At 74.8% G+C, this 55,076-nt stretch carries 54 protein-coding genes and 1 rRNA gene; 30 read left to right on the forward strand and 25 right to left on the reverse strand.

The window, feature by feature from the left end:
- A 5S ribosomal RNA gene (rrf, locus tag ACTMS2_RS26650) occupies positions 1-75 on the forward strand; the annotation flags it as partial.
- A gap of 110 nt (positions 76-185) precedes the next feature.
- Here rrf and ACTMS2_RS26655 read toward each other — a convergent pair.
- Positions 186-1,262, reverse strand: a complete 1,077-nt coding sequence (locus tag ACTMS2_RS26655; RefSeq protein WP_441177853.1) for a spore photoproduct lyase family protein — start codon at positions 1,260-1,262, stop codon at positions 186-188.
- Positions 1,263-1,345: 83 nt separating this feature from the next.
- Here ACTMS2_RS26655 and ACTMS2_RS26660 point away from each other — a divergent pair, with 83 nt between their 5' ends.
- Positions 1,346-2,095: a DNA-formamidopyrimidine glycosylase family protein gene (locus tag ACTMS2_RS26660; protein WP_441177854.1), complete on the forward strand. Its 750-nt coding sequence runs from the start codon at positions 1,346-1,348 to the stop codon at positions 2,093-2,095.
- A 56-nt stretch (positions 2,096-2,151) separates the two neighbouring features.
- On the opposite strand, the gene ACTMS2_RS26665 is transcribed toward ACTMS2_RS26660, so the two are convergent.
- The 3 genes from ACTMS2_RS26665 to ACTMS2_RS26675 are packed head-to-tail and all read right to left on the reverse strand — an operon-like array spanning position 2,152 to position 3,525.
- The gene (locus tag ACTMS2_RS26665; RefSeq protein WP_441177855.1) at positions 2,152-2,451 is read right to left on the reverse strand and encodes a BON domain-containing protein; all 300 of its coding nucleotides are present in this window, start codon (positions 2,449-2,451) and stop codon (positions 2,152-2,154) included.
- A 46-nt stretch (positions 2,452-2,497) separates the two neighbouring features.
- Positions 2,498-3,154 carry an STAS domain-containing protein gene (locus ACTMS2_RS26670; RefSeq protein ID WP_441177856.1) on the reverse strand — a complete coding sequence of 219 codons (657 nt, stop codon included), beginning with the start codon at positions 3,152-3,154 and terminating at the stop codon, positions 2,498-2,500.
- Positions 3,151-3,525, reverse strand: coding sequence for a GlsB/YeaQ/YmgE family stress response membrane protein (locus ACTMS2_RS26675; protein ID WP_441177857.1), 375 nt, complete (start codon positions 3,523-3,525; stop codon positions 3,151-3,153). Before ACTMS2_RS26675 ends, ACTMS2_RS26670 begins: the two co-directional genes overlap by 4 nt.
- Before the next feature lie 174 nt (positions 3,526-3,699).
- On the opposite strand from ACTMS2_RS26675, the gene ACTMS2_RS26680 reads away from it, so the two are divergent.
- From ACTMS2_RS26680 to ACTMS2_RS26690, 3 genes are all read left to right on the forward strand, one after another.
- Positions 3,700-4,374, forward strand: coding sequence for a response regulator transcription factor (locus ACTMS2_RS26680; protein ID WP_088999853.1), 675 nt, complete (start codon positions 3,700-3,702; stop codon positions 4,372-4,374).
- Positions 4,371-5,726 carry a sensor histidine kinase gene (locus tag ACTMS2_RS26685; RefSeq protein ID WP_441177858.1) on the forward strand — a complete coding sequence of 452 codons (1,356 nt, stop codon included), beginning with the start codon at positions 4,371-4,373 and terminating at the stop codon, positions 5,724-5,726. Before ACTMS2_RS26680 ends, ACTMS2_RS26685 begins: the two co-directional genes overlap by 4 nt.
- A gap of 65 nt (positions 5,727-5,791) precedes the next feature.
- Positions 5,792-6,397, forward strand: a complete 606-nt coding sequence (locus ACTMS2_RS26690; RefSeq protein ID WP_441177926.1) for a GerMN domain-containing protein — start codon at positions 5,792-5,794, stop codon at positions 6,395-6,397.
- A gap of 117 nt (positions 6,398-6,514) precedes the next feature.
- On the opposite strand, the gene ACTMS2_RS26695 is transcribed toward ACTMS2_RS26690, so the two are convergent.
- The gene (locus ACTMS2_RS26695; protein WP_441177859.1) at positions 6,515-8,131 is read right to left on the reverse strand and encodes a sulfatase-like hydrolase/transferase; all 1,617 of its coding nucleotides are present in this window, start codon (positions 8,129-8,131) and stop codon (positions 6,515-6,517) included.
- 142 nt (positions 8,132-8,273) lie between these two features.
- Positions 8,274-9,059, reverse strand: coding sequence for a CDP-alcohol phosphatidyltransferase family protein (locus tag ACTMS2_RS26700; protein WP_441177860.1), 786 nt, complete (start codon positions 9,057-9,059; stop codon positions 8,274-8,276).
- A gap of 92 nt (positions 9,060-9,151) precedes the next feature.
- Here ACTMS2_RS26700 and ACTMS2_RS26705 point away from each other — a divergent pair, with 92 nt between their 5' ends.
- From ACTMS2_RS26705 to ACTMS2_RS26735, 7 genes are read left to right on the forward strand one after another with little or no spacing between them, the layout of a single operon-like run.
- Positions 9,152-10,132 carry a dehydrogenase gene (locus ACTMS2_RS26705; RefSeq protein WP_441177861.1) on the forward strand — a complete coding sequence of 327 codons (981 nt, stop codon included), beginning with the start codon at positions 9,152-9,154 and terminating at the stop codon, positions 10,130-10,132.
- Between the two features lie 3 nt (positions 10,133-10,135).
- Positions 10,136-10,534, forward strand: coding sequence for a 6-pyruvoyl trahydropterin synthase family protein (locus ACTMS2_RS26710; RefSeq protein WP_441177862.1), 399 nt, complete (start codon positions 10,136-10,138; stop codon positions 10,532-10,534).
- Positions 10,535-11,572 carry a glycosyltransferase family 4 protein gene (locus tag ACTMS2_RS26715; protein WP_441177863.1) on the forward strand — a complete coding sequence of 346 codons (1,038 nt, stop codon included), beginning with the start codon at positions 10,535-10,537 and terminating at the stop codon, positions 11,570-11,572.
- On the forward strand, positions 11,569-12,393 hold the full coding sequence (locus ACTMS2_RS26720; protein WP_441177864.1) for an SAM-dependent methyltransferase: 825 nt from the start codon (positions 11,569-11,571) through the stop codon (positions 12,391-12,393). The genes ACTMS2_RS26715 and ACTMS2_RS26720 overlap by 4 nt, the downstream gene beginning before the upstream one ends.
- Before the next feature lie 58 nt (positions 12,394-12,451).
- Positions 12,452-13,387 (forward strand): lysylphosphatidylglycerol synthase domain-containing protein, encoded by a 936-nt coding sequence (locus tag ACTMS2_RS26725; protein WP_441177865.1) that lies wholly within the window; start codon positions 12,452-12,454, stop codon positions 13,385-13,387.
- Positions 13,388-13,398: 11 nt separating this feature from the next.
- On the forward strand, positions 13,399-14,055 hold the full coding sequence (locus tag ACTMS2_RS26730) for a GTP cyclohydrolase II (RefSeq protein ID WP_441177866.1): 657 nt from the start codon (positions 13,399-13,401) through the stop codon (positions 14,053-14,055).
- Positions 14,048-14,740 carry a RibD family protein gene (locus tag ACTMS2_RS26735; RefSeq protein WP_441177867.1) on the forward strand — a complete coding sequence of 231 codons (693 nt, stop codon included), beginning with the start codon at positions 14,048-14,050 and terminating at the stop codon, positions 14,738-14,740. The genes ACTMS2_RS26730 and ACTMS2_RS26735 overlap by 8 nt, the downstream gene beginning before the upstream one ends.
- On the opposite strand, the gene ACTMS2_RS26740 is transcribed toward ACTMS2_RS26735, so the two are convergent.
- Positions 14,707-15,843, reverse strand: coding sequence for an FUSC family protein (locus tag ACTMS2_RS26740; RefSeq protein WP_441177868.1), 1,137 nt, complete (start codon positions 15,841-15,843; stop codon positions 14,707-14,709). The genes ACTMS2_RS26735 and ACTMS2_RS26740 overlap by 34 nt on opposite strands.
- A gap of 332 nt (positions 15,844-16,175) precedes the next feature.
- Between ACTMS2_RS26740 and ACTMS2_RS26745 the strand changes: the two genes are divergently transcribed.
- Entirely contained in the window at positions 16,176-20,678 is a 4,503-nt protein-coding gene (locus tag ACTMS2_RS26745) for a HAMP domain-containing protein (protein ID WP_441177927.1), read from the forward strand.
- Positions 20,679-20,751: 73 nt separating this feature from the next.
- Here the strand turns inward: ACTMS2_RS26745 and ACTMS2_RS26750 are convergent, their stop codons facing one another.
- The 4 genes from ACTMS2_RS26750 to ACTMS2_RS26765 form a co-directional block, all read right to left on the reverse strand.
- Complete coding sequence (locus ACTMS2_RS26750) at positions 20,752-21,318, reverse strand: GNAT family N-acetyltransferase (RefSeq protein WP_441177869.1); 567 nt, start codon at positions 21,316-21,318, stop codon at positions 20,752-20,754.
- An 88-nt stretch (positions 21,319-21,406) separates the two neighbouring features.
- Positions 21,407-22,234 carry an ABC transporter ATP-binding protein gene (locus ACTMS2_RS26755; protein ID WP_441177870.1) on the reverse strand — a complete coding sequence of 276 codons (828 nt, stop codon included), beginning with the start codon at positions 22,232-22,234 and terminating at the stop codon, positions 21,407-21,409.
- 47 nt (positions 22,235-22,281) lie between these two features.
- Positions 22,282-23,310, reverse strand: a complete 1,029-nt coding sequence (locus ACTMS2_RS26760) for a FecCD family ABC transporter permease (protein WP_441177871.1) — start codon at positions 23,308-23,310, stop codon at positions 22,282-22,284.
- The gene (locus tag ACTMS2_RS26765) at positions 23,307-24,383 is read right to left on the reverse strand and encodes a FecCD family ABC transporter permease (protein WP_374208838.1); all 1,077 of its coding nucleotides are present in this window, start codon (positions 24,381-24,383) and stop codon (positions 23,307-23,309) included. Before ACTMS2_RS26765 ends, ACTMS2_RS26760 begins: the two co-directional genes overlap by 4 nt.
- A gap of 90 nt (positions 24,384-24,473) precedes the next feature.
- Here ACTMS2_RS26765 and ACTMS2_RS26770 point away from each other — a divergent pair, with 90 nt between their 5' ends.
- Both ACTMS2_RS26770 and ACTMS2_RS26775 read left to right on the forward strand, forming a co-directional pair.
- Positions 24,474-25,511, forward strand: a complete 1,038-nt coding sequence (locus tag ACTMS2_RS26770; protein WP_088999867.1) for an ABC transporter substrate-binding protein — start codon at positions 24,474-24,476, stop codon at positions 25,509-25,511.
- A complete protein-coding gene (locus ACTMS2_RS26775) occupies positions 25,508-26,353 on the forward strand; it encodes a siderophore-interacting protein (protein WP_441177872.1) in 846 nt (281 codons plus the stop codon). Before ACTMS2_RS26770 ends, ACTMS2_RS26775 begins: the two co-directional genes overlap by 4 nt.
- A gap of 62 nt (positions 26,354-26,415) precedes the next feature.
- On the opposite strand, the gene ACTMS2_RS26780 is transcribed toward ACTMS2_RS26775, so the two are convergent.
- The 3 genes from ACTMS2_RS26780 to ACTMS2_RS26790 form a co-directional block, all read right to left on the reverse strand.
- Positions 26,416-26,901 (reverse strand): N-acetyltransferase family protein, encoded by a 486-nt coding sequence (locus tag ACTMS2_RS26780; protein WP_441177873.1) that lies wholly within the window; start codon positions 26,899-26,901, stop codon positions 26,416-26,418.
- Positions 26,902-27,050: 149 nt separating this feature from the next.
- A complete protein-coding gene (locus ACTMS2_RS26785) occupies positions 27,051-28,457 on the reverse strand; it encodes a hypothetical protein (protein WP_441177874.1) in 1,407 nt (468 codons plus the stop codon).
- A complete protein-coding gene (locus ACTMS2_RS26790; RefSeq protein ID WP_441177875.1) occupies positions 28,447-29,052 on the reverse strand; it encodes a SigE family RNA polymerase sigma factor in 606 nt (201 codons plus the stop codon). Before ACTMS2_RS26790 ends, ACTMS2_RS26785 begins: the two co-directional genes overlap by 11 nt.
- A gap of 245 nt (positions 29,053-29,297) precedes the next feature.
- Between ACTMS2_RS26790 and ACTMS2_RS26795 the strand changes: the two genes are divergently transcribed.
- Complete coding sequence (locus ACTMS2_RS26795) at positions 29,298-29,738, forward strand: hypothetical protein (protein WP_441177876.1); 441 nt, start codon at positions 29,298-29,300, stop codon at positions 29,736-29,738.
- Positions 29,739-29,887: 149 nt separating this feature from the next.
- Here ACTMS2_RS26795 and ACTMS2_RS26800 read toward each other — a convergent pair whose 3' ends face one another.
- Positions 29,888-30,175, reverse strand: a complete 288-nt coding sequence (locus ACTMS2_RS26800) for a hypothetical protein (RefSeq protein WP_441177877.1) — start codon at positions 30,173-30,175, stop codon at positions 29,888-29,890.
- Positions 30,176-30,418: 243 nt separating this feature from the next.
- On the opposite strand from ACTMS2_RS26800, the gene ACTMS2_RS26805 reads away from it, so the two are divergent.
- The 4 genes from ACTMS2_RS26805 (at position 30,419) to ACTMS2_RS26820 (ending at position 33,269) form a co-directional block, all read left to right on the forward strand.
- On the forward strand, positions 30,419-30,781 hold the full coding sequence (locus tag ACTMS2_RS26805) for a YciI family protein (protein WP_441177878.1): 363 nt from the start codon (positions 30,419-30,421) through the stop codon (positions 30,779-30,781).
- Positions 30,782-30,802: 21 nt separating this feature from the next.
- Positions 30,803-31,192 (forward strand): YciI family protein, encoded by a 390-nt coding sequence (locus ACTMS2_RS26810; RefSeq protein WP_441177879.1) that lies wholly within the window; start codon positions 30,803-30,805, stop codon positions 31,190-31,192.
- The gene (locus tag ACTMS2_RS26815; protein ID WP_441177880.1) at positions 31,189-32,433 is read left to right on the forward strand and encodes an RNA polymerase sigma factor; all 1,245 of its coding nucleotides are present in this window, start codon (positions 31,189-31,191) and stop codon (positions 32,431-32,433) included. Before ACTMS2_RS26810 ends, ACTMS2_RS26815 begins: the two co-directional genes overlap by 4 nt.
- A gap of 137 nt (positions 32,434-32,570) precedes the next feature.
- Positions 32,571-33,269, forward strand: a complete 699-nt coding sequence (locus ACTMS2_RS26820) for a class I SAM-dependent methyltransferase (RefSeq protein WP_441177881.1) — start codon at positions 32,571-32,573, stop codon at positions 33,267-33,269.
- Between the two features lie 85 nt (positions 33,270-33,354).
- Here the strand turns inward: ACTMS2_RS26820 and ACTMS2_RS26825 are convergent, their stop codons facing one another.
- A complete protein-coding gene (locus tag ACTMS2_RS26825) occupies positions 33,355-34,926 on the reverse strand; it encodes an NAD(P)/FAD-dependent oxidoreductase (RefSeq protein ID WP_441177882.1) in 1,572 nt (523 codons plus the stop codon).
- A gap of 298 nt (positions 34,927-35,224) precedes the next feature.
- Between ACTMS2_RS26825 and ACTMS2_RS26830 the strand changes: the two genes are divergently transcribed.
- Positions 35,225-36,466 carry a hypothetical protein gene (locus tag ACTMS2_RS26830; RefSeq protein WP_441177883.1) on the forward strand — a complete coding sequence of 414 codons (1,242 nt, stop codon included), beginning with the start codon at positions 35,225-35,227 and terminating at the stop codon, positions 36,464-36,466.
- Between the two features lie 6 nt (positions 36,467-36,472).
- Here the strand turns inward: ACTMS2_RS26830 and ACTMS2_RS26835 are convergent, their stop codons facing one another.
- Both ACTMS2_RS26835 and ACTMS2_RS26840 read right to left on the reverse strand, forming a co-directional pair.
- On the reverse strand, positions 36,473-37,705 hold the full coding sequence (locus ACTMS2_RS26835; RefSeq protein WP_441177884.1) for an MAB_1171c family putative transporter: 1,233 nt from the start codon (positions 37,703-37,705) through the stop codon (positions 36,473-36,475).
- 13 nt (positions 37,706-37,718) lie between these two features.
- Positions 37,719-38,192 (reverse strand): hypothetical protein, encoded by a 474-nt coding sequence (locus ACTMS2_RS26840; protein WP_441177885.1) that lies wholly within the window; start codon positions 38,190-38,192, stop codon positions 37,719-37,721.
- 258 nt (positions 38,193-38,450) lie between these two features.
- Here ACTMS2_RS26840 and ACTMS2_RS26845 point away from each other — a divergent pair, with 258 nt between their 5' ends.
- Complete coding sequence (locus tag ACTMS2_RS26845) at positions 38,451-39,062, forward strand: phosphoesterase PA-phosphatase (RefSeq protein ID WP_101415042.1); 612 nt, start codon at positions 38,451-38,453, stop codon at positions 39,060-39,062.
- Between the two features lie 18 nt (positions 39,063-39,080).
- Here the strand turns inward: ACTMS2_RS26845 and ACTMS2_RS26850 are convergent, their stop codons facing one another.
- Together ACTMS2_RS26850 and ACTMS2_RS26855 are read right to left on the reverse strand one after the other, a co-directional pair.
- Positions 39,081-39,491 (reverse strand): helix-turn-helix domain-containing protein, encoded by a 411-nt coding sequence (locus ACTMS2_RS26850; protein WP_357660682.1) that lies wholly within the window; start codon positions 39,489-39,491, stop codon positions 39,081-39,083.
- A gap of 445 nt (positions 39,492-39,936) precedes the next feature.
- Positions 39,937-41,001 carry a LacI family DNA-binding transcriptional regulator gene (locus tag ACTMS2_RS26855; protein WP_441177886.1) on the reverse strand — a complete coding sequence of 355 codons (1,065 nt, stop codon included), beginning with the start codon at positions 40,999-41,001 and terminating at the stop codon, positions 39,937-39,939.
- A gap of 276 nt (positions 41,002-41,277) precedes the next feature.
- Here ACTMS2_RS26855 and ACTMS2_RS26860 point away from each other — a divergent pair, with 276 nt between their 5' ends.
- From ACTMS2_RS26860 to ACTMS2_RS26885, 6 genes are all read left to right on the forward strand, one after another.
- Complete coding sequence (locus ACTMS2_RS26860) at positions 41,278-42,429, forward strand: Gfo/Idh/MocA family protein (protein WP_363623118.1); 1,152 nt, start codon at positions 41,278-41,280, stop codon at positions 42,427-42,429.
- A 56-nt stretch (positions 42,430-42,485) separates the two neighbouring features.
- Positions 42,486-43,640 (forward strand): dihydrodipicolinate synthase family protein, encoded by a 1,155-nt coding sequence (locus ACTMS2_RS26865; RefSeq protein WP_441177887.1) that lies wholly within the window; start codon positions 42,486-42,488, stop codon positions 43,638-43,640.
- Between the two features lie 65 nt (positions 43,641-43,705).
- The gene (locus ACTMS2_RS26870; RefSeq protein ID WP_441177928.1) at positions 43,706-44,503 is read left to right on the forward strand and encodes a sugar phosphate isomerase/epimerase family protein; all 798 of its coding nucleotides are present in this window, start codon (positions 43,706-43,708) and stop codon (positions 44,501-44,503) included.
- A gap of 53 nt (positions 44,504-44,556) precedes the next feature.
- Positions 44,557-45,000 carry a hypothetical protein gene (locus ACTMS2_RS26875; protein WP_441177888.1) on the forward strand — a complete coding sequence of 148 codons (444 nt, stop codon included), beginning with the start codon at positions 44,557-44,559 and terminating at the stop codon, positions 44,998-45,000.
- A 127-nt stretch (positions 45,001-45,127) separates the two neighbouring features.
- Positions 45,128-46,513, forward strand: coding sequence for an FAD-binding oxidoreductase (locus ACTMS2_RS26880; RefSeq protein ID WP_441177889.1), 1,386 nt, complete (start codon positions 45,128-45,130; stop codon positions 46,511-46,513).
- Complete coding sequence (locus tag ACTMS2_RS26885) at positions 46,510-47,679, forward strand: (Fe-S)-binding protein (RefSeq protein WP_441177890.1); 1,170 nt, start codon at positions 46,510-46,512, stop codon at positions 47,677-47,679. The genes ACTMS2_RS26880 and ACTMS2_RS26885 overlap by 4 nt, the downstream gene beginning before the upstream one ends.
- Before the next feature lie 27 nt (positions 47,680-47,706).
- On the opposite strand, the gene ACTMS2_RS26890 is transcribed toward ACTMS2_RS26885, so the two are convergent.
- Genes ACTMS2_RS26890 through ACTMS2_RS26900 form a run of 3 tightly spaced genes read right to left on the reverse strand, consistent with a single transcriptional unit; the run spans position 47,707 to position 51,178 of the window.
- Entirely contained in the window at positions 47,707-49,980 is a 2,274-nt protein-coding gene (locus ACTMS2_RS26890) for an FtsX-like permease family protein (protein WP_441177891.1), read from the reverse strand.
- Positions 49,977-50,657: an ABC transporter ATP-binding protein gene (locus ACTMS2_RS26895; protein ID WP_441177892.1), complete on the reverse strand. Its 681-nt coding sequence runs from the start codon at positions 50,655-50,657 to the stop codon at positions 49,977-49,979. Before ACTMS2_RS26895 ends, ACTMS2_RS26890 begins: the two co-directional genes overlap by 4 nt.
- Complete coding sequence (locus ACTMS2_RS26900) at positions 50,654-51,178, reverse strand: PadR family transcriptional regulator (protein WP_088999887.1); 525 nt, start codon at positions 51,176-51,178, stop codon at positions 50,654-50,656. The genes ACTMS2_RS26895 and ACTMS2_RS26900 overlap by 4 nt, the downstream gene beginning before the upstream one ends.
- Before the next feature lie 81 nt (positions 51,179-51,259).
- Between ACTMS2_RS26900 and ACTMS2_RS26905 the strand changes: the two genes are divergently transcribed.
- Positions 51,260-51,835, forward strand: coding sequence for a GNAT family N-acetyltransferase (locus ACTMS2_RS26905; RefSeq protein ID WP_441177893.1), 576 nt, complete (start codon positions 51,260-51,262; stop codon positions 51,833-51,835).
- 84 nt (positions 51,836-51,919) lie between these two features.
- Here ACTMS2_RS26905 and ACTMS2_RS26910 read toward each other — a convergent pair whose 3' ends face one another.
- Positions 51,920-53,455: a chitinase gene (locus ACTMS2_RS26910; RefSeq protein ID WP_441177929.1), complete on the reverse strand. Its 1,536-nt coding sequence runs from the start codon at positions 53,453-53,455 to the stop codon at positions 51,920-51,922.
- 214 nt (positions 53,456-53,669) lie between these two features.
- Positions 53,670-54,455 (reverse strand): RNA ligase family protein, encoded by a 786-nt coding sequence (locus ACTMS2_RS26915; protein WP_441177894.1) that lies wholly within the window; start codon positions 54,453-54,455, stop codon positions 53,670-53,672.
- A gap of 166 nt (positions 54,456-54,621) precedes the next feature.
- On the opposite strand from ACTMS2_RS26915, the gene ACTMS2_RS26920 reads away from it, so the two are divergent.
- Entirely contained in the window at positions 54,622-55,047 is a 426-nt protein-coding gene (locus tag ACTMS2_RS26920; protein ID WP_357879109.1) for a type II toxin-antitoxin system Phd/YefM family antitoxin, read from the forward strand.
- The last annotated feature ends 29 nt before the right edge of the window (positions 55,048-55,076 follow it).

The following is a 55,076-nucleotide window of genomic DNA, read 5'->3' on the forward strand; positions in this document are numbered from 1 at the left end:
AACCCGGAAGCTAAGCCCTCCAGCGCCGATGGTACTGCACTCGGGAGGGTGTGGGAGAGTAGGACACCGCCGGACAATCTTTCGGTTCAGGGTCACCCCGCAGGGGGTGGCCCTGAACTGCTTTACGGACCCTTTTCCCACGCGGGCCGAAAGCCGAAGCTCGACCGGGCACGGCAGAAGGGCCGTCAGAACGCGTAGCGGACGCGGCAGTACGGCGCCTTCGCGGCGATCAGGTCCGTCAGCGCCGCCACGTAGGCGCCCTTGGCGCCGGTGCGGTAGCGGACGTTCCAGCCGCCGCTTTGCGACCGCTTCGGCTGCTGGATCTCGGGCCGCCACAGCACCTCCTCGGCCTTCGGGTGCCAGCCGAGGTTCACCTCGTGCAGCCGGTCGTTGTGGGTCAGGAAGATGACCTCGGCGGCGAGCTGCGCCTTGGCGGCGGGCCCGAGCGCGTCGTCGAGCTGGTCGAGCAGCTCCGCCCAGTCGTCCAGCCATCCGTCACGGACCACCACCGGGCTGAAGTTGACGTGCACCTCGTAGCCGGCCGCGACGAAGTCGTCGATGGCGGCCAGCCGCTCGGCGACCGGGGAGGTGCGGATGTCGAGCAGCTTCGCGTCCCGGGCCGGCATCAGCGAGAACCGGACGCGGGTGCGGCCCCGCGGATCCCAGTCGAGCAGGTCACGGTTGACGTGCTTCGTGGCGAACGTGGCCTTCGCCGTCGGCAGGTCCCGGAACAGCGTCACCAGGTCCCGTACGTTGTCGGAGATCCGGGCGTCCAGCGAACAGTCGGAGTTCTCGCCGATGTCGTAGACCCAGGCGGCCGGGTCGCACTGGTTCGGCTCGCCCTTGACGCCCTGCCGGCCGACGTGCCGGCGCAGGTAGCCGCCGATCCGGTCGATGTTGGCGAAGACCGTCACCGGGTTGCTGTAGCCCTTGCGTCGAGGCACGTAGCAGTAGGCGCACGCCATCGCGCAGCCGTTCGCGGTCGACGGGGCGATGAAGTCGGCCGAGCGGCCGTTCGGGCGGGCGGTGAGGGACTTCTTGACCCCCAGCACCAGCGCCTCCGTCTTGATCCGTACCCAGCGGGCGACGTTGGTCTCGTCCCCGTACAGCTCGGGGATGCGGGAGTGGCTGTCGACCTCCACCCGCTCCGCGTCGGGAAAACGCTCCAGCACGGCCCGCCCACGGGGCAGGGCGGCGGCCTCCGGCTCCACGTAGATCCGCCGGATGTCGAACAGCCGTGGGTGCGGGACAGCGTCGGTCACGAAGGGGACAACCGCGGATCCGGCACCGGTGTTCCCCCGTCCGACCTGCCGTTTTCGTGTCCCACCCCCGGGTACCCGTACGCATGCCCGAGGGCCACCTCATCCACCGGTACGCGCGCGAGCAGCACGCCGCGCTCGCCGGGCAGGTCCTCGCCGCGTCCAGCCCGCAGGGCCGCCTGGACGTCCGGCCGTACGACGGGCGACGGCTGCGCGCGGTCGAGGCGTACGGCAAGCACCTGCTCTACCACGTCGACGACGCGCCGGCCCTGCACGTGCACCTCGGAATGCGGGGGCTGTTCCTGCGCCACGGCGACCCGACCGTCCCGCCCCGCACGGGCGTCCGGCTGCGCCTGGCCGGCGCCGGCGTCGCGTACGACCTGATCGCGCCCATCCGCTGCGAACCGCTGCCGGACGACGGCGAGCGCGCGCTGCGGGCCTCCCTCGGCCCCGACCCGCTGCGCGGCGACGCCGACGCCGAGGAGGCGGTACGCCGGCTCTGCGCCGCCCGCGGCGCGGTCGGCGCGGCCCTGCTCGACCAGGCCGTGTGGGCGGGCCTCGGCAACGCCTGGCGGGCGGAACTGCTCTTCCTCGCGGGCCTCGACCCGGACACCCGGGCGGTCGGGGCGGCGTCGGCCCGCCTGCTGTGGGAGCTCGCCGTCGGGTACCTGGCGTTGGGGCGCGACGCCGGGCAGGTGGTCAGCGACCCGGCGGCACCCGACGAGCGGTGGGTGTACAAGCGCCCGGCCTGCCGGCGCTGCGGCGCGCCGGTGCGCACCTGGCAGCTGGGCGGTCGCACGGCGTACGCCTGCCCGGTCGACCAGCCCGCCGCGTGACCCGCCTCCGCGCCCGCCCGTCGCCGGCGGCGGGGCCGGCGGCGACGGGCCGACGGTCAGCGGCGGAACCGACGGGAGTCGGCGAGCCGCAGGGCGTTGCACACGTCGACGACGCCCCCGACGTCCCAGGCGATCTCGCCGGCCACCTGCCGGGTGTCCGGGCCGGCCACGATGCCCGCCAGGATGACGACGCGGTTCTGCACGGTCACCACGATCTGCTGGCGGCGGGTGGTCCAGTCGCTGCTCAACCGCTGGGCGACCAGGGCCGCCAGCCGGCCGTCCTCGTCGTCCGGCGAGGGGTCCGGCGGCTGCGGGTGGGACGCGCCCTCGTCCGGGTACGGCCAGGGGATGAGCATGGGTGTTTCCTCTCGGTGCTCTGCCGGCCCCGGGGGCCGGGATCGGTCAGCGGGACGACGCGTCGGTCATGACCGCCGGGGAGAGCCCGCGCGGCTCCGGCCCGGCGACGACGGCCGCCAGCTCGCCGGCCCCGCCGGGGGACAGCCGGCGCAGGGCCTCCTGCGGGCTCGCGAAGATCGGGAACAGCCCGTCGAGCCGCATCGTGTGCAGCACGGTGCGGATGAAGCGGGACGGGGCCGCCAGGCAGAGCACGGCACCGCGCTCGCGGGCGTCGCGGTGCGCCCGGACGAGCAGCCCGAGCCCGGCGGCGTCGATGAGATGGACGCGGGTCAGGTCCACCACCACGTGCCCGCAGACGTCCACGGCCTGCCGCAGGGCGGACCGGAGCTCGTCGGCGGCGTCGGCGTCGATGTCCCCGGCGGCCGTGACCACCGCGACGTCGTCGAGGTGGTCGACGCCCAGCACCCCGCCGCCCGGCTGCCCGCCCTGCCCGACCGTGTCGCCCCCGACGTCGAGACCCGGCAGGCTGCACCGGGGGCAGCGGTGCGGGCCCGTGGCGAACGGCGAGCCGCTCCAGCCGTGTTCGGCCACCAGGGTCCAGACGACCTCGGCGTCGGGCAGGACGCACGCGGTGCCCGTGGTCGTGTCCCCGCAGTTGTCGCAGATCAACGTCATCAGGTGCTCGTCCGGTACGACGGTCATGGTGTCTTCCTCCACGGGAGGTCGGGCCGTGCCATCCGCCGGCCCGCGACCGGCGGCGTCTGGGCGGTGTCGAGGTCCGGCCCCGTGCCCCGCGGCGCGGCGGCGGCGCGTCGCGGGCCGCAGGCCGTGGCGGCCACGAGGACGACGCCGAGGACGGCCGAACCGGCCGGCACGGCGACGCGCCACGCGCCGGACCGGTCGGTGTCGAGGCCGACGATGCGGGCCAGGATGACGCCGAGCAGCGCGGTGACGATCCCCGCCACCAGGGCCAGCCAGAGCGGCACCTCCCGCCGGCGCGGGGTGATCCGCCAGCCCACCCCGGCGACGAGGAGACCGACGGCGAGCGCGGTGACGATACCGGCGACGGTCATTCTGATCCCCTCCTCCGGGACCGGTCGGCCGGCAGGGCCGGACCACGGGCGTGCCCCACCACCCTCGGCGTCGCCCGTGGCGCAGGCCACGCGGTTGTATGACAGTTGCGTGACAAAACCGCTGAACGCCGGACACGGTTGGGCGGCGCTCGTCGCCTTGGGGATGATGCCGGTATGACGGACGTACTGGTGATCGAGGACGACGACCGGATCCGTCTGGCGTTGCTGCTCGCGCTCGAGGACGAGGGCTACCGCGTCCGGGGCGTGGCCAGCGCCGAGGAGGGGCTGCTCAGGCAGCGCCAGGAACCGGCCGACACCGTCCTGGTCGACCTGATGCTGCCGGGGCTGGACGGCTTCGAGTGCATCCGGCGGCTGCGCCGCGAGGACGACGTGCCGATCGTGGTGGTCAGCGCCCGCGACGACACCCACGACATCGTCGCGGCGCTGGAGGCGGGGGCCGACGACTACGTGGTCAAGCCGGTGGCGATCAAGGAGCTGTCGGCGCGGCTGCGCGCCCTGCGGCGCCGGGCCCGGGCGGCGCCCGACCCCGTCCCGGTGCTCACGTTCGGGCAGCTGGAGATCAGCCCGGACGCCGGGGAGGTACGCCTGGCGGGGCAGCCGGTGCCGGTCACGCGTACGGAGTTCCGGTTGCTGTGCGAGCTGGCCGAGCACGCCGGCCGGGTGCTGTCGCGCCACCAGCTGCTGCAACGGGTCTGGGGCTACGACACCGGCGACGAGCGGCTCGTCGACGTGCACGTCGGGCGGCTGCGGCAGAAGATCGAGGACGATCCGGGCAATCCCCGGCACCTGGTCACCCTGCGCGGCCTCGGCTACAAGCTGACCCGGTGAGGCGGCTCGGACTGCGGGCCCGGGTGTCCGCCGGTTTCGCCGTCGGCGCGCTGCTGCTGTCGGCCTCCATGGCGCTGGTCTCGTACGAGCTGACCCGGCGGTCGCTGCTCGACGAGCGGGAGCGCACGGCGGTGCGGGCGGCGTACTTCGACGCGGCGGTGGTGCGTACCGGCCTGGACACGGAGAGCCCCGACGTGGTGGAGGTGCTGCGGTCGCTCGACACCGGCGGGGTCCGCCGCCCGCTGCTGCACCGGGGGGACGACTGGTACGCCCGTACGGCCGACGCCGGCCTGACCGCCGCCATCCCCGTCGACCTGCAACGGCTCGTCCACGCCGGCGAACCGGCCGTGCAGCGGGTCCGGGTCAACGGCCAGCCCACCCTGCTCGTCGGCCTGCCGCTGGCGCCCTCCACCAGCTACTACGAGCTGACGTCGCTGCGGGAGCTGGACCAGACCCTGCGGGTCCTCGCGCTCGCGCTGACCGCCGTGGCCATCGTGGTCGCCGGCTCCGGCGCCGCCCTCGGCTGGTACGCCACCCGGCACAGCCTGCGGCCGTTGACGGCGGTGGCGGACGCCGCGCAGGAGATCGCGGCGGGCAACTTCTCCGCCCGGCTCGCGGCGACCACCGACCCCGATCTGACCCGGCTCTCCACGTCCTTCAACCACATGGTCGACCAGCTCTCGCGCCGCATCGAGCGGGACCGCCGCTTCGCCGCCGACGTCAGCCACGAGCTGCGCTCGCCGTTGCAGACCCTGTCGGCCGCCGCCAGCGTCCTGGCCCGTCGCCGGGCGCACCTCGACGAGCGCACCGCCACCGCGGCGGGGCTGGTGGCCGACGAGATCACCCGGTTCCAGCAGCTCGTCAACGACCTCATCCAGCTCGCCCGCAGCGACCAGCCGGTCGACCGGACGCCGGTCGACGTGGCGGCGCTGGCCCGCCGGGCCTGCCAGGCACGCGGGCTGCCCGACACCCTCGTACGGGTCGAGCGGGACGTCGCCCCCACCTGGCTGGTCGACGAGCGTCGGGTCGAGCAGATCCTGGCCAACCTGGTCGACAACGCGCTGCGCCACGGCGGCGGGCCGGTGGCCGTACGGCTGTCGCAGCGCGACGGCACGGGGATCGTCGAGGTCGACGACGAGGGGCCGGGTGTGCCACCGGAGGATCGGGAGATCATCTTCGACCGCTTCGTCCGGGGCCGGGCCGCGCACTCGCGCGCCGACGGCGACGGCACGGGGCTCGGGCTCGCGCTCGTCGCCGAGCACGTCGCCGCGCACCGGGGGCGGGCCAGCGCGGGCGATCGCCCCGGCGGGGGCGCCTGCTTCCGGGTCGAGCTGCCCGGAGCGCTGTCGTGACCGCCCGTACGCCCGCGAGCCGGCCGCCCGCCGTGACCGCCCGCCCGCCCGCGAGCCCGTCGCCGGTGCCCCGCCGGTGGGCGTGGCGGTCGGGCCGGTGGCGCGGCGTCGGCGGTGCGCTCGTCGTCCTGGGGCTGCTGGCCGGCTGCGGCGTACCGACCGAGGACGCCCCGCGCACCGTAGCGCCTCCGCCCGGCCCGTTCCCCTCGCCGGGGACGGTCGCCGCGACGCCGAGCCCCACCCTGGCGACGGGTCGGACGACCGCGGTCCTCTGCTTCGTCCGCGACGACCGGCTGGTCCGCGTCGAGCGTCGCGTCGACGGCACGCCCACCGTCGACGCCCAGCTCCAGCACCTGCTGGCCGGCCCGACCCCCGCCGAACGCGAGACCGGGCTCACGACGGCCCTGCCCGGGGCCGTGCCGGCGGCCACCGCCCGGCCACGCGGCACCGAGGTCGACGTGGAACTCGGCGGAACCGGCGACGAGACGGGCCGCAGCGACGAGGTCCTCGCCTTCGGCCAGATCGTCTGCACCCTCACCGCCCGCTCCGACGTCGACACCGTGGCCTTCCTCCGGGGCGGTGCCCCGCTGGGGGTGCCGCGCGCCGACGGCTCGCTGTCGCGGCGACCCCTCGCCGCCGACGACTACGCCGGCCTCGTCGCCCCCCGCTGACGGACCGCCCCGACGGCGGGGCTCCGTTCGGCCTTCCCGGCGGCGGCCCCGTCGGCCGTTCGGACGCCTGCCGTCGGCGCGCGGACGGTGGCCGACCACCGGTGCGGGTCCGGCGGGTCAGCCGCTGAAGGCGGCGAGGAACCGGTCGCGGAAGGCGTCCATCGGCCAGACCGGTGCGCGCGGACCCGGCCGGAGGCCCTCGTCCCAGCCCCAGCCCGAGATCCGGTCGAGCACCGTCGGGTCCCGGGTGACGACGGTGACCGGGACGTCCCGGCCCGCCCCGGCACCGGTGACGACCGGGGCGGGCTGGTGGTCGCCGAGGAAGACCAGCACCAGGTCGTCGTCGCCGTGGGTCTCCAGGTAGGACACGAGGGTGGACAGCGAGTACTCGACGGACCGGCGGTAGCCGGCGCGCGGCTGCGACGACGGGTTGCCGGTGCTCGCGTCGTGGAAGACGGTCCCGTCGCCGAGTTCGGCCCAGTCGACGAGGCGCGGGATCCTCGTCCAGGGGGAGTGGCTGGACACCAGCGCGATCTCGGCCATCACCGGGGCGCGGTCCGCCCGTGCGCGTTCCAGGCGCTCGAAGGCCGCCAGCGTGTACTGGTCGGGCATCGGCGCGTAGCCGAACTTCGGTCCCCGGTAGCCGAGGCTGCGGCCGTCGTAGAAGCGCTGGTAGCCGAAGAAGGCCCCCTCCGGCCAGGGGCGGTTGGCGGCCGGCATCACGCCGACGGTGCGCCACCCGGCCCGCCCGAAGGCGCCGCCCAGCGTCAACCGGTCGCTGGCCAGCAGGCTGCGGTGCCGCTGGTCGTTGTCGACCCACATCCCGGACAGCAGCGTCGCGTGGGCCAGCCAGCTTCCGCCGCCGGTGGTCGGTGAGGTGAGGTATCCGCTGCGGGAGGCGAAGCCGGCCGCCCGCAGCCGGCGGTCCCCGTCGGCCAGCACGGCACCCACGCCAGGGGCGTACTCCGGGTCCTGCACCGCGTCGCGCCCGTAGCTCTCCACGAAGGCGACCACCACGTCCTTGCCGCGCAGCGCGCCCAGCAGGCGCTCGCCGGGAGTGTCCCGGAACGCGTCGTCGCCGACCTGGGCCGCGAAGACCTCCCGGTCGCGCAGCCGGGCGCGCACCTGGAGCGCGTGGGCGCCGACCAGGTCGGTCGCGGCGACGTCGGCAACCGGCACGCCCGGGGACACCCGCACGCCGAACGCGGCGCAGGCCAGCCAGACGACCACCAGCGCCGCGACGGTACGCCGGGTGGCCGCACGGTGCCGGGCGAGCAGCGGGGCCAGCCGCAGCACCGACCGCGTCGTCGCGAGGAGCAGGGCGGCGAGCAGCAGCACGGTTACGACGACCCCGCCGGCGGCGCCCGCCCGGCCCACCGAGTCGGTGAGGAACCCGAGCGCGTCGTCGAGCAGGGCCCAGTCGAGCACGAGGTCGAAGGGGCGGCCGAGCGTCGCGAGGAAGCCGAGGTCGGCCAGCTTCAGCACGGCCAGCAACCCGAGCGACGCGCCGGCGAGCGCCGCCACCGGCCGCCGCGCGCGTGCCGGCAGGGCAAGCAGCAGGGCGACGACGAGCAGCCCTTCGAGGGGTACCCGCACGAATGCGCCGGGCGTGAGTTGGGCGGGCTGGTGGGGCGCCGTCAGGGCGGCCAGCACGAGCAGGGCGGCCAGTGCGGTCCCCGCCCACGCCGCACCCGGTCGCCGCCCGTCCGCTGCGTCGGGAGCACGGCCGCGCATCCCGACAGCCGGCCGGCCACGCCCGTCCGGCGACGGGCTCGGTCCGGCCCCGCGCGGCGGGTTCGGTTCGGCCCCGCGCGGCGGGTTCGGTTCGGCTTCGCGCGGCGGGTTCGGGTGGGTCACCGGCGGCGGCGACGTCGGGTCAGTCACGGGCGGCGGCGAGGTCGGGGCTTACCGGCGCGGGCCGGACCCGGCGGTGCGCGACGGCCGGCGGCGCCGCCCCCGCGGAGCGGTGCCGCCACAGCCACGCGACGTCGCGGCCGAACGACTCGACGAGCAGGGCCAGCGCGACCGCCAGCACCAGCGCGTCGCCCGGCCCGGGCAGCACCCCGGCCGCCGCGACCAGCAGCAGCACGCCCTGCGCCGCCGCGACGACCTTGCGCCAGTACCGCGCCGGCAGCGGCCGGCGCAGCCAGGGCAGCACCCACCCGGCGGCGACGAACGCGTACCGCATGGCGCCGAGGGCGAGCACCCAGACGCCCACGGCCGGCGCGACGGCCGCCCCGAGGACGAGGATGAGGAACGCGTCGACCTCCATGTCGAAGCGGGCCCCCAGCGCGCTGGCGGTGCCGGTACGCCGGGCCACGTACCCGTCCACGGCGTCGAGGGCCAGCGCCACGGCGGTCAGGGCGACCAGCGTCCCGGCCGGAGCGGGCCGGTCGACGCCGGCCGAAACGAGCGCGTCGCCGGTCAGCGCCGTCACGGCGCCGACGAGGAGCGCCCGGGCCAGGGTCACCCGGTCGGCGGGCCCCAGGGCGTGCGAGCCCGACCCGCGCAGCCCCCGGTCGAGGGTCAGGCACAGCACCGCCCCGTACGCGCCCCCGGCGAGCCAGCCCGCCGGGCCGAGGCCGACCGTCGCGGCCAGCCCCGCCAACAGGACAATCTGGACGATCAACCCGATCGCCGGGCCTTTTCGAACCGTGGGCACCGTGCCTCCGTGTCTATGGTCGACGACTTCCGACAGGAACTACGGGAAACACCGCCGTTCGGTTCGCTGCGGACACGGGTGAGGAGGAGCCGGTGACCGGTGAGGCGCGCGCCTTCTGGCTGCGTACGCCCGGCAGAGGGGAGATCCGGTCGGTGCCGCTGGCCGCCCCCGGCCCGGGTGAGGTGCTCGTGCGCAGCCGGTACTCCGGGGTCAGCCGCGGCACGGAGACGCTCGTCTTCGCCGGCCGGGTTCCCGCCGACCAGTACGCGGCGATGCGCGCCCCGTTCCAGGAGGGCGACTTCCCGGGGCCGGTGAAGTACGGCTACCTCAACGTGGGAGTGGTCGAGCAGGGCCCCGCCGAGCTGCGCGGCCGGACCGTGTTCTGCCTGCACCCGCACCAGAGCGCGTACGTCGTACCGGCCGAGGCGGTGGTGCCCGTGCCCGACGCGGTGCCGCCCGCCCGCGCGGTGCTCGCCGGGACGGTGGAGACGGCGGTGAACGCCCTGTGGGACGCCGCGCCCCTGGTCGGCGACCGGGTGAGCGTGGTCGGCGCCGGCATGGTGGGCTGCTGCGTGGCGGCGCTGCTGGCCCGCTTCCCCGGCGTACGGGTGGAGCTGGTCGACACCGACCCGACCCGGGCGGAGGTGGCCGCCGCACTCGGCGTCGGGTTCGCGCTGCCGCAGGGGGCGACCGGCGGACGGGACCTCGTGGTGCACGCCAGCGCGACGGCCGCCGGTCTGCAACGCTCCCTGGAACTGCTCCGGCCGGAGGGCACCGTGGTGGAGCTGAGCTGGTACGGCGACCGCACCGTCGCGCTGGCGCTGGGCGGGGCGTTCCACTCCGGCCGGTTGACCGTACGCGCCAGCCAGGTGGGCGCCGTGGCGCCGGCCCGGCGGGACAGCCGCAGCTTCGCCGACCGGCTCGGGCTCGCCCTGGACCTGCTCGCCGATCCCGCCTTCGACGCGCTGCTCACCGGCGGGTCCCGCTTCGCGGAGCTGCCCGACGTGCTGGCCCGGCTGACCGCCGGCAGCCTCCCCGCCCTGTGCCACCTCATCACCTACGACGGAGAGTGACCCGTGTTCAGCGTGACCGTCCGAGACCACATGATGATCGCTCACAGCTTCCGGGGCGAGGTGTTCGGCCCGGCGCAGCGCCTGCACGGGGCCACGTTCGTCGTCGACGCCACGTTCCGCCGCCGGGACCTCGACGCCGACGGCGTGGTGGTCGACATCGGGCTGGCCACCGCCCAGCTCAGGGCCGTGCTCGGGGAACTGACCTACCGCAACCTCGACGACGAGCCGGCCTTCGCCGGGGTGAACACCACCACCGAGGTGCTGGCCCGCGCGGTCGCCGACCGCCTCGCCGAGCGGGTACGCGCCGGTGACCTCGGCGCGGGCGCCCGCGCCCTGGCCGGCATCACCGTCACGCTGCACGAGTCGCACGTCGCCTGGGCCAGCTACGAACGGTCGCTGTGAATGGCGACGGTGCACGTCGTGCTGCCGAACGACATCGACGACCCGGCCGAGCCGAGCGGCGGCAACGGCTACGACCGCCGGCTCTGCCGGGGCCTCGCGGCGGCCGGCTGGACGGTCCGCGAGCACGCCGTGCCCGGCGACTGGCCCCACCCCGACCGGGCCGCGCGCGCCGGGCTCGCCGAAGTGCTCGCGGCGCTGCCCGACGCCTCGCCCGTCCTGCTCGACGGGCTGGTGGCCTCGTGCGTGCCGGAGGTGCTGACCCCGCACGCCCGGCGGCTGCGCGTTGTCGTCCTCGTGCACCTGCCGCTGGAGCACGACGCCGAGGCCGCCGCCCTGGCCGCCGCCGTCGCGGTCGTCACCACCAGCGAGTGGACCCGGCGGCGCCTGCTGGACCGGTACGCGCTGCCGCCCGACCGGGTGCACGTCGCCCGGCCCGGCGTGGACCCGGCCCCGCCCGCGCCAGGGTCACCGGCCGGGGGGAACCTGCTCTGCGTCGCCGCCCTCACCCCGCACAAGGGCCACGACGTGCTGGTGGAGGCGCTGTCGACCGTCGCCGACCTGCCCTGGAGCTGCGTCTGCGTGGGGCCGCTGACCCGGGACCCGGGGTTCGTGGCGGCCCTGCGCCGGCGGGTCGGCGGGCGCGGGCTCGCCGACCGGGTGCGCCTGGTCGGCCCCCGCACCGGGGCGGCCCTGGACGCCGCGTACGCCGCCGCCGACCTGCTGGTGCTGCCCTCGCGCCGGGAGACGTACGGCATGGTGGTCACCGAGGCCCTCGCGCGGGGCGTGCCGGTGCTGGCCACGGCGGCCGGCGGGCTGCCCGAGGCGCTGGGCCGCGCGCCCGGCGGGGCGGCGCCGGGCCTGCTCGTACCGCCCGACGACCCGACGGCCCTGGCCGGTGCGCTGCGGCGCTGGCTCGGCGAGCCCGCCCTGCGCCGGGCGCTGCGGCGGGCGGCGCGGGCGCGGCGGCAGACGCTCGACGACTGGGCCGTGCCCGCGACCGTCGCGGGGGCGGTGCTGGCCGGGGTGATGGCGGCATGACCGGGCAGTTGCCGCCGCACTTCGCGGCCTGGCTGGCGCTGCGGGAGCCCGCCGACGCGGCGGCCCGCGCCGTGGACCTGGTGGATGTCGTGCGTCGCCGGCTGGCCGGCGCCGGGCCGCTCGTCGTGCACGACCTCGGCGCCGGCACCGGCTCCATGGGTCGCTGGCTGGCGCCGCTGCTGCCCGGCCCGCAGCACTGGATCCTGCACGACCGCGACGCCGACCTGCTCGCCCGCGCGGCCGCCGGGATGCCCGCCGCCGCCGGTGACGGCGCCCCGGTCACCGCCGGTGCCCGCGTCGGCGACCTCACCCGGTTGACCGCCGCCGACCTGTCCGACGCGTCGCTGGTCACCGCGTCCGCCCTGCTGGACATGCTCACCGCGCAGGAGATCGAGCGGCTCGTGGCGGCCTGTGCCGCCGCCGGCCGCCCGACCCTGCTGGCCCTGTCGGTGACCGGCCGGGTGCGGCTCACCCCGGCGGACCCGTGGGACGGGCGGATCGCCGCCGCGTTCAACGACCACCAGCGTCGTACGGTCGACGGACGGGCCCTGCTCGGGCCGGACGCCGTTCGCGCCTGCGCGGCGGCCTTCGCCCGGCACGGCCTCGACGTGCTCGTGCGGCCCAGCCCGTGGCGGCTCGGCCCGCAGCAGGCGGAGCTGGTCGGCGAGTGGTTCACCGGCTGGCTCGACGCCGCCTGCGCACAGCGGCCCGAGCTGACCGGCCCGACCCGGTCGTACGCCCGCCGGCGCCGCGCCGAGATCGCCGCCGGCCGGCTGGACGTGCTGGTCGACCACCTCGACCTGCTGGCCGGCGGTGGGTGAACCGCACGCCCCGCCCGTGCGTGCCGATGGGCGGGGCGATCGTCGGGGGAGGACCGGGATGGCGGCGGGCACGACGCGCCGGTTCTGGCCGTGGGCACGGCTGGTCGGCGGCGGGGGACTGCTGGCCGTCCTGCTGGGCTGGCTCGGCACCGGCCCGTTCCTCGCCGGGCTGCGCCTGATCGACGCCCCGGCGCTGGCCGCCGCCGTCGGCATCGGAGCGCTCACCACGGGCTGCTGCGCCTGGCGGTGGAGCCTCGTGGCGGGCGGGCTGGGCGTACGGCTGCCGCTGCCGACGGCGGTCGCGCACTGCTACCGCGCGGTGTTCCTGAACGCGACGCTTCCCGGCGGTGTGCTCGGCGACGTGCACCGGGCGGTGCGGCACGGCCGCGACGTCGGCGACGTCGGCCGGGGTGTGCGCGCGGTGGTGTGGGAACGCGCCGCCGGGCAGGTCGTGCTGGCCGTCGTGGCGGTGGTCGTGCTCGCCGTCTTCCCGTCGCCGGTGCGGCCCCACCTGCCGGCGGTGGCGGCGCTGCTGGCGGCGGCCGGGCTGGGCGTCGTCCTGCTGGCCCGCGCGCTGCCCACCACCGGCGCGTCGCGGTGGGCGCGTGCGGCGCGCGCGGCGGCGGCCGACGTCCGGGCCGGGCTGCTCGGCCGCCGCGCCTGGCTGGGCGTGGTCGTGGCCTCCACCGTGGCCGTCGCCGGCCACCTGGCCACCTTCGTGCTGGCCGCGCGCACCGCCGGCTCCACCGCGCCGCTGGCCCTGCTGGTGCCGCTGACGCTGCTGGCGCTGCTGGCCATGGGGGTGCCGGCGAACGTGGCCGGCTTCGGTCCCCGCGAGGGCGTGGCGGCGTGGGCGTTCGGCGCCGCCGGCCTGGGCGCCGCCGAGGGCGTCGCCACCGCCACGGTGTACGGGGCCCTGGTGCTCGCCGCGAGCCTGCCTGGCGCCGCCGTCCTGCTGGTCCGCCGTGCCCGTGTGCCCGCCGACACCGTCTGACGAGGAGCCCGATGTCCGAAGCCCCGCCCGCCGCCGCCGTCCGCACGCAGGTCACGGTGCCGCTGCGGTTCCCCGACGGATACCGTGCCACCGCCCGGGTGTTCTCCTTCGACGGTCTCGTCGACGGCCGGGAACACCTCGCGTTCGGCCTCGGCGACCGGACCGGCCCCGGCGACGCTGACGCGGCACCCCCGAGGCCGCCGCTGGTGCGCCCGCACAGCGAGTGCCTGACCGGGGACGTGTTCGGCAGCCGGCGCTGCGACTGCGGCCCGCAGTTGCGGGAGGCGGTCGAACGCGTCGCCGCCGCCGGCGGCTACCTGCTCTACCTGCGGCAGGAGGGACGCGGCATCGGCCTGTACGCCAAGCTCGACGCGTACGCGTTGCAGGACGCGGGGTTGGACACCTACGAGGCGAACCTGGCGCTGGGGCGCCGGCCCGACGAACGCGACTACACGGTGGCCGCGCAGATGCTCGCCGCGCTGGGCGTGGACCGGGTCGCCCTGCTCAGCAACAACCCGGACAAGGCCGCGCAGCTGACCCGGCTCGGGGTCGCCGTCGCCGAGCGCGTACCCACCGGGGTGTACCTGTCGGGCGCGAACGCCGGCTACCTGGCGGCGAAGGCCGGGCGTGGCGGGCACGCCCTCGACCTGCCCTTCGTCCGTGACTGAGCGCCCGTACGTCCTGCTCAGCTGTGCGACGTCGCTCGACGGCTACCTCGACGACGCCAGCGGGCAGCGGCTGCTGCTGTCCAACGAGGCCGACCTGGACCGGGTCGACGAGGTGCGGGCCGGCTGCGACGCGATCCTGGTCGGCGCGGGCACGGTCCGCCGCGACGATCCCCGGCTACTGGTCCGTTCCGCGCGGCGGCGCGCCGAACGCGTGGCGCGGGGCCTGCCCGCCTCACCGACCAAGGTGACGGTGACCGGCTGTGGCGACCTGGATCCGGCGGCCCGCTTCTTCACCACCGGCGACGCCGAGCGGATCGTCTACTGTGCCACGCCCGCGGTGGAGAAGACGGGGGAGCGGCTGGCCGGCCGGGCCACCGTGGTGGACGCGGGCGAACCGGTGGACCCGGCGTGGGCGCTGGCGGACCTCGCGGCCCGGGGCGTCGACCGGCTGATGGTGGAGGGCGGGGCGAACGTGCTCGGGCAGTTCCTCACCGCCGGCCTCGCCGACGAACTGCACCTGGTGCTGGCCCCGTTCTTCGTCGGCGACGGGCGGGCTCCGAGGTTCGTCGGCGACGGCAGCTTCCCCTGGCATCCCGGCCGCCGGGCCCGGGTGGCGGAGACCCGCCAGATCGGCGACGTGGTGCTGGTCCGCTACGCGTTGTCGGAGCGCTGCGACGCGGGCTGAGCGGGCACCACCCCGAGCGCCTCGTCCACCCGCTCCAACACGGCGACGTCGTCGCGGCCGACGCCGCGCAGCAGGTCGATGGCGGTCGCCCGGATCTGGCCGACGATCATCGTGACGGGCAGCGCCGGGTCGGCCGCGAGCAGTCGACCGGCGACCCGGACCGCGGTCATGGCCGCCTCGTCGGCGCGCGCCGCGTGGCGGTCGGCGTCCTCGCCGGTGAGGTCGGTCGCCACCGCCTCGCCCGCGGCGCGTACGGCGGCGGCCAGGGCGGGCAGCGCGTCGCCCAGCTCCGGCGGCGTCCCGGCGCACAGCCGGGTCAGCGTCACCCCGGCGCGGACCAGCACCCGGACGTTGCGGACGGCGTAGTCCAGCTGCCGGGTGGTCGCCTCCACGTCGCGCACCTGCCCGACGTGCCGCCGCCGGCGGACGTGGAACCGCAACGTCTCCCCGGTGGCCCGGACCGCCGTGCGCAGCTGGTCGACGCAGTCGTCCAGTTCCCGGGCCCGCTCCAGCGCCGCCCGGGCGGCGGTCTCGTCGCAGCGGGCGAGCGCGCCGTCGAGCTCGTCGAGCACGTCGGCCAGGTCGGCGAAGCTCTGCCGGGCCTGGCCGACCAGCGGAGCGAGGGGGTCGCGGGCCGCCAGGAGCTGGCTCGCGGCCAGGGCGACCGCGCCGCCGATCAGCGCGTCGACGAACCGGAAGGGCATCAGCGTGCCGCTGGGCGCGGCGACCGCCACCAGGTACATGGCGGAGACCGCCGCCTGCACCACGAGGGTGGTGCGCGCCCCGATCGCCACCATCAGGCCGGTGGTCAGCGTCAGCACCAGGAAGACGGTGCCGGTGCCGGGGCCGAGCGCGTACACGAGCAGTTCGGCGACGAGCACGCCGGCCGCGACCCCGAGCAGGATCTCCACCGTCTGCCGGACCCGCCGCCCCCGCGCCTCGCCCAGGACGACCAACGCGGCCGTGGGCGCGAAGAACGGGTCCGGGTGACCGATCACCCGCGCGGCGAGCATCCAGGCGACGGTCGCGGCGAGCGTCAGCTCGACCACCGACCTGCCGTCGTGCCGGATCCGCCCACCCACGCCCCGCCACCACTGCCGCACCGTCCGTACCCCTTTTCCGGCGGGGCGGGCTCCACACCGGACCCGCTCGCCGGGCCGGCGTGGAGGACCGCCCGGCGAGTCCCCGTCCCGGTCACACCGGTTCGAGCGTCGCCTCTACCCGCGCCGGGCGTTCGGTAACCGTGCTGGTCACCGCGCCGCGGCGGGCCAGCCGTGGCCCGGCGGCGGTGCGCGCGCGGGCGGCGGGCGGGCTGTGCATACTTGCGCGGTCGATGTTGTGCCGGCGGGCGGGCCCCCGGCTGCTGCGCGAGGTGGTTGTGGTGGTCGAGAAGACGGCGTCGCGGCGCAACCCGACGGCCGGTGGCGCCGCGGCGATGGCCGACCCGGGGCTGCGGCAACTGCTGGCCGGCCTGACGGCGGTGCGCGACGGTGACTTCGGCACCCGCCTGCCGGAGGACGCCGACGGCCTGCTCGGGGAGATCGCCACCGTCTTCAACGGCATGGTGGACCAGCTGTCGCTGTTCACCTCCGAGGTGACGCGGGTGGCCCGGGAGGTGGGCACCGAGGGCCAGCTCGGCGGCCAGGCCGAGGTGCCCGGGGTGTCGGGCACCTGGAAGGACCTCACCGACTCCGTCAACGCCATGGCGGGCAACCTGACCGATCAGGTGCGCGACATCGCCGAGGTGGCCACGGCGGTGGCCCGGGGCGACCTGTCGCAGAAGATCACCGTGGACGTGCGCGGCGAGATCCTGGAGTTGAAGATCACCATCAACACGATGGTGGACCAGTTGTCGTCGTTCGCCGACGAGGTGACGCGGGTGGCCCGGGAGGTCGGCAGCGAGGGCCGCCTCGGCGGCCAGGCCGAGGTGCCCGGGGTGGCCGGCACCTGGCGCGACCTCACCGACTCGGTGAACTTCATGGCCGGCAACCTGACCAGCCAGGTACGCAACATCGCCCAGGTCACGACCGCCGTGGCCCGGGGCGACCTGTCGCAGAAGATCACCGTCGACGCCCGGGGCGAGATCCTGGAGCTCAAGAGCACGATCAACACGATGGTGGACCAGTTGTCGTCGTTCGCCGACGAGGTGACGCGGGTGGCCCGGGAGGTCGGCACCGACGGGCGGCTCGGCGGTCAGGCGCAGGTCAGCGGCGTCGCCGGCACCTGGCGCGACCTCACCGACTCGGTGAACTCGATGGCGGTCAACCTCACCGACCAGGTGCGCAGCATCGCCCAGGTGGCCACGGCGGTGGCCCGGGGGGACCTGTCGCAGAAGATCACCGTCACCGCCCACGGCGAGATCCTGGAGCTGAAGAACACCATCAACACGATGGTGGACCAGTTGTCGTCGTTCGCCGACGAGGTGACGCGGGTGGCCCGGGAGGTCGGCACCGAGGGTCGCCTCGGCGGCCAGGCCGACGTCAAGGGCGTCTCCGGCACCTGGAAGGACCTGACCGAGTCGGTCAACGTCATGGCGGACAACCTCACCGCCCAGGTACGCAGCATCGCCGAGGTGACCACCGCCGTGGCGAAGGGCGACCTGACCCAGAAGATCCGCGTCGACGCGCGCGGCGAGATCCTGGCGTTGAAGGAGACCATCAACACGATGGTCGACCAGCTCTCGGCGTTCGCCGACGAGGTGACGCGGGTGGCCCGGGAGGTCGGCACCGAGGGCCGCCTCGGCGGTCAGGCCCGGGTGTCCAACGTGGCCGGCACCTGGAAGGACCTCACCGACAACGTCAACGAGATGGCCAACAACCTCACCAACCAGGTGCGCTCGATCGCGCTGGTCGCCACCGCCGTCGCGCAGGGCGACCTGAGCCGGCAGATCACCGTGGAGGCCAAGGGCGAGGTGGCCGTGCTCGCCCAGACGATCAACACGATGGTCGGCACGCTCGGCGCCTTCGCCGACGAGGTGACGCGGGTGGCCCGCGAGGTCGGCACCGAGGGCCGCCTCGGCGGCCAGGCCCGGGTGCCGAACGTGGCCGGCACCTGGAAGGACCTCACCGACAACGTCAACTCGATGGCGAACAACCTCACCGGCCAGGTACGCAACATCGCCCAGGTGACCACCGCGGTGGCCCAGGGCGACCTGACCAGGAAGATCGACGTCGACGCGCGCGGCGAGATCCTGGAACTCAAGACCACCATCAACACGATGGTGGACCAGCTCTCGTCGTTCGCGGCCGAGGTGACCCGGGTGGCCCGGGAGGTCGGCAGCGAGGGCCGCCTCGGCGGGCAGGCCGAGGTGGAGGGCGTCTCCGGCACCTGGAAGCGGCTCACCGAGAACGTCAACGAGCTGGCCGGGAACCTCACCCGCCAGGTGCGCGCCATCGCCGAGGTGACCAGCGCCGTGGCCACCGGCGACCTGACCCGCTCCATCACCGTGGACGCCCCCGGCGAGGTCGGCGAGCTGAAGGACAACATCAACTCGATGGTGGAGTCGCTGCGCGAGACCACCCGGACCAACCAGGAACAGGACTGGCTCAAGACGAACCTGGCCCGCATCTCGGGCCTCATGCAGGGCCACCGCGACCTGGACGTGGTCGCCGGCCTGGTGATGAACGAGCTGGCCCCGCTGGTCTCCGCGCAGCTCGGCACCTTCCTGCTGGTCGACGACGGCCCGGACCGGGCCGACCTGCGGGTGGTGGGCGGGTACGGGCACGACACCTCCGGCCGCCGGTACGCCCTCGGCGACTCCCTCGTCGGGCAGGCCGCGGTGAGCAAGCGGGCCATCGTGGTGGACGCCGTACCGGCCGACTACGTCACGGTCTCCTCCAGCCTCGGCGCCGCCGCCCCGCTGCACCTGGTGGTGCTGCCGATCCTCTTCGAGGACCAGGTGCTCGGGGTCATCGAGCTGGCCAGCATGAGCCGCTTCACCGAGGTGCAGCGCGACTTCCTCGACCAGCTGACCGAGACCATCGGCGTCAACGTCAACACCATCGTCGCCAACGCCCGTACCGACGTGCTGCTCACCGAGTCGCAGCGCCTCGCCGCGGAGTTGCAGGCCCGCTCGGAGGAGTTGCAGGCCCGCTCGGAGGAACTCCAGCGCTCCAACGCCGAACTGGAGGACAAGGCGGCCCTGCTGGCCCGGCAGAACCACGACATCGAGACGAAGAACTCCGAGATCGAGCAGGCCCGCCAGGAGCTGGAGACCCGCGCCCAGCAGCTCGCGCTCGCCTCCAAGTACAAGTCGGAGTTCCTCGCCAACATGAGCCACGAGCTGCGTACGCCGCTGAACTCGCTGCTCATCCTCGCCCAGCTGCTCGCGCAGAACCCGAACCGCAACCTGACCCCTAAGCAGGTCGAGTACGCCACGGTCATCCACTCGGCCGGCACCGACCTGCTCCAGCTCATCAACGACATCCTCGACCTGTCCAAGGTGGAGGCCGGGAAGATGGACATCAACCCGGAGACCTTCGAGCTGGCCGCGCTGCGCGACTACGTCGACGCGACGTTCCGGCCGCTGACCACGCCCCGGGGCCTGGAGCTGGAGATCAGCACGGGGCCGGGCGTGCCGACGGAGCTGCACACCGACGAGCAGCGGCTGCGGCAGGTGCTGCGCAACCTGGTCTCCAACGCGGTGAAGTTCACCGAGAAGGGGCGGGTGCGGCTGCGCATCGAGCGGGCCGCGCCGGGGGAGCTGCCCGAGGGCCTCGCCGAGACCGACACCGTCATCGCGTTCCGGGTGATCGACACCGGCATCGGCATCGCCGAGCAGCACCTGACCGCCATCTTCGACGCCTTCCAGCAGGCCGACGGCACGACCAGCCGGCGCTACGGGGGCACGGGCCTCGGGCTGTCCATCAGCCGGGAGATCGCCCACCTGCTCGGCGGCCGGATCCAGGCGCGCAGCGTGCTCGGGCGGGGCAGCACGTTCACCCTCTACCTGCCCGTCGGGCCGGTGCCCGCCGCGACCGGCGACGCGACGGCCGCGGACCGCCCGGCCGGCCCGTTCGCGGCACCCGGCCGGGCCGGCGCGCTGCCCTGGGCGCCGCCGGCCACGCTACCGCCGGCCGTGACGCTCCAGCCGGGCGAGGCGCGTCGGATGCTGGTGCTGGAACGCCACGACAAGGGGCTGCTGACGCTGCTCGCGCAGGGTGTCGCGGCGGACCTCGGTGACGCGCATCCGCCGGTGGAGGTCTGCACCGCCGTGGACGTTCCCTCGGCCGTCGAGGCGCTCGCCGGCGGGCGGCACCACGTCCTGGTGCTCCAGCTCGACCTGCCCGACGACGGCGGTACGACCCTGATCAAGGCGCTGCACGACGATCCGGCGCTGCGCGGGGTGCCCGTGCTGGCGTACCACGGGCACCCGTTGCCGTCCGGCTCGCAGGCCCTGTTGCAGGCGCTGGCCCACGAGCGGCCGCTGGAGATCCTGCGCAGCCTGGACGACCTGCGCGAGCGGATCGCTTTGCACCTGACGGCGGTGACCCCGGAGCGGGTGCTGCCGTTCGCCCCGGTGCTGCCCGACGTCCGGCCCGCCGTCGACGCCCTGCCCGGCGAGCTGGCCGGCCGCAAGGTGCTGGTGGTGGACGACGACGCGCGCAACGTCTTCGCGCTGACCAACATCCTGGAGCTGCACGGGCTCGACGTGGTCTACGCGGAGAACGGCCGGCAGGGCATCGAGACGCTGATGCGCCACGACGACATCGACCTCGTGCTGATGGACGTCATGATGCCGGAGATGGACGGCTACGCCGCGACGGCGGCGATCCGCGCCATGCCCCGCTACGCCGACCTGCCGATCATCGCGGTGACCGCGAAGGCGATGCACGGCGACCGGGAGAAGAGCATCTCCTCCGGCGCCAGCGACTACGTCACGAAGCCGGTCGACGCCGCCGACCTGTTGCAGTGCATCCACCGCTGGCTGCACGGCTGAGGCCTGCCCGGGCGGACGCTTCGCGGTGCTCCCCGGGCGGGCGACCGCCGGGGGAGCACCGGTCGGCGCACGTTCAGGACCGGCCGGCCTCGAAGGTCTCCCGGTCGAGGAAGAGCAGCCGGGCCCGCTTGCCGTTCAGGTCGATCAGCGGCCCGGCGACGAAGCCGGTGCGCAGGAGCCGGTCGACCGCCTTCTCGTTGCGCGCGTCCGGCTCCATCACGACGCGCCGGTGTCGCGGGTCGGCGAAGACGAAGTCGAGGAACACGCGCAGCAGGGTGCCCGTGAAGCCCCGCTCGACCGCGTCGGGCGGACCGATCAGCAGGTGGGCCCCGTGGTCGCCGGGCTGGACCGGATAGCACTCGCCGACCGGGTCGGCGGCCGGCTCGTAGGTCTGGAACAGCGCGACGGGCGTCCCGTCGCGGTGCGTCAGCCAGGCGTGGTGGGTGGGCAGCGAGTCGAGGTAGCGGTAGATCTCCTCGACGCGCTCCCGACCGGCGTCGCGCATGCCCCAGAACCGGGCGCGTTCCTGGCTGACCCAGGAGTGGACGAGGTCGATGTCGGTGTCGGGGTCGAGGGGGCGGATCGTCACCCGGCCGAAGCCGTCGACGTCCTGGCGGTAGGTGCTGGCGAGATCACGCATCGTGTGCCACCGTACGGTGATTCCGGTCGATGCGCGAGTAGGTCGACCCCCGGCGCGGCGCCGGCCGCGCCGACGCCGCGTACGCCCGTCAGCCGCTGGCGACGGCGACCGGCGGAGCGCTCGCGCCGGCCCGGCGGCGGGCGGCCGGAACCACCAGGGGGGTGCCGGACTCCGGGTCGTCGATCACGCGGCAGGGCAGCCCGAAGACCTCCCCGACCAGCTCGGCGGTGACCACCTCCCGGGGCGCGCCGGCGGCCACCACCCGCCCCTCGCGCATCGCGATGAGGTGCGTCGCGTAGCGGGCGGCGTGGTTGAGGTCGTGCAGCACGGCGACCAGCGTGCGGCCCTGCTCCTCGTGCAGCCGGGCGCAGAGGTCGAGGACCTCGATCTGGTGGGCGATGTCCAGGTAGGTGGTCGGCTCGTCGAGCAGCAGCAGGGGGGTCTGCTGGGCCAGCGCCATCGCGATCCACACCCGCTGCCGCTGCCCGCCGGAGAGCTCGTCGACCGGTCGGTCGGCCAGGTCGGCGACGCCCGTGGCGGCCATCGACTCGGTGACCACCCGCTCGTCCTCGCGCGACCACTGCCGCAGCAGCCCCTGGTGCGGGTACCGGCCGCGGGCGACGAGTTCGGCGACGCCGATGCCGTCCGGCGCGACGGACGTCTGCGGCAGCAGGCCGAGGGTGCGCGCCACGGCGCGGGCCGGCTGCCGGTGGATGTCCTCGCCGTCGAGCAGCACCGCCCCGGCGGTCGGCTTCAGCAGCCGGGACAGGGCCCGCAGCAGGGTCGACTTGCCGCAGGCGTTGGGGCCGATGATGACCGTGAAGGAGCGGTCGGGCACGGCGACGCTCAGGTCCTGCGCGATGGTCCGCCGCTCGTAGGCGAGGGTCATCGCGGTGCCGCTCAGCCGGGACTGCATGCTCGGTGCTCCGTTCTCGTCATGGGTGGGCCGTCGGCCGGGCCCGGTCACAGCCGGCCGGCCCGGCGCTCGGTGGCCAGCAGCCAGACCAGGTAGGCGCCGCCGAGCACGCCGGTCACCACGCCGACCGGCAGCTGGTGCCCGGGGAAGGCCCGCAGGGCGAGCTGGTCGGCGCCGACCAGGAGGACCGCCCCGACGGCCGCCGAGGGCAGCAGGTTCGGCCCCGGGGCCCGGGTCAGCCGCCGCGCGAGGTGCGGCGCGGTGAGGGCCACGAAGTTCACCGGCCCCGCGGCGGCCGCCGCGAGGGAGACCAGCAGCACCGCCGCCGCCAGCACGACCAGGCGCAGCCGCTCCACGCGTACGCCGAGGGCGGCGGCGGTGTCGTCGCCCATCTCGACCAGCCGCATCGCCGGCCCGTAGCCGGCCAGCATGAGCGGCACCAGCACCCCGAGCGCGATCAGCAGCGGCAGCGCGTTCGACCAGCCGCGCCCGTCGAGGCTGCCGGTGAGCCAGAGCACGGCGCGGGCGGCGTCCATCAGCGGGGCCCGGGTGAGCAGCCAGCCGTTGACGCCGGTGAGGATCGCCATGGTGCCGATGCCGACCAGGATCAGCCGGTAGCCGTGCACGCCGCGCCGCCAGGACAGCCCGTAGACCAGCGCGCCTGTGACCAGCCCGCCGACCACCGCCGAGGAGGCCAGCGCCAGGCTGCTGCCGCCGAGCACCACCACGACGAGCGCCCCGGTGGCCGCGCCCTGGGTGAAGCCGAGCATGTCGGGGCTGCCCAGCGGGTTGCGCACCAGCGACTGGAAGACGGCGCCGGCCAACGCCAGCGCGGCGCCGACGCAGAGCGCGGTCACCACCCGGGGCAGCCGCAGCTCGGTGACGATGAACTCCTCGGCCGGGGTGCCCTGACCGGTGAGGGCGCGCAGCACGGCGGCGGGGCTCATCGGGTAGTCGCCGCTGCCGATGGCGAGCACGCTCAGCCCCAGGGCCAGCAGCACGCAGGTGACGCCGACGGCGATGGCGCGGGGGCGCAGCCGCAGCGACAGTCCGTCGCGGACACGGAGTGTGATCACGGGTGGGCCACCCGTCCGCGCAGCACCAGCCAGAGGAAGAGCGGCCCGCCCGCCACGGCGGTCACGAGCCCGACCTGGAGCTCGCCGGGGCGGCTCAGCACCCGGCCCAGCACGTCGGCACCGAGCAGCAGCACCGGCGCCAGCACCGCGCAGTACGGCAGCAGCCAGCGCAGGTCCGGGCCGGTGAGCGCGCGTACCAGGTGCGGCACCAGCAGCCCGACGAAGACGATGGGCCCGCAGGCGGCGGTGGCGGCGCCGCAGAGCAGCGTGATCGCCGCGATGACCGCGCCCCGGATGAGGGCGGGCCGGGCGCCGAGGGCGCGCGCCGCGTCGTCGCCGAGGGCGAGGGCGTTGAGCGGTCGGGCGACGGCCAGGGCGACCAGCAGGCCCGCCGCCATGAACGGCGCGACCGTGCCGACGGTCGACGGTTCGGCGCTGGCCAGCGAGCCGACCGTCCAGAACCGCAGCCGCTCCAGCGACGCCGTGTCCATCAGCATCACCGCGCTGACGTACGAGTAGAGGGTGGCGTTGAGCGCCGCGCCGGCCAGGGCCAGCCGGGCGGGGGTGGCCCCGCGCCCGCCGCCGACGGCGTACACGGCGGCGGTGACGGCAGCCGCGCCGAGCAGCGCGAACCACACCTGCCCGCCGACGCCGCCGATGCCGAACAGCAGCGCCCCGGTGGCCACCGCCGCCGCGGCGCCGGCGTTGATGCCGAGCAGGCCGGGGTCGGCGAGGGGATTGCGGGTCAGCGCCTGCATGACCGCGCCGGCGACGCCGAGCGCCGCCCCGGCGAGCAGGCCGAGCAGCGTACGTGGCAGTCGCATCCGGTGCACGACGGCGTACTCGGCGGCGTCGCGGTCCAGCAGGCCCTGCCACACGTCGGTGAGGGGAAGCTGTTTGGCGCCCACGGCGATGCTGAGCACCGCGACGGCCGCGAGCAGCAGCACCGACGCCGCGAGCCCGGCGGCGCGCAGTGCGGCCCGGCCGGGCCGGCGTACGGCCGGCGGTGCCGGCGGGGCGCCGACGCGGGGGGAGAGGGTGGCGGACAGTGTGGGCTCCGATTGGTGCGGAATTCCGAACGGGACTTGACAGCCGTTTAGGTTAGGTTAACCTAACCCCGCTGTCCATGGTCATTCGCCCGACCCTGATCGAAAGACACCGCCATGCCGCATCCCGTGTCCGCCCGCCGCCTCTCCCGCCGGGGCCTGCTCGCCGCCGGTGGCGCCGCCACCCTGGCAGCCCTGCTCGCCGGCTGCGGCGGGGACGAGGACTCCGCCACCCCCGCCGCCAAGGGCTCCGAAGGGCCGTGGTCGTTCACGGACGACCGTAACGAGAAGGTGAGCGCCCCCGCCCGGCCGACCCGGGTGGTCGCCTTCACGGGGGTCGCCGCCGCGCTGGTCGACTTCGGGCTCGACAAGCAGATCGTCGGGGTGTTCGGCGAGACGAAGCGCTCCGACGGCAGCAAGGACCCGCAGGCGGGCGACCTCGACGTCGAGTCCGTGGAGATCCTCGGCAACGTCTGGGGCGAGTTCAACCTGGAGAAGTACGCCGCCCTGCGGCCCGAACTGCTCGTCACCCACATGTACGACCCGGGCGCCTTCTGGTACGTGCCGGACGAGAGCAAGGGCAAGATCCTTCCGCTCGCCCCCACCGTCACCGTCACCACCGCCCGGGTGCCGATGACCAAGCCGATCGAGCGGTACGCGCAGCTCGCCGAGTCCCTCGGCGCCGACCTGTCCGCCAAGAAGGTCACCGACGCCAAGGCCCGCTTCGAGGCCGCCGCCGAGTCGGTCCGCCAGGCGGTCAAGGCCAACCCGGGCATCAAGGTGCTCGCCTGCTCCGGCAGCCCCGACCTGTTCTACGCCTCCAACCCCAAGGTCAGCACCGACCTGATGTACTTCGCCGAGCTGGGCGTCGACATCGTCGTCCCCACCAAGCTGGAGGCCGGCGACTACTTCGAGGCGCTGAGCTGGGAGAACGCGGGCAAGTTCCCGGCCGACCTGCTCCTGCTCGACAACCGCAGCACCGCCCTCCAGCCCAAGGACCTGGCCGCCAAGCCGACCTGGCAGCAGCTGCCGGCGGTCAAGGCCAACCAGGTCGCCGCCTGGGACGCGGTGCCCCGCTTCTCGTACGCCGGCGCCGCGCCGCTGCTGGAGAACCTGGCCACCGCCATCAAGGGCGCGAAGAAGGTCACGTCGTGAGCACCGCCGTCGCCGTGCAGTACCGTCTCTTCGCCGCGCAGGTCGTCGGCGCCCGCCGCGTCGGCGCCTCCCTGGTCCGGGTCACCTTCGGCGGGCCGGAGCTGGCCGACTTCGCCGGCGGCGGCCGGGACCAGAGCGTCTCGCTGTTCCTGCCGCACCCCGGTCAGCCCGAGCCGGTGCTCCCCGTCGAGGCGGGGGAGGACTGGTTCGGCGCCTACCGGGCCATGGACCCCGACGTGCGCGCGGTGATGCGCTCGTACACCATCCGGGAGCAGCGCCCCGAGGTGGCCGAGGTGGACATCGACTTCGTCAGCCACGGCGACACCGGCCCCGCCTCCCGCTGGGCCCGGCACGCCCTGCCGGGCGACCGGGTGGTGCTGCTCGGCCCGGCCGTGCACGACAACCGCAGTGTCTGCTTCCGGCCCCCGGTCGGCACGGACTCGGTCCTGCTGGTGGCCGACGAGACGGGGCTGCCGGCCGCCGCCGGGATCCTGGCCTGGCTGCCGCCCGGCACCCCGGTGCGCGCCTGGATCGAGGTCCCCGACGCGGGAGACATCCAGGAGTTGCCCACCGAGGCGCGGGCCGAGGTGCGCTGGATCGTGCGGGGCGGCACCGCCCCGGGCAGCAGTCTGCTGGCCGACGCGGTGCGCGCCGCCCGGCTGCCGGCCGGCACCCCGTACGCCTGGATCGCCGGCGAGTCCTCGATGGTGCGCTCGGTGCGCCGGCACCTCGTGGGCGAGCGCGGCCTGGACCGCCGGCACGTCACCTTCTCCGGCTACTGGCGCCGGGGCGCCTCCGAGGAGGACCTGCGCGCCGAGGCCGCCGTCAAGGCCGCCGCCTGACCGACGCCCGTCGCGTGCCGGATCCCGCCCGCCGGGGTGGGATCCGGCATCGGTCGTGCCGGTCAGAACTCCCGGTACATCACGTGCAGGTTCACCCGGCCGAGGGTGGGATGCCGGAACGCGCCGGGCACCGTGCCGACCACGTCGAACCCCTCCCGCCGGTACAGCTCCACGGCGGTGACGTTGCTCACCACCACCGCGTTGAACTGCATGCCGGCGTATCCCCGCTCACGCGCCCAGCCGACGGCGTGCCGGCACAGCGCGGTGCCGACGCCACGCCCGCGCGCCGCGCGGGCCACCATGAAGCTCGCGGTGGCGACGTGCGAGCCTGGCCCGGGGCGGTTGGTGCCCATCTTCGCGGTGCCCAGCACCGCGTCGCCGTCGACCGCGACCACCGTCCGGCCGGGCGCGGCCTCCACCCACATGCCGTACGCCTGCTCGGCGGTCAGCTCCGGGTCGTAGGGGAACGTCTCCCGGGCACGGACCACCTCCTGGACGATCGGCCACACCTGTGCCCAGTCGGACTCGTGGAAGTCTCGGATCCGCATCCGGCGGATGCTAGGGGCATCACGGCACGGCGGCAAAGCGTTAACGACGGGGAGGGCGCGGCTGCGGAGTCCGCGTTGCAGCCTGACGTGGGGAGCCGCATGCCCGGCCGACACAGGGTCGGACCGGACACACGGTCAACCCGCCATCGTCACCAGGCCCATACGGTCGGTTCGCCAAGTCGTTGGCTGAAGTTCGCGCCGAGGTTCGGTGTGGCCTCGGTTCGCAGAAGCCGGCCGTCCTTGTCGAAGACCCGCACCGTGACTACCTGGCGAGGATCGATGCGCACCGCGCCCGCCCCGGCGTCGAGACGGCCGCTGGCTATCGTTCGGTTCTTCCGGTCGACCAGTTCGACCTGGACCGCCGACTCCGGCCCGACGACCAGCACACCGACTGTCTCTCCTGGAACCTGGACGACGGCCAGATCAGGACTCCCGGTAGCGATCCGGTAGTCGCCCGGTGATCCCGACTCCGGCTCTGGCGGCGGCCCCGCCTCGGTCTTGAGCAACGCTGCGCAGCCAGCGTCGGCCGAGCAGGAACTCACCAGCACGGCCGCTGGCGCGCCGGGAACCCAGTCGGGTAACCGTCCGCCCCAGACCACCTGTGGTGCCGGTCCGGTGAGTCCGTGGCCCTTGAGCTCCCAGTGCAGGTCGCGCACTGCGGCAGCGGCAAGCGTGGCGTCCACCGAGCCGCGCGCACCGGCGGTGGGGACCGGCGCTGCCGCCTCCGTCGGGCCGACCACACTCGCCCCACCAGCTGCCGGTCCGGCGTACCGAACCACGCCGTCGCAGGTGAACCGCCACCGTTCGGTCGCTCGGCCCGCCCCCAGGACCACGAAACCATCGGTGCTCACCACCTGCCAGCTCCGGGTAACCGATCCGTCCGGCTGGATCCGTCCGTCAGCGGAGGTCTCGACGAGACACCCGGCCGGGGCGAGCCCGACCGTGAGATCGGCGCCGTGGCGGCCGTTCACCGGCGAGTGCCGACCGAAAAAGACGTACGGTTCCAGCGGTAGCGGCTCGACCGGGGTGCCGGTCTTGCTCAGCAGTTCCGGCACGGACGCCTCGGCCTGCCCGCTGCCATGGCGGAGCAGCGCGTGTGATTCGTCCAGGAAGGCCACCACCACGGTCCGGGCGCCCGGCGCGTCGTGTGCGAGCAGCACCTTCACCTCGTCGAGCGCCGGGTCGACCAGCAGTTCGGTGCGGGCCGTCCGGTACTGTCGCTCGATGTTGGCGATCAGCGCCTTGTCGCCGGCTAGGTTGCCCCGGGTAGGCGAGTTGAGTAACTGCCTCACCATCGGCTTGTCGACCCGGCTTGCCGGCTGAAACGTCCCAACCGCCGGCGGTGGCGACGATGCCACGCCGGTGACCGTCGACCGGCCGACCGCACCGAACACCGGCAGCGCCATCGCCACCGCCGCCAGACCGGCCACGCACGCCACCGCCACCCGTCGCTGTCGGCGCCGACGGACGCGGACCAGCAGCCGCTGGTAAGGGTCGGGGGCCGGCACCACCGGCTCGGCAAGCCGTGCCAACGCCTGTCTGATCTCATCGGCCATCGTTCACACCTCTCCGTCTCGTCGGGACCGACGCCACGTCCAACGGCACCTGGTCGTCGATCGGCCGCGTCTGCTCATTCGATGCTGTCGATTCGGCCGACGAGGCCGGCAGCACCGCGCGTAGCCGGGCGAGCCCACGGGACGCCTGGCTCTTCACCGTGCCTACCGAGCAACCAAGCGTCTGGGCGATCTGCGCCTCGGGAAGGTCCTCCCAGTAACGCAGCACCAGCACCGCCCGCATACGGGGCGGCAGGCCGCGCAACGCGGTGAGTACCTCGTCGCGTACCACGACGTCGTCCGCCACGTCTGGGCTCCGGCCCCGCTCGGCGTGCAGCCGCCAGGCACCGGTCACCCCAGCCAGGAACTCCCGGGAACCGAACCGGTGCCACAGGCTGACCCGCTCGTTGGCCATGATCCGGCGGACGTAGGCCAGCGGGTCATTCACCTGCCGCCAGCGGCGCATCACCCGCATCAGCGCGCTCTGCACGAGATCTTCGGCCGCGTGCCGCGAACCGGTCAGCAGGTACGCAGTCCGTAGCAGATCCGCGTACCGGATCTCGACGAACGCGCGGAAGCCGTCATCCGTCACCTGCACCCTCCAGTCCTAGCCAGGCGTCACCAACGAGAGGAAGACCCTCAGCCAGCGGGAAAGGTTGACCGATGGTGGCGACTGCGCCGAGATCGGGAAGGCCTCACAATTCGCAGCCGGCGACGACATCCGCCCGCTCGATGGCTCGAGGCGTCGGCGCGGGAGGGTGAACCCTCGCACCCGCTGCCGGACCGGCGGGGCTCGCCGCCGGGGCTGTCGTCGGCCGGCGGCGGACAGGCTAGTTTGCCTGAATGAGTCTCCTCGATGACGTCGCGAGCCGTGACGGTTGGCGATGCTGGGTGTGCGACGAGCCGGTCGACCCCGACATGTCGGTGAACGACCCGCGTGGTCCCAGCGTCGACAGCCGTACCGCCGACAAGAAGGCCAAGGTCGCCGAGCGACTCGCGCACCGGGCCTGCAACACCCGCAAGGGCGCTGTCAAGGTGGTCATCGCCTGGCCGGACCATCTGCACGTGGTGGAGCCCGCGCCACTGATCACCGTCGCCGAGCGGCTCGAACGCAAGGGCGGCCGCGAACTGGTCGCCCGCTGCCCGAGCAGGAAGGACGCCCAGGAGGCGGCGGACTGGCTGGTCGACCGGTTCTCCCGGCTGGTGCCCGGCCTGCCGGTGACCGCGAGCGTCGACGCGGGCGGCGGACAGTACCTCGTCGCCCTGGCCGCCGGCCGCCGCTGACCGGTGCCCCTGGTCGGCGGGGCGTCGCCGGCCAGGGGCCATCCGTAGGTGTCGGCAGCGGCCCGGGGCCCGAGCCGGCACCAGCGCTGCTGCGCACCGCGCGTGCCGGCCGTCTCCAGCCGGTGGCGTCGGCGGCGGTCAGTCTCCGGTCAGAATGGGGGTGCGTCCTCGCCCATCAACGCCAGCACGACGCCTCCCTTACCACTCTTGAGGCCCTGGACCACGACCTTGCCGGTGCTGCCGCTGGGCAGTTCCAACGTGAAGGTCTTCCCGACCGCGTTCTTGGGTCCGTTGCCGGCGCTGTTGGCGGGTCGGAAGTCGCCTGCCCACGGCGGGGTCCCGCCTCTGCGGGCAGGCTCGGCGAAGAGTGCGGCGGTGCCGGGAGTCCGGGTGCCGTCGGAGGAGAGGAGCACTGAGGCGCTGCGATAGGTAGCCATATGCGACAAGGCTATCCCGGACCGTGCCCGTTCGCGCCACCAGAACCGTCGGGTAACGCGAACGGCTTCGAAACGACCGTGACCTCGTTCCACCCCTCGTGCCGCCTCCTGGACCTCGATTTCTCCGAAGATGGTGTCGTATCGGGGCGTGGCCGTTCGTGGAACCAGTGTGCGGCGGCCGGCTGGACCGCCGGACACGAGGAGCCGGGCAAGGCCCTCGTCCGGGACCGAGAGGAGACGACCATGACGGAGTACCTGATCACCTTCAACGACGAGTGGGTGCCCGAACACACGGCGGAGGAGATTCGCGAGAAGAGCAAGGCCAGCTGGGCCGTGATGGGGGAGATGCAGGCCGAGGGCGTCCTGCTCTTCAGCAACGGGGGGCTCGACCGGTCCACCGCCGTGTGCAGCGTCGAATCGGTCGACGGCAAGCCCGTCTTCACCGACGGCCCGTACGTCGAGACCAAGGAGCACCTCGGCGGCTTCGCCGTCGTGGACGTGCCCGACGACGAGGCGGCGCGATACTGGGCCGGCAGGCTCGCGACCGCGCTCGACTGGCCACAGGAGGTGCACCGGTTCCGAGGCCCCGGGGCGCGCCCGGCGTAACGGCTCCGGGGAGAAGTGAGCGTGGTGCCCAGATACCTGCTGTCCGTCTACGGACCGGCCGAGCGCACCGAGTTCGGCACCCACCCCTCCCAGGAGGCCGTGCCGCAGGCGTTCGTCGACACCGGCGCCTTCGACGAGCGGCTCCGGCGGGACGGTCACCTCGTCTTCACCGACGGCCTGGCGCCCGCGACGACCGCCACCACCGTTGACGGGCAGGGCGAGAAGCTGGCCCTCACCGACGGGCCCTACCTGGAGACGAGGGAGCACCTCGACGGCTTCTGGGTCATCGAGGCGGCCGACCTCGACGTGGCCCTGGCCCTCGCCGCCGAGGGGTCGAGAGCGTGCCGCGGTACGGTCGAGGTGCGTCCCTTCCGATCCGGGGAATCCGTCCGAGCGCTGCCGGAGCCATGACCGTTCTCACCGTCGAGCAGGCGATCACCCGTGCCCACCACGAGGAGTGGGCGCGGGTGGTCGCCGGCCTCACGCGCCGTTTCGGCGATCTCGACGTCGCCGAGGAGGCGGCGGCCGAAGCGTTCGTGGCGGCCGCGGAGCGGTGGCCGCGCGAGGGCGTACCGTCCAATCCCGGTGGTTGGCTCGTCACCACCGCGACCCGCAAGGCGATCGACCGGCTCCGTCGCGAGTCACAGCGCGACGCCAAACACCAGGCGGCCCGGATGGTGTACGACGACACCCCTGCTGAGCCGACCGGCCCGGTCGAGGACGACCGGCTCAGACTGATCTTCACCTGCTGCCACCCCGCGCTCGCGATGGAGGCCCGGGTCGCGCTCACCCTGCGCCTGCTCGGCGGCCTCACCGTGCCCGAGATCGCCCGCGCCTTCCTGGTGCAGGAGACCACCCTGGCGCAACGGATCACCCGCGCCAAGGCGAAGATCAAGGCGGCACACATTCCCTACCGGGTGCCCTCGGCCGACGACATCCGCGAGCGCCTCGCCGGCGTCCTCGCCGTCGTCTACCTCATCTTCAACGAGGGCTATCTCGTCAGCGAGGGGGACGCCCCGGTGCGCGTCGACCTCACCGACGAGGCGATCCGCCTCGGCCGCCTGCTCCGGACCCTCCTCCCGGACGACGGCGAGGTGGCCGGCCTGCTCGCCCTGATGCTCCTCACCGACGCCCGGCGGCCGGCGCGCGTGTCCCGCACCGGGGAGCTGGTGATCCTCGCCGAGCAGGACCGGGGCGCGTGGGACCGCACCCTCATCGCCGAGGGCAACGCCCTTCTCCGCGAGCGGGTCGAGGCTGTGGCGACCGGCGGCGACCCACCCGGGCGCTACCAACTGCAGGCCGCGATCAACGCGGTCCACACCGACGCCCCGTCCGCCCGGGACACCGACTGGTCCACCATCGTCGCCCTCTACGGCCGCATGTCGCTGCTCGACCCCTCACCGATCGTGCGGCTCAACCGGGCGGTCGCGGTCGCCGAGGTCGACGGCCCCGGGGTCGGGCTCGCCGAGATCGACCGGCTCACCGCCGTCCTCGACGGCTACCACGCCTTCCACGCCGCGCGCGCCGACCTGCTACGGCGACTCGGGCGCGGCGGCGAGTCGCGCACGGCGTACGACCGGGCCATCGGTCTCGCCGGCAACCCCGCCGAGCGGGCCTACCTCACCCGCCGCCGCGACCAGCTCGCCGGCTGACCGCCACGTGGAGCCAGCCCGTTCCCGTCCACCTGCCCTGACTGGCACGGACCGGAGGGCGGCAGGGGCAGTGGTGGCTCGACGACCGTGGCAGGATCGCGCTTTCGACCTTGCGGCGAAACCGAGGAGACAGCCTGGTGAAGGCCGACCACTACGACAGTTTCGCCGAGCGTTACAGCGCGGACAACGAATCCAACCTGATCAACGGCTACTACGAACGGCCCGCGATGATCGGGCTTGCCGGGGATGTGAACGGCCGGCGGATCCTCGACGCCGGCTGCGGCTCGGGTCCCTTGTCCGCGGCGCTTCGCGAGCGAGGGGCCATCGTGACCGGCTTCGACTCCAGCCGCGCGATGGTCGAGCTGGCCGAACGGCGGCTGGGCGGGGACGCCACGCTGCTGGTTGCCGACCTCAGCGAGCCGCTTCCCTTCGCCGACGGCGCGTTCGACGACGTCGTCGTGTCCCTGGTCCTGCACTACCTGGAGGACTGGACCGCGCCCCTGGCCGAGCTGCGCCGAGTCCTGAGGCCGGGGGGTCGCCTCATCCTGTCCGTGAACCACCCGATGGTCTACACGGCGGTGAACCCGGACGGCGACTACTTCGCCCTCGCACGGTGGTCGGAGGAGTACATTTTCGACGGGCACGCCACGGAGCTGACCTACTGGCACCGGCCGTTGCACGCGATGACGGATGCGTTCACCGAGGCGGGCTTCCGCCTCTCGGTCGTCAGCGAACCCCCCATGTCTCCCGATACTCCGCGCGAGATCCTGCCCCCACACCTCGTGGACCGCACCACGTTCATCTGCTTCATCTTCTTCGTCCTCGAAGCGCACTGAGCCCGGGCCGGTCCGCCGCCGTACGCCACCACCGGCCTTCCCCTCCGGCGCATCCGCCGACGGTGCCGAACGCGCAGTCGGCGGCTCAGCCGAGGCGCACGTGGGCCGGCCGTTCGGGCCGGGCGCTGCCGGTGCCGGTGCCGGTGCCGTCGAGCGTCGTGCCGACCGGGACGGTGGGCCGGGCCGGTACGACGGGCGCGTCCCGGCCGGTGCCCCGGTGGCCGTCCCCGTCGTGGCTCGACTCCTCGTGGTAGTCCTGCTCCACGTTGACTGACCACACGTCGTGCCGGGTGCCGCAGGCGATGTTCTCGGCGGTGAGCATCGCCGTCAGCATCGAGTGGTCCTGGTTGTTGTAGCGGTGCATGCCGTTGCGGCCCACCGGGTGCACGTTGGGCACCTCGCGCGCCAGCCAGTCCCGGATCACGTCGACGTTGTGCTGGTAGCGCTCGTCGTAGACCGGGTACGCCTTCGGCATCCGCACCACGTACCCGGCCTCGACCACCCCCGGCCGGACCAGGCCGAGCCGCTCCAGTTCGGCCGTCGCGGTGGCGACCAGCTCGGCGTCCGGCGTACGCCAGGTCTCGTCGTCCTCGAACACGAAGTACTCCAGGCCGAGGCAGGTGCGCCCGTCCTTGACCAGGTGCGGCGACCAGGAGCCGAAGTTCTGGATCCGGCCGACCTTCACCGCCGGGTCGTGCACGTAGATCCAGTTGTCGGGGAACGAGAACTCCGCCGGCACCACCAGCGCGACGGTCAGGAAGTCCCGGTACCGCAGGTCGGCGGCCGCGGCCAGCACCTCCGGCGGGGCCGCCGGGCGCAGCGCGGCGACCAGCTCGGAGATCGGCATCGAGGAGACGACGTGCGTGGCCGGCTCGGTGCGCCGCCCGCCGGCCCCGTCGACGGTCACGGCGACGGCCCGGCGCCGCTCCGGGTCCCGGTGCACGGCGGTGACCCAGGTGCCGGTGTCCACGCGGCCGCCGCGCCGGCTGACCTCCTCGGCGCAGCGCTCCCACATCATGCCGGGGCCGAGCTTCGGGTACTGGAACTCCTCGATCAGGCTCGTCACGTCCTTGCGGTTGCGCCGGGGCAGCACCGCGTTGCGCACGGCCTTCGCCAGCGACAGGTTCTTGATCCGCTGCGCCGCCCAGTCGGCCTGCAACCGGTCGGCCGGCATCCCCCAGACCTTCTCGGTGTACGTCTTGAAGAACATCGAGTACAGCCGCCAGCCGAACCGGGCCGAGACCCAGCCCTCGAAGTGCGACTGGTCCTTCGGCGGGCGCAGCCGGGCCCGCGCGTACGAGCCCATGCACAGCACGGCCTCCCGTACGCCGAGGTTGCGCAGGGCGTTCGCCGCGCTCAGCGGGTAGTCGAACAGGGCCCCCCGGTAGTAGATCCGGCTCATCCGGGGTCGCAGCAGGAAGTCCTCGTCGGGCAGGATCTCGTGCCAGAACTCCTCGACCCGGGCCACCTTCGTGAAGAACCGGTGCCCGCCGATGTCGAAGCGCCACCCGTCGCGCTCGACGGTGCGGCTGATCCCGCCCACCACCTCGTCGGCCTCGAACACCCGCACCGGGCTGTCCCGCCGCAGCAGCTCGTACGCCGCCGTCAGGCCCGCCGGCCCCGCGCCGATGACCACCGTGCCGCGCTCCTCGCCCATGCCCGTCGCCCCCTGCTTCCGCCTCCCGGAGGCGGCCCGCTTACCCGGCGGCGGCCGGAATTCACCCCAAATTCCCGTCCGTCCCCGCCAGCGGGACCATCGGCGGCGATCCGGCCCCGCTCACCGCGGCGGCGGGCGCCGGGTCGCCGTGCGGTCCCGCGCCGCCCCGTCTCGGCCCCGTCGCCCCGCCGCTCGCCGCCCCGTCGCTCGCCGCCAGGCGCGCGGGCGCGGCGACGTGTCAACGGGGCCGGAACGGGGATGTGGCACCGGGTCGGACGGCCGGATCGGGAGACGCGTGATGGACAGTGGGCGGGCCGTCGCGCAGCGGCGGTGGCGCGCGGTGTCGGCGCGTGGGCTCGAGCTGCGGCGGGCGGCGGCGCGGGCCGCCGGGCGGGTGCCGGCGCCCTGGCTGTACGTCGTCGGCGTCTTCCTCGGCACGAAGATCGTCCTCAGCGTCGTCGGGGTGCTCGCGCTGAGCGCCTTCGACGAGGTGCCCTGGGCGCCCCCGCCGGACGAGACGACGATGCGCGAGCAGCAGCGCGCGGTCTCCGGGCACCGCGCGCTCGCGCTCTGGTTCGCCTGGGACTCCTTCCTCTACGACCACCTGGCGCAGCTCCCGCTCGACGAGCCGTGGCGCGACTTCGGCTTCCCGCTGCTCTATCCGTTCCTGGCCCGCCCGCTGGCCCCGCTGCTGGGCGGGGACACCGCGCTGGCACTGCTGGTCGTGGCCAACGTCGCGTTCCTGCTGATGCTCTTCTACGCCCACCGGCTGGGCGAGCGGCTGCTCGGCGACGACGCCGCCGCCCGCCGGTTCGTCCGCTACCTGGTCCTGCTGCCGGCCGGGTTCCTCTTCCAGGCGGCGCTGACCGAGTCGCTGTTCCTCTGCCTCGCGCTCGCGACCTTCCACTACGCCGAGCGGCGGCGCTGGCTGCTCGTGGGCGTGGTCGGCTTCTTCCTGGCCTTGAGCCGTTCGGTGGGGTTCTTCGTCGTGCTCCCGCTGGCCCTGGTGCTGCTGCGCCAGCACGGCTACCGGCTGGGTCCGCGCGCCTGGTGGGGGTACGTGCGCGCGGGCTGGCCGCTGGCGCTGCTGCCCGCCGGCTGGCTGACCTTCATGGCGTTCTGCCGGTGGCAGAGCGGTGACTGGTTCGCCTACAAGCACGCCCAGGAGAAGGGCTGGGGCATCCGCGTGCAGAACCCGCTGGCGGTGCTCTGGCACGGCCTCACCGACAGCCCGCCCCGCGACGCCCTGCGGGTGTGGGTCGCCGTGCTGGTGCTGGTGGTGCTGCTCGCGGGCGCCCGCCGGCTCGGGCTGCCCTACCTCGTGTACGGGCTGACCATGGTCATGGTGCCGCTGTCGATGGGTCCGCCGGTGTACAAGAGCCTGCTGCGTTACCTGATCGCCGTCTTCCCGGTCGGCCTCGTGCTGGCCCGCTGGGCCCGCCACGCCGGCGCCGACGCCTGGCTGACCGCCGCCCTGGCCCTGCTCCAGGGCGCGCTCTTCGTCACCTGGCTCGCCTACTGGACCCACTTCATCATCTGAGCCCGCCTACGCCTGCTGCCCGCCCGCCGGGGCGTCCAGCGTACGGGCGGCGACCGCGCGCACCAGCTCCTCGGACAGCGCGGTCGAGACCAGCGCCAGCCGACTCGCGTCGGCCTGCACGTCGGCCTGTGCGACCGCCATGCTCTGGGACTCCAGGGCCGGATCGACCTCACGCGTCGCCGTCGCCCCCGAGGCGAAGCGCCGGAGCGCCACCAGGATGGCCGCGGCCTCGCCGGCGGCGTCGGCACGCTCGCGGCTCCAGCCGGCCGCCACCGCCCGCTGCCGGGCCGCGCCCGCCACGGACTCGTCGAGCGGGCCCAACGTACGCAGGCCGTCGCTGATCTCGACGCAGCGGCGGTAGAGCCGTTCGCCCAGGCGCCACGCCCACCGGGAGTCGGCCTCCGGCCGGCGCGGGGGATGCAGGGCGATGGTCGGCATCGCCCGGTACAGCAGGTACCACAACGCGTGCAGGTCGCGGTGCGTCGCGTACCTGCGCGGCCAGGCGCGGACGCCGTCGGCCGCCTTGCGTACCGTCGCCAGCACGAAGCTGGCCCCGATCAGCGACACCGACAGCATGATCAGCGTCTGCGTCGCGGCCGGCTCGGGCCACGGTGGAGCCACGCCGGCCAGCTTGAGGCAGATGAACAGGGCCTTGTGCGCGACGAACCCCGCGCCGAAGGCCGCACCGGCGCTGAGCAGCCGCATGCTGGTCCTCAGCCGGGCGCCGGCGTAGCGCGCGTATCCGGCGGACACCCGCAGGATGTCCACGACCGTCACTCCGAGGCAGGTCAGGAACGCGAGCATGTAGACGCCGACCGGGGGCAGGTCGCCGTACCGCTCGGCGAAGTGCAGGGGCTCGGACTCGGGGAAGTCGGCCCGCGAGAACGCCGCGACCATCACGCCGAACGCGACGGCGAGGAACACGCCTCGCCGCGCCATCAGCCGGCGTGCCCGCCCCGGGTCGCCCAGGTGCAGGAAGAGGAACTGGATCGCCGCCGCGGCGAGCAGCGCCGAGCCGTGCTCCACCAGCTTGGCGAGATTGGGTACGCCCGACACTCGGTCGATCAGGCTGTGCACCGGGGCCCACCCGGCGGTGACGGCCACCCCCATCCCCAGGCAGATCCCCGCGCTCGCCAGGATCCTGGGGTTCGCCGGGTCTCGACCCAACGCCCTGAGCTTCACCAGGAACGCCACCGCGGCGACGGATGCGGCGACCAGATGACCGACCGTGACGAGCATGCGGATCTCCCGCCTAGTCCGTCAACGTCGCGGCGATGCGGTGCATGACGGCGGCCGTGACGCCGCCCAGCTCGTCGAAGGCCACGGCCTCGCCGCCACCGTCGAGCCGTGCCCCCAGGTACGTCGCCAGCAACTCCGCGTCGTGCTCCTGCTGCTCGTCGAACGTGGCCGGGGAGCGGGCGAGCACCCCGTGCGCAGCCGCCGTCTCACCCGCCCCGCCGGACGCCACCGCCCGCGCGGTGTGCCGCAGGGCGATGTGCATCAGCTCGTGCAGGATCGTCTGGACGCGCAGCACGGGCGGCGCGTCGCGGCTGAACAGGACGTAGTCGGTCCCGGCCGTCGCCACCCACAGCCCGCAGGGCCCGGCCCGCCCGTCGACGCTCATCGCGGCGAGTTGGATGCGCCGGCCGCGCGTGGTCTCGAGGGCGGACACCAGGCCCCGCACCGTCAGCGGCGTCGGCAGGTCCACGTCGAGCTGGCGCAACAACCGCTGTCTCCGACGCCGCCGGTGCCACATCGCCTGCCGTCACCCTCCCGCCGGGCCGCCAGCCCGAGAGACCCCCGTGTCGTGTCACCCGCCCCGCCGCGTCCACCCCGGACGGTCGACGCTCATGCCGGCCGCGACGGCGCAGGTGCGGGCAGCATAGCCAAGCGCGACGACACTGTGACGCCCGAGCGGGGCGGAGCGTGACAGGCCGCGCCCGCGGTGTGCCCGCCGCCCGGGGCGGTCGGCAGAATGTGGGCCGTGCACGACGTCATCGACCGCCCCGACCGCCGCACCAGCAGGTGGCTCGCCCGGGCCGCCACCGAGGTCTTCGCCCCGGCGCTGCTGGCCGCGCTGATGCCCGTCGTCGTGGGCCTGCACAGCGCGTCGCCCGTCGGGGTGGGCCTCGCCTGGGCCCTGGTCGGCTCCCTGTTCTGCTCGATCATCCCCAACAGCCTGATCTGGTGGGGCGTGCGCCGGGGCCGGCTGACCGACCACCACATCAGGCGACGGGAGCAGCGCCGGCGGCCGCTGGCGTACGGGCTGCTGTCCGTGCTGGTGGGCCTCGCCGTGATGATCGGTTTCGGCGCCCCCCGCCCGGTCCTGGCGATGGTCGTCGTCATGTTCGCCCTCGGCCTCGCCGTGACCGTGGTCAACCTGGCGTGGAAGCTCAGCATCCACGCGGCCGTGGCGGCGGGCGCGGCGGCCGTGCTGGTGATCGAGTTCGGGCCGGCGCTGCTCGCCTCGGCACCCGTGGTGGCGCTGGTCGGCTGGTCGCGGGTGCGCCTGCGCGACCACACCGTCGGTCAGGTGGCCGCCGGCACCGTCGTGGGGACGCTCATCGCGGCCCCCACGTTCCTTCTGCTGCGGTGACCGGTGGCGGGAGCCCGCCTACGCCCGGCCCCGCCCCGTGGTCTTGTTGCGGGCCTCCAGCGCCGCGACCTGCTCCACGATGGCGCGCAGGCTCGCCCTGGGCGCCCCCGGTGGCATCCGGCGCGCCAGGACGGTGATCGTCTCCAGGTCGGGGTCGCCCTCGCCCTCGCCGTCCGCGGCCACCGTGTCGAAGAAGTAGCCCGGGGGGACCCGGAAGAAGTTGGCGAGCTGCTGGATCGCCGACCGGGTGGGATTGTCCCGCTCCCCGCTCAGCAGGTAGTTGACGTAGCTCGTCGAGAGCCCGGTGGCCCTGGCGACCTCGTCCGGCGTGAAGGGCTTGTCGCTGCCGGGCCGGCGATGCGTCTCGAACAGGTGCCGCAGCCGGTCGGCGAAGGACGTCGATCCGCTGGCCTTGCCGCCGTCGGCCATGACCACCCCTCCTGCTCCGACCCGGGAGCGCCCACCATAGTGGTTGGGCGCGGCAACGCCGCCACAATGGTTGCGGGCCGTGGCGGACCGTGCTTGACTGACCACGCCGACCACTGTTGTGGCAGTGACACCGTAGCGGACAACCATAGTGTGTGACAGATCACCCGCACCGGCATGTGTCGACTCCGCGCCGGCGCGTCGGCCGATGACCGCCAGGCGCGGCACAGGGGGACGGAATCGGGGGATGCGCAAGCCGCTCAGGGCGCGCACCTCACCGCACGCCGAGAAGCAGCCGGCAGGGGGACCGCAGCCGGTACGGCCGCGCGCATCCGGGGGGCCGTCCCTCCGAGCGGCCTGGCGCCAGGTGGCCCCGGGCGCCCACGCCCGGGGCCACCGACCACAGGTGTCCACGGTGGCCGGTCGGCCGGCGGTGGTCGGAGGGGCGTCAGCCGGCTGACGCGCCGGACCCGGCCGCCCGTGGGCGGACCGGGGCGATCTCGGGGGCCGGCCCGGTGCTGTCCCGGCGCACCACCTCGGCGGGCAGCACCTCGACGCGGGGCGCCGCCGCCCCCGGGTCGAGCGCCAGCGACATCGCGCGGGCCCCCATCTCGACCAGGGGCAGCCGGACGGTGGTCAGCGCTGGGGTGACGTCCCGGGCGATCGGCATGTCGTCGAAGCCGATCACGGACACCTGCCGGGGCACCGGCACCGACCGGGAGCGCAGCAGCGCCAGCGCGCCGATGGCCATCGAGTCGTTGAGCGCGACGATGGCGGTCAGCCCCGGGTCCGCGTCCAGCAGGGCGGCGGTGGCCGCGACGCCGCCGTCGCGGTCGAACTCGGCGTGGCGTACGCGGTGCTCGGGCAGGCTCAGCCCGTGCGCGGCGAGGGACTCCCGCAGCCCGGTGAGCCGGTCGGTGGTGGTGGTCAGCACCGCCGGCCCCGCCACCACCCCGATCTCCCGGTGCCCCAGCTCGTACAGCTCCGCGCCGATGAGCCGGCCGCCGGCGCGGTTGTCCGGCATCACGGCGTCGCCGGAATGCTCGTGCCGGCCGATGACCGCGACCCGTCCGCCGGTCGCCTCGTACGCGGCGAGCTTCTCGTTCAGCAGGCGGGTGAAGGTGGCGTCGTGGTAGCCCGAGCCGGCCAGGATGATGGCGGCGACCTGCTGGCCGCGCAGCAGCTCGACGTACTCCAGCTCGCGGTCGGGGTCGCGGTAGCTGTTGCAGATCGTCAGCAGCCGGCCCTGGTCGGTGGCGACCCGTTGCAGGCCCCGGGTGATCTCGGCGAAGTACGGGTCGGAGACGTCGTGCACGATGACGCCCACCGCCACGCGGTGCGAGCGGGCCAGCAGTTGGGCGTGCGCGTTGGGCACGTACTGCAACTCGGCGACGGCGCGCAGCACGCGCTCGCGGAGTTCCTCGGTGACGGGCTTGCTGCTGCCGTTGATCACCCGGGAGGCGGTCGCGGGCGAGACCCCCGCCCGTCGGGCCACGTCGGACAGGGTCGCCACAGCCGCCCCCTCGGTCGTTTCTCGACGGCCGTGCCCGGGTGCCGGCCATCCGTCACCGTACCGCAGCGAAAGCCCTTGCCCGCCCCGGCGCCCCGGCGGCGGCGCCCGCCGCGCGACGGGGCCGCACGGCCCCTTGCCTGAGGCGGGAGGCGTTCCCTACGCTGCCCAGGAAAGCGCTTGCCTGAGATGCGTCGTCGGGGACCTCCCGGCGGCGGAGCAGGCGTGGCACAGGTCGTCGCCCGCCGCTCGGCGGCGCCCGCGGAGGGAAGGAACACCATGACCCGCAGGTCGATAGGGATCATCGTCAACGGCGTCACCGGCCGGATGGGCTACCGGCAGCACCTGGTGCGCTCCCTGCTCGCCATCCGCGAGCAGGGCGGCGTGCCCCTGACCGACGGCACGTCCATCTGGCCGGAGCCCGTCCTGGTGGGGCGCAACGAGACCAGGCTCCGCGAGATCGCCGAGCGGCACGGCCTGACCGACTGGACCACCGACCTGAGCGCCGCGCTGGCCCGCGACGACGTCGAGATCTACTTCGACGCCCAGGTCACCCAGCAGCGGGAGAAGGCGATCCGCCGGGCGCTGGAGGCCGGCAAGCACGTCTACACCGAGAAGCCGCTGGCCGAGGACACCGAGGGCGCCCTCGACCTGGCCCGGGCGGCGCGCGCCGCCGGGGTGCGTACGGGGGTGGTGCAGGACAAGCTCTTCCTGCCCGGGCTGCGCAAGCTCAAGCGGCTCATCGACGGCGGCTTCTTCGGCCGGATCCTGTCGGTGCGCGGCGAGTTCGGCTACTGGGTCTTCGAGGGCGACTGGCAGCCGGCCCAGCGCCCGTCCTGGAACTACCGCGCCGAGGACGGCGGCGGCATCGTCGTGGACATGTTCCCGCACTGGCAGTACGTGCTGGAGGAGCTCTTCGGCCGGGTGCGCACGGTCAGCTGCGTCACCGCCACGCACGTGCCGCAGCGCGTCGACGAGGCGGGCCGCACCTACCCGGCGACCGCCGACGACGCCGCGTACGGCATCTTCGAACTCGACGGCGGCGTGGTCGCGCAGCTCAACTCCTCGTGGTGCGTACGGGTGCACCGCGACGAGCTGGTCGAGTTCCAGGTCGACGGCACCGAGGGCAGCGCAGTGGCGGGGCTGCGCGGCTGCCGGGTGCAGCACCGGGCGGTCACCCCGAAGCCGGTGTGGAACCCCGACCTGCCGGTCACCGAGCCCTTCCGGTCGCAGTGGACGGAGGTGCCGGACAACGAGGAGTTCGACAACGGCTTCAAGGTGCAGTGGGAGGCGTTCCTGCGGCACGTCGTGGCCGGCGAGCCGTTCCCGTGGGACTTCCTGGCCGGCGCGCGCGGCGTGCAGCTCGCGGAACTGGGGCTGCGCTCGGCGCGCGAGGGCGCCCGGCTGGACATCCCGGAGCTGGACCTGTGAGCGCGAGGAGTGAGCCGGGGTTGCGAGCCCCGCAGTCGCGAACGCGGGGCGGACCCGTGCGCGCGAGCGACGTGGTGCTTCCCGGCGGGCGGCGGTACCGGCTGCGCGGCGGTGCCGGCTTTCCGCGCCCCGCCGGGCCGCCGACCAGCCGGATCGCGTACGCCGCCGCGCACGTGGTGGCCGATCCGACGGCCGAGAACGTGCCGGGCGCCCCGGCGGTGCTCGACTGGGAGCGCACCCTGGCCTTCCGGCACCACCTGTGGTCGTACGGCTTCGGGGTCGCCGAGGCGATGGACACGGCGCAGCGCGGCATGGGCCTGGACTACCCGGCCACGCGCGAGCTGATCCGACGCAGCGCCGCCGAGGCCCGCGCGGTGGGCGGGCGGATCGTCGCCGGGGTCGGCACGGACCAGCTCCCGCCTGGTCCGGCCGGTCTGGCCGAGGTCGCCCGCGCCTACCGCGAGCAGCTCGACGACGTGCGGGCCGCCGGTGCCCGCCCGGTGCTGATGTGCAGCCGTCACCTGGCCGCCGCCGCCCGGGGCCCGGAGGACTACCTGCGGGTGTACGACGAGCTGCTGACCGCCGCCGACGAGCCGGTGGTGCTGCACTGGCTCGGTCCGATGTTCGATCCGGCGCTGGCGGGCTACTGGGGCTCGACCGATCTCGACGCGGCCGCCGACGCCGTGGTCGAGCTGATCAAGGCCCACGACAGCCGGGTGGACGGGATCAAGGTCTCCCTGCTGGACGCCGACCGCGAGGTGGCGTTGCGCCGCCGGCTGCCGGCCGGGGTGCGCCTCTACACGGGCGACGACTTCCACTACCCGGAGCTGATCCGGGGCGACGCGGGCGGACACTCCGACGCGCTGCTCGGGGTGTTCGCGGCGATCGCGCCGGCCGCCGCCGCGGCGCTCGCGGCGCTGGACCGGGGGGACCTGGCGTCGTACGACGCGGTCTTCGCGCCGACGGTGCCCCTGGCCCGGCACATCTTCGCGGCCCCCACCTGGCACTACAAGACGGGCATCGTCTTCCTGGCCTGGCTGGCCGGGCACCAGGACCACTTCACGATGGTCGGTGGGGCCCAGTCCGGGCGCTCGCCGGCGCACCTGGGCACCCTGCTCACCCTCGCCGACGCCGCCGGGCTGCTGCCCGACGCGGAGCTGGCGGCGGCCCGTGCCCGGGCGCTGTTCGCCGTGGCGGGGGTGGACCAGTGAGCGCGAGGAGTGAGCCGGTCCTGCGAGCCCCGCATTCGCGAACGGAAGGCGGCCCAGTGAGTGGGCTGGAACGGTTCTCGTTCAACCAGGCCACGTCGCAGCACTGGCCGCTGCCCGAGGTGGTCGCCGGCTGCGTGGCCGCCGGCGTGCCGGGCATCGGGCTGTGGCGGGAGCCGGTCGCCGCGTACGGGCTGGCGCGCGCCGCGAAGCTGGTCCGCGACGCCGGCCTCGAGGTCACGTCCCTGTGCCGGGGCGGCTTCTTCACCGCCGACGGCTGGCGGGAGGAGAACCTGCGGGCCATCGAGGAGGCCGCCACCCTCGGCACCTCGGTTCTCGTGCTGGTCTCCGGCGGTCTGCCGGCGGGCAGCCGGGACGTCGACGGCGCCCGCCACCGGGTGGCCGACGCGATCGCCGAGCTGGCGCCGCACGCCGCCGCGGCGGGGGTGACGCTGGCGATCGAGCCGCTGCACCCGATGTTCTGCGCCGACCGCTGCGTGGTGTCCACCCTCGGCCAGGCGCTCGACATCGCCGAACGGTTCGACCCGGGCGTGGTCGGGGTCGTCGTCGACGCCTACCACGTGTGGTGGGACGACACCGTGTACGCGCAGATCGCCCGGGCCGGGGCGCGGATCGCCGCGTTCCAGGTGTGCGACTGGGTGACGCCGCTGCCCGAGGGGGTGCTGCTCGGCCGGGCCCTGCCCGGTGACGGCTGCATCGAGCTGCGCCGGCTGCGGGAGGCCGTCGACGCGGCCGGCTACTCCGGGCCGGTCGAGGTGGAGGTCTTCTCGGCCGAGGTGTGGGACCGGCCGGGTCGGGAGGTGCTGGACGCCTCGGTTGCGGGATACCTGCGCCACGTCGCCTGAGGATGCTCCCGGCCGGTCGGGCGGCCGGCCGGGATCCGGGCGAGGATGAGGAGGTGACCGACCGACGGGTGCACCTCGACGACCTCGGCGCGTGGCTCGTCAAGGGCAACGCGGACAGCAGCGACCTGGCCGACCGACTCGCCCGCGAGCCGCGGGTGACGAGCTGGTGCGTACGCCCCGGCTACCGCACCCGGCTGATGCGCGCCGGTCAGCCGGTGGTGCTCTGGGCCAGCGGTAGCCGCGGCCGGCTCGCGTACGGCGTCTGGGGCGTGGGGCTGGTGGCCGCCGCCGCGGTGCCGGGCGAGCCGGGCGAGCCTTGGTCGGTGCCGCTGGACCTGACGGTCCTCGACGCCGCGCACCGGGTGCCCCGGGAGCTGCTGCGGGCCGACGCCCGGCTGGCCGGGGCGGAGGTGCTGCGGCAGCCGCAGGGCGCCAACCCGTCCTTCCTCACGGTGGCCGAGTTCGCCGCGCTGCGCGAACACCTGCCGCCGGGCTGACGACCCGGGGCCGCCGTCTTCACGCCACCCGTCCGGCTCTCTATGATCGGTGAAAACTGTCGCCAGACAGCCGGTCGAGGGCCGGCAAAAACCTACAGGCGCGACCGTTGCGCCGGGAAGGGTGGGCATGGCGCTGTCAGCGACCGTCCTCGCCGAGCTGCGCGGCATCGTCGGCCCCTCGCACGTGCACGACGCGGCCGGTGACCTCGTGGCGTACGCGCGGGACGCGACGCCGCTGTTCTCCCACCGGCCGGACGCGGTGGTCTTCCCGGCCGACACCGCCGAGGTCTCCGCCGTGCTGGCGCTCGCCACCCGGCACCGGGTGCCCGTGGTGCCGCGCGGCGCCGGCTCCAACCTGTGCGCCGCCACCGTGCCGCTGCGCGGCGGGATCGTGCTGGTGCTGACCCGGCTCACCGCCATCCTGGAGGTCAGCGCCGACGAGCTGCTCGCCCGGACGCAACCGGGCGTGACCAGCGCCGCCCTGGCCGACGCCGCCGCCGCGCGGGGGCTGCTCTGGGCGCCCGACCCGGGCAGCCGCACCGTCGCCACCGTCGGCGGCACCATCGCCACCTGCGCGGGCGGCCTGCGCGGCCTGAAGTACGGCGTGACCCGCAACTACGTGCTGGGCCTGGAGGCGGTGCTGCCCACCGGCGAGGTGATCCGCACCGGCGGGCGGCTGTGGAAGGACGTCGCCGGCTACGACCTGACCCGGCTGCTCACCGGCTCCGAGGGCACCCTCGCCGTGATCACCGAGGCCACCGTGGCGCTGTTGCCCGCCCCGGCGTCGGCGAACACCGGGGTCGCGTACTTCCCGACGCTGGCAGACGCGGGGGAGGCCGTCGCCCGGGTGATCCGCGCCGGCGTGGTACCGGCGACGCTGGAGTTCCTCGACCGGGCCTGCATCGCGGCCGTGGAGGACTTCGCCCACCTGGGGCTGCGCGCCGACGCCGGCGCGCTGCTGCTCTTCGGCGACGACGGCCCGCCCGACCTGGTCGCCGCCCACCTCGACCGGATCGGCGCGGCCTGCGTCGAGGCCGGCGCCGTAGAGGTCACCACGGCCCGCGAGGTCGCCCAGGCCGAGGCGCTGCTGGCCGCCCGCCGATGCGCGCTGCCGGCGCTGTCGCGCCGGGGCGGGGTGACGATCCTGGAGGACGCGACCGTGCCCCGGCCGCGGATCGCCGAGATGGTCGACCGCATCGACGCCATCGCCGCCCGGCACGGCGTCGCCATCGCCACCTTCGGCCACGCCGGCGACGGCAACCTGCACCCCACCTGTGTGCTCGACTCGGCCGAGGACCACGAGGCGGTACGCCGGGCCGAGGCGGCCTTCGCCGACGTCTTCGCCGCCGCCATCGACCTCGGCGGCACCATCACCGGCGAGCACGGGGTGGGGGCGGCGAAGCTTCCGTTCCTCGCCGCCCGCCTCGGCGACGATCAGCTCGCCCTGCTGCGGCGGATCAAGACGGCCTTCGACCCGGCGGGCATCCTCAACCCCGGAAAGCTGGGATCATGACGGGCGACGTGTTCGACCCGGAGCAGCTGTCGCGCTGCATCTCCTGCGGGTTCTGCCTGCCGGCCTGCCCCACGTACGCGATGACCGGCGACGAGGCGTCCTCGCCGCGCGGCCGGATCACCCTGATGCGCGCGCTGCAGGACGGCTCCCTGCCCCCGGACGACGCCACCCTGGCCGAGCAGTCCTCGTTCTGCCTGGGCTGCCGGGCCTGCGAGCCGGTCTGCCCGGCGGGTGTCGAGTACGGCAGCCTGCTGGAGCAGTGGCGGGTGCACCAGTGGCGGGGCTGGCGGCGGCCGCCGGTGGCCCGGGCGCTGATGCTGCTCGTCGAGCAGCGCTGGCTGCTGCGGCTCTCGGGCCTCCTCCGCCGCGCCGCCCGCGGCCGGGCCGCCGCCCCGTCGACCGCGCCGGCCCCGCCCGCGTCGACCCCGACCCCGTCGCCCGCGCCAGCCCCGACCGCGCCGACTGCCGTCCCCGGTGCCGCCACCCCGGGCGGCCGGGAGGCGCAGCTCATGCTGGGCTGCGTGGAGCGGGGGCTCTACCCGGCGGTGAGCCGGGCCGCGCACGCGCTCGCCCCCGAGCTGGCCGTCCCCACCGCGCAGGGCTGCTGCGGCGCGCTGCACGCGCACAACGGCGACCTGGCCGGCGGCGAGCGGCTGGCCGAGCGCCTCGGCGAGGACCTGCCCGGCACGATCGTCACCACCTCCGGCGGCTGCGCCGCGCACCTCGCCTCCGTGCTCGGCGCCGACCGGGTACGCGAGCTGTCCACCTGGCTCGCCGGCCGGCCCACCGGCACCGAACTGCGCGTCGACGGCCGGCGCGCCCGGGTGGCCCTCCAGGACTCCTGCCACCTGCGCAACGGCCTCGGCGTCTTCGCCGAACCCCGGGCGCTGCTGCGCCAGGTCGCCGACTACGTGGAGCTGCCCTCGGCGGCCACCTGCTGCGGGGCGGCCGGCACGTACTCGCTGCTGCGGCCGAAGGAGTCGCGGCGGATCCTGGACGCGAAGCTCGACGAGATCGAGGCCGCCGGGGTTGACCTCGTGGTGACGGTCAACCCCGGCTGCCTGCGGCAGTTGCGCACCGGGCTGCGCCGACGTCGGTCCGCCGTACGGGCCGTGCACCTCGCCGAGCTGCTCGCCCGCGTCCAGTCGCCGACGCCACCCGCCTGAGCGGTCACGCCGGCCGGGCGCACCGCCTCACTCGGTGCGCATGCCGTCCGGACGGGTCAGCCGCCACAGCGCCGGCAGACTGAGCCCGGTGACCAGCAGCACCACCGCCGCCCCGAGGCCGGTGGAGATGCCCAGCGCCGGCCAGGCGACGGTGACCGGCATCTGCACCATCCGCAGCAGCACCGCGCCGAGGCCGAGACCGAACGCGACCGCCAGGGCGAGCCCGATCACCACCGGCACGGCACTCTGCCAGAGCACCGACCAGCTCAGCGTGGAGCGGCGGGTGCCGACCGCCACCAGCATCGCCAGCAGCCGGCGGCGCTCGCGCAGCTGCTCCAGCACGCCGACGAGCATGCTGGCCGCGATCAGCAGCAGGGTGACCACCGCGCCGATGTACAGGCCGCGCTGGACGTTGACGAACTGGTTGGCCTGCCGGTTCTCGGTCAGCGTGAGCACCGAGGCGTACGGGTCGGCCTTGAGGGCGGCGTTGCGGACGTGCTCCACCGCGTCCGGCTGGTCGGCGGCGAGGCGCAGGTACGTCTCCGCGCGCAGCGGACCGAGCCGGGTGGCGTCGACAGCGCCGGGGGTGACCAGCACCCCGCCCTGCCGGTAGCCGGACGGATCGGTGCGCACCGGCGCCTCCCGCGCGGTGCGGGGAATTCGCCAGGTCACTCCCTCGGTCTCCGCGACCGCCACCGTGGCGCCCGGCCCGACGCCGGCCGGCTGACCCTCGGGATCGCGCACCAGGAACACGTCGCCGTCGGCGCACCGGTCGAGCCGGGCGAACTCGGCCAGCGCCGCGCAGTCGCCGACGCGCAGCGTGCCGTACGCGTCGTCGGCCGTGATCGAGGTGGTGAGAGTGGCGGTGCTGGCGGTCACCCCGGGCACGTCGGCCAGCCGGTCGAGGGCCACCGGCGCGTCCGGCCGCCCGGGGAACTGCACCTGCACCTGGGCCCGGGAGGTGTCCTGCCCGGTGTCGAAGGTGAATCGGCCGGCGACGCCGGCGAAGAGCATCTGCAACCCGATGGTGCCCGCCACGGCGACGGCGATGCCGTTGACCAGCCGCGCCGAGGCGGCGCTGTCGAGCTGGAGGCGACGCACCGCGAGCTGCCACGCGACGGGGCCGCCGCGCAGCCGGCGTACCAGCAGGTCGGTGAGCCAGGGCAGCAGGGTGACCACGCCGACCAGCAGCAGCACGGCGCCGGCCGCCGTCTGCCGCTCACCGCCCAGCGGCGCGATGCCGGCGGCGCCGGCCAGCAGCAGCCCGATCCCGGCGACCGGCAGCAGCAGCCGCCACACCAGCCGGCGGCGCACCGGCGTGGCGCGCCGGGTCACCCCGAGCGGCTCGATCAGCACGGCGCGCATCGACACCAGCGTCACGACGACGGCGAGCGCCGGCACCGCCACCACGACGGCGGCGACCAGCGGCAGCGGCGGGCGCACGTCGGCGGCGTACACGCTCAGGTCCATGAGGGTGACTAGCGGCACCACCTGCCGGCCGAGCGCGAAGAGCAGGCCGCCGGCCGCGACCCCGAGCAGCGCGCCGGCGACGGCCTCCCCGGCGGCGATCCGGCGGACCATCGCGGCGTCGGCGCCGACGAGCCGCAGCGCGGCCAGTCGCCGGTCGCGCCGCTCGCCGCCGAAGCGCACGGCGGCGGCGAGGAAGACCGCGATGGGCAGCAGCAGGACCACGAAGATGACGACCACCAGCACCATCAGCACCGGGTCGAAGGCCTCGCCGGGCAGTCCGCCGCCGAAGGCGTCCAGCCGGATCGCGTCGTCGGCCGTGAGGGTGCCGCTACCCAGGTAGTAGGCCAGCTCGCGCGGACCCGCCAGCCCCTCGTCGGCGATGACGCCGGTGACCGTGGCCCCGCCGAGGCGGGGGGCGAACAGCGCGCCGTCGGCGGAGTCGAGCAGGTCGCGCAGGGCGGGGGAGACCAGCACCTCGCCGGCGCGGGGCAGCGCCGTCACCCCCGGCGGGACCGGTGCGGCCGGTCCCTCGGGCCGCAGGACCCGGCCGCGCACCGGCTGCCCCCGGAACTCGGTGTCGGTCTGGCGGATCAGCAGGGTGTTCGCGGCGGCCGGGATCCGTTCGCCCATCCGCAGGTCGTCGCGGGCGTCGCCGCGTGCCTGCCGGGCGTCCAGCGCGCCGGGCACCGCGGCGGCGAGCAGCAGCATCGCCACCCCCACGCCGACGCCGACGGCGGTGAGCACCGCCCGCAGCCAGCCGTCCCGGCCGCCGGTGAAGGCCATCCGGGCGCCCATGACCAGGTCGGCCGCGCGGTCGCGCAGCCGGGTCACGCCGCGACCTCCAGGTCCCGGGTGCGCCCGTCGCGGACCACGACCTCCCGATCGGAGTACGCGGCGACCCGCGCCTCATGGGTCACCAGCACCACGGCCGCCCCGGTGTCGCGGGCGGCGGCGGTGAGCAGCCGCATGACCCGCTCGCCGTTGAGCGAGTCGAGCGCCCCCGTCGGCTCGTCGGCGAAGACGACCCGTGGCCGGGTGACCAGCGCCCGGGCGACCGCCACCCGCTGCCCCTGCCCGCCGGAGACCTCGCCGGGCCGCTTGCCGGCCACCTCGGCGACCTCCAGGCGCTCCAGCCACTCGGCGGCCCGCCGCTCCGCCTCGCGGCGGCCGACCCGGGCCAGCCGCAGCGGCAGCGCGACGTTCTCCAGGCAGGTCAGCTCCGGCACGAGCTGACCGAACTGGAAGACGAAGCCGAACTCCTCCCGGCGCAACGCGCTGCGGTCGGCGTCGCTGAGGGCGCCGAGGTCGCGCCCGGCGTAGCTCACGCGGCCGGAGTCGGGGCGGGTGATGCCGGCGAGGCAGTGCAGCAGGGTGGACTTGCCGGAGCCCGACGAGCCCATGAGGGCCAGCACCTCGCCGGGGTGCACGCGCAGGCTGGCGCCGGCGAGCGCCCGGGTCGGCCCGAACGAGCGGTGCAGGTCCTCGGCGAGCAGCAGCGGGGCGCTCACGACCGCACCGTCGCGGCCAGCTCGTCGAGGCGGGCGGCGGTCAGCTCCAGCCAACGCAGGTCCGCCTCGAGGTGGAACAGGGCGTGGTCGCAGACCAGTTGCTCGGCGAGGTCGCCGTCGCGCTTGCGGCGGGTCAGCTCGCGCATCATCCGCAGGTGCTCGGAGCGCTGCACGTCGAGCACGTCGGCGGCCGGGCGGCCGGTCAGCAGGGCCAGCACCACCTTGGTGTAGAGGGTGCTCTGCAGATACGGCTCGGGTTTCTCGGCCCGGGCCAGCCACTGCGCCACGTCCGTGACGCCGGCCTCGGTGATCGCGTACCGCTTGCGCTCCGGGCCCTCGCCCGGCTCGACGGCGTCCACCTCGACCAGGCCGCCGCGCAGCAGCCGGGAGAGGGTGGCGTAGACCTGCCCGTACGCGAGCGGGCGGGCGTGACCGAAGCGCTCGTCGTAGAGGCGTTTGATGTCGTAGCCGTGGCGGGGGGTGGCCTCCAGGAGGCCGAGGAAGGTCTGTCCGATCGACATGGCGAGGACTATACACACCGCGTATACCTCGCGCGTATACCGGTACATTGCCTGCTCACGCCTTTACAACGGGAGGTCACCGTGTTCGCCCTGCCCCTGACCGACGACGCCGAGCTGCGTCCCCTGGAGCCCTGGCGGGCCGGGGAGTTCCTCGCCCACCTCGACCGGGCCCGCGCGCACATCGCGCCCTGGGTGTCGCCCTCGTTCGTCGTCGGCGACCTCGACTCCGCCCGGGCCGTGCTCCAGAGCTACGCGGACCGGTGGGCGCGCGACGCCGGCGGCATCTGGGGCATCTGGCATCGGGGCGAGCTGGTCGGCGGGGTCATGTTCGTCGCGTTCGACACCGCGTCGGGCGTCTGCGAGGCCGGGTGCTGGCTGGAGCCCGCCGGACAGGGCCACGGGCTGGTCACCCGGGCGGCCGGCCGGATCGTCGACTGGGCGGTACGCGAGCGCGGCATCCACCGGGTCGAGTGGCGCACCAAGGCGGACAACGCCCGCAGCATCGCCACCGCCCGGCGGCTGGGCATGCGCCTCGACGGGACGCTGCGCGAGGTCTACCCGGGGCCGGCCGGGCGCATCGACATCGAGGTGTGGTCGGTGCTGGCCCCCGAGTGGCGCGGCGTCCGGTCGGACGCCGGCGAAGACCGCGCCGGGTGAGCGGGGCACCCGGTCCGGCGCCGCCACGAGCAGCGCGTACGCGCTCGTGCGGCCGGACCGGGTGCCCGGCGAGGCGGCGTCCGATCAGGACAGCGACCGCAGGAACGGGCCGTGGCTGAGGCGGAACTCCCAGGCGTAGAACCGGTCCCAGTTGATCGACCAGGTCATCAGGCCCCGGAAGGCCGGGTTGGTGCCGCTGCGCGGGACGTACGGGCCGCAGCCCTGCCCCTTCACCAGGCAGGTCACCGCGGCCTGCACCCCGGCGGGGGCGAGGTAGCCGTTGCCGGCGCTGGGGGAGGAGGGCGCGCCGAAGGCCACCTGGTCCTCGCGCAGTGCCGGGAAGAAACGGTCCGGGTTGCCGGCGACGGGGAAGCCGGCGAGCAGCATGTCGGTCATCGCGACGTGGAAGTCGGCGCTGCCCATGGTGTGGTACTGGTTGTCGAGCCCCATGATCGGCCCGGAGTTGTAGTCCTGCACGTGCAGGACGGTGAGGTCGTTGCGCAGCGCGTGGATCACGGGCAGGTACGACCCCGCGCGCGGGTCCTGCCCGCCCCACGGGCCCGAGCCGTAGAACTGGTAGCCGAGCTGGACGAAGAACGTCTCCGGCGCCATGGTGAGCACGAAGCCCGCCCCGTACCGCTGCTTGAGGGTGCGGATCGCGGAGATCAGGTTGACGATCACCGGCGTGGTCGGGTTGCGGAAGTCGGTGTCGCCGGCGTCGAGGTAGAGCGAGTGCCCCTCGAAGTCGATGTCGAGCCCGTTGAGGCCGTACCGGTCGATGATGGCCGACACCGACCGGACGAAGGTGTCCCGGGCGGCGGTCGTGGTGAGCTGGACCTGGCCGTTCTGCCCGCCGATCGAGAGCAGCACCTTCTTGCCCTGCGCCTGCTTGGCGCGGATCGCCGCGACGAACTCGGCCTCGGTCTCGACGCCCGGGCACTCGCTGGGCGGGCAGAGCTGGAAGCGGATGTCGCCGGAGGTGACCGTGGTGGGCTCGCCGAAGGCGAGGTTGACGATGTCCCAGTCGGCGGGCACGTCGGCCATCCGCAGGTAGCCCGAGCCGTTGGCGAAGCTGGCGTGCAGGTAACCGATCAGCGCGTGCCGGGGCAGCCCGCCGGGCGGGGGAGTGGTGGGCGGCGGGGTGGTCGGCGGCGTCGTGGGCGGTGCGGTCGTCGGCGGTGCCGTGGTGGGTGGGGCGCTGGTCGGCGGCGCGGTGGTCGGCGGGCTGGTGGGCGTCCCGCCGGAGCACGGCGCGCCGTTGAGCGTGCAGTCGGTCGGGGTGCCGGCTCCGGTGGCCAGGAAGCCGAACGACACCGAGGCGCCGGGGGCCACGGTGCCGTTCCACGAGCGGTTGGTGAAGGTGTGCCGCTGGCCGGAGCTGCTCACGGTGGCGTCCCAGTAGGAGCCGAGCGTGGTGCCCGTCGGCAGGGTGAAGGCGACCTGCCAGCCGGTGATGGTGCTCGGGCCGCCGTTGGTGACGGTGTAGCGGCCCTCCCATCCGGTGCCCCAGTCGGCGGTCTTGACGAAGGTGGCGGTCGGGCCGGCGGCGCGGGCCGGCGCGGCCAGGGTCAGCGTGGTGGCCGTGACGGTGGCGAGGGCCGCGACGGCGGCCAGCAGCAGGTTTCGGGCAGGGCGACGCATCCGGACCTCCCGGTTACGAGGGCCGTCGGATCGACGGATGCACAATTATTAGGATTGTTAACTGTAGTTGTCCAGATCGGATTGCGGGACGGCGCTCGCCTTTGCGACTCCGGTCCGGCGGCCGACGCGGCGGTCCACCCGCTCGTCGGCCCGCTCGGCGGACGCACCCCCGGGGCGCGTCCGCCGAGCCGGGTCAGCGCCGGCCCTCGCGGCGCCGCAGGGCGCGCTCGTAGTCCTGGAACCGCGCCTTGGCGATGACCGAGCGGTCCGCCGCGCGGAGCACCAGCCCTTCGGACCGGCCGGCCGGGCCGTCCAGGGCCACCAGGGTCCGGGGCAGGTGCCCGGTCAGGAACGCGTGCGTCCCGTCGATGTCGCGGGGCAGGTCCTCGGCGGGGACGGCGGCCAGCCGGGGCACGGTCGGCAGGCCCAGCGCGTCGGCCCGCCCGACGAGGTCCGCCTCGCCGAGGAACCGCTGACCGCCGCCGTCGCGCCAGGCCGAGATCCGCTGCGTCGGCCAGTCGAGCATCGGGGCGGGGTCGTCCAGCACGGCCACGTCGAAGAGCCGGTGCCCGACCTGGCGCTCGGCGGTGTACTGCCGGGAGGCGGCGGTGACCTTGCCGCCGTACACCTCCAGGTAGAAGACCGTGATCCGGTCGTCCGCCGCCGCGACGCTCAGCCGCTCGGCCACGTCGCGCAGGGCGTCGACGATGCCGAGCGCGGGGTTGACGATCAGGTCGCCCCGCGCGTACAGCAGCTCCTCGCGGCTGCCGATGAGGTACGCGCCGCCGGGCAGCACGACGATCCGGGCGTTCGTCCCGTCGACCTTCTCGGTGAGCGTGACCGACCCGGTGAACGCCACGCACTCCGCCAGCAGCCCGCCGTCACGGGGGTCCAGGGCGTGGTACGTGGGAATCGACGGGTACTTGGTCAGCGAGTTGATCGTCCGCAGGTCGACCGTCCGGACGTCGAGGCGGGACACGGCATCTCCTTCACGTGGCGGGTTCGCCGCGCCGGTTCGCGGCGCGGCGTCGGGCGGGCAGCGTATCCGCCGCGAGGACCCCGGCCCGCGCGATTTTTTCGAGTCCGTTGTCCAGCCTGGACCGTCGGCGTGCGGAAATGTCGTACCCGGGGGCGACCATCCATCCATGGCTGTCCCCGCTCTCACCCCGCACACCGACCAGCCGCGCTCGGTGCCGCTGCGCGAGGCGCGCACCCGGCTCACCCAACTCGTCGCGCTGGCCGAGCTGACCGACACCGTCACCGTCGTCACCCGCGACGGCGACCCCCGACCCGTCGCCGCGATCGTCCCCGCGGCGGCCGCCCGCAGCGCCGCCCAGGCCCGCGCCGACGCGGACCGCCTCGCCGCCGTCACGGCCGGCTGGGCCCGGCGCCTCGACGAGGCGCACCGGCGCAGCAGCCGCCGCCACTCCGCCGAGCTGCGCGCGGTCACCGCCGCCCTCGCCGAGGTGTGGGCGGAGCTCGACCGCCGCGTCACGCCGGGCAGCGACCCCGGCCTCGCCCGGCTCCGCGCCGCGCACGCCGACCTCCTGGCCGCCGACCCCGCCGCCTGACCGGGGCCCGCGCCGTCCGAGCGGCCGTG

The organism is Micromonospora sp. SD12 (genome assembly GCF_052068495.1).
GTDB classification, from domain to species: Bacteria; Actinomycetota; Actinomycetes; order Mycobacteriales; family Micromonosporaceae; genus Micromonospora; species Micromonospora echinofusca.

What these genes read in the sequence shown, in the direction of transcription:
- ACTMS2_RS26745 (WP_441177927.1), top strand. Translation starts at nt 16,176, where the DNA reads ATGGCCGACCCGGGGCTGCGGCAACTGCTGGCCGGCCTGACGGCGGTG.
- ACTMS2_RS26835 (WP_441177884.1), bottom strand. Translation starts at nt 37,705, where the DNA reads ATGCTCGTCACGGTCGGTCATCTGGTCGCCGCATCCGTCGCCGCGGTG.
- ACTMS2_RS26720 (WP_441177864.1), top strand. Translation starts at nt 11,569, where the DNA reads ATGACCGGGCAGTTGCCGCCGCACTTCGCGGCCTGGCTGGCGCTGCGG.
- ACTMS2_RS26800 (WP_441177877.1), bottom strand. Translation starts at nt 30,175, where the DNA reads ATGGCTACCTATCGCAGCGCCTCAGTGCTCCTCTCCTCCGACGGCACC.
- ACTMS2_RS26770 (WP_088999867.1), top strand. Translation starts at nt 24,474, where the DNA reads ATGCCGCATCCCGTGTCCGCCCGCCGCCTCTCCCGCCGGGGCCTGCTC.
- ACTMS2_RS26850 (WP_357660682.1), bottom strand. Translation starts at nt 39,491, where the DNA reads ATGGCCGACGGCGGCAAGGCCAGCGGATCGACGTCCTTCGCCGACCGG.
- ACTMS2_RS26815 (WP_441177880.1), top strand. Translation starts at nt 31,189, where the DNA reads ATGACCGTTCTCACCGTCGAGCAGGCGATCACCCGTGCCCACCACGAG.
- ACTMS2_RS26830 (WP_441177883.1), top strand. Translation starts at nt 35,225, where the DNA reads ATGGACAGTGGGCGGGCCGTCGCGCAGCGGCGGTGGCGCGCGGTGTCG.
- ACTMS2_RS26665 (WP_441177855.1), bottom strand. Translation starts at nt 2,451, where the DNA reads ATGCTCATCCCCTGGCCGTACCCGGACGAGGGCGCGTCCCACCCGCAG.
- ACTMS2_RS26920 (WP_357879109.1), top strand. Translation starts at nt 54,622, where the DNA reads ATGGCTGTCCCCGCTCTCACCCCGCACACCGACCAGCCGCGCTCGGTG.
- ACTMS2_RS26805 (WP_441177878.1), top strand. Translation starts at nt 30,419, where the DNA reads ATGACGGAGTACCTGATCACCTTCAACGACGAGTGGGTGCCCGAACAC.
- ACTMS2_RS26750 (WP_441177869.1), bottom strand. Translation starts at nt 21,318, where the DNA reads ATGCGTGATCTCGCCAGCACCTACCGCCAGGACGTCGACGGCTTCGGC.
- ACTMS2_RS26680 (WP_088999853.1), top strand. Translation starts at nt 3,700, where the DNA reads ATGACGGACGTACTGGTGATCGAGGACGACGACCGGATCCGTCTGGCG.
- ACTMS2_RS26880 (WP_441177889.1), top strand. Translation starts at nt 45,128, where the DNA reads ATGGCGCTGTCAGCGACCGTCCTCGCCGAGCTGCGCGGCATCGTCGGC.
- ACTMS2_RS26885 (WP_441177890.1), top strand. Translation starts at nt 46,510, where the DNA reads ATGACGGGCGACGTGTTCGACCCGGAGCAGCTGTCGCGCTGCATCTCC.
- ACTMS2_RS26795 (WP_441177876.1), top strand. Translation starts at nt 29,298, where the DNA reads ATGAGTCTCCTCGATGACGTCGCGAGCCGTGACGGTTGGCGATGCTGG.
- ACTMS2_RS26725 (WP_441177865.1), top strand. Translation starts at nt 12,452, where the DNA reads ATGGCGGCGGGCACGACGCGCCGGTTCTGGCCGTGGGCACGGCTGGTC.
- ACTMS2_RS26900 (WP_088999887.1), bottom strand. Translation starts at nt 51,178, where the DNA reads ATGTCGATCGGACAGACCTTCCTCGGCCTCCTGGAGGCCACCCCCCGC.
- ACTMS2_RS26670 (WP_441177856.1), bottom strand. Translation starts at nt 3,154, where the DNA reads ATGACCGTCGTACCGGACGAGCACCTGATGACGTTGATCTGCGACAAC.
- ACTMS2_RS26860 (WP_363623118.1), top strand. Translation starts at nt 41,278, where the DNA reads ATGACCCGCAGGTCGATAGGGATCATCGTCAACGGCGTCACCGGCCGG.
- ACTMS2_RS26675 (WP_441177857.1), bottom strand. Translation starts at nt 3,525, where the DNA reads ATGACCGTCGCCGGTATCGTCACCGCGCTCGCCGTCGGTCTCCTCGTC.
- ACTMS2_RS26755 (WP_441177870.1), bottom strand. Translation starts at nt 22,234, where the DNA reads ATGCAGTCCCGGCTGAGCGGCACCGCGATGACCCTCGCCTACGAGCGG.
- ACTMS2_RS26695 (WP_441177859.1), bottom strand. Translation starts at nt 8,131, where the DNA reads ATGCGCGGCCGTGCTCCCGACGCAGCGGACGGGCGGCGACCGGGTGCG.
- ACTMS2_RS26715 (WP_441177863.1), top strand. Translation starts at nt 10,535, where the DNA reads ATGGCGACGGTGCACGTCGTGCTGCCGAACGACATCGACGACCCGGCC.
- ACTMS2_RS26785 (WP_441177874.1), bottom strand. Translation starts at nt 28,457, where the DNA reads ATGGCCGATGAGATCAGACAGGCGTTGGCACGGCTTGCCGAGCCGGTG.
- ACTMS2_RS26780 (WP_441177873.1), bottom strand. Translation starts at nt 26,901, where the DNA reads ATGCGGATCCGAGACTTCCACGAGTCCGACTGGGCACAGGTGTGGCCG.
- ACTMS2_RS26730 (WP_441177866.1), top strand. Translation starts at nt 13,399, where the DNA reads ATGTCCGAAGCCCCGCCCGCCGCCGCCGTCCGCACGCAGGTCACGGTG.
- ACTMS2_RS26825 (WP_441177882.1), bottom strand. Translation starts at nt 34,926, where the DNA reads ATGGGCGAGGAGCGCGGCACGGTGGTCATCGGCGCGGGGCCGGCGGGC.
- ACTMS2_RS26660 (WP_441177854.1), top strand. Translation starts at nt 1,346, where the DNA reads ATGCCCGAGGGCCACCTCATCCACCGGTACGCGCGCGAGCAGCACGCC.